This window comes from Brucella grignonensis (genome assembly GCF_002252505.1).
Lineage (GTDB): Bacteria > Pseudomonadota > Alphaproteobacteria > Rhizobiales > Rhizobiaceae > Brucella > Brucella grignonensis.
The window spans coordinates 1-56,673 of sequence record NZ_NNRL01000161.1; the positions used below are offsets into that span (position 1 = coordinate 1).

Here is a 56,673-nt window from a genome sequence, read left to right on the forward strand (position 1 = left end):
CCGAACCATCTCCCTTAACACGGATCTTTACGTTGTAATCTACAACCCGCTTTACTGCGACAAGGACTTTCATCCGCGATTACCTCTTCAATGACTTTTGCGGCACGACTATGCCGCCGTGAATCTTTGCCCGCATGTCAGAAACCGACATGAAAACGCTGCTGACAGAAGCGCCGAGAAACCGGCACTTCCCCGCAACATCAGGAACCGGCACGAAACCTAAAGACGGTTGACGTGCACGTCAATCGCGGAAGGGCGGCAATATCGATTTAAATGAATTTATTCTGACAGATAGTCATTCCGTTTCTGCACTAACGTTTGTCAGGTCTTGTCTTGTTGGTTTGACGCCCTTTGATAGTTTTCTTTTACGCGCGTCTCCTCGCATTTTCATGGCGTTTACAAGCCCGGTCTCATGCGCTAGGAGAGCCGCGTAAACATCCGGTCGCAGCCTACCCGGTCAAAACAAGGACTCAAACTATGAAGACGCTTGTCATCTGCTCCGGCGGATTGGACTCCGTTTCGCTCGCGCACAAAATCGCAGCGGAACATCAGCTCACTGGCCTTATCTCGTTCGATTATGGTCAGCGGCACAAAAAGGAACTGAGCTTTGCGGAAGCCTGCGCAAAGCGGCTCAATGTGCCCCATCAAACCATCGACATCCGTCCAATCGGTGCGAGCCTAACCGGCTCGGCCCTGACGGATGATATCGATGTTCCTGACGGCCATTATGCCGAGGAAACGATGAAAATCACCGTCGTTCCCAACCGCAATGCCATCATGCTGGCGATTGCCTTTGGTGTGGCAGCGGCCCAAAAGGCCGAAGCCGTGGCGCTTGCAGTTCATGGCGGCGATCACTTCATTTATCCCGATTGCCGTCCCGGCTTTATCGACGCTTTCCAGACCATGCAGAACCATGCGCTGGAAGGATATGCCGATATTCGGGTGCTTGCGCCCTATGTGCACAAGTCAAAAAGCGACATCGTTTCAGACGGTGCAAAATACGAGGCGCCGTTTGAAGCGACGTGGTCCTGCTACAAGGGCGGCGAGCATCATTGCGGGCGTTGCGGCACCTGTGTTGAACGTCGCGAGGCCTTCCATCTGGCAGGTGTCGCAGATCCCACCCGCTATGAGGATGCCGACTTCTGGCGCGCAGCCATTGAGAAGAGGAACGCCTGATGTATCGCATCACCAAGGAATTTCATTTCTCCGCTTCGCATCAGCTGACCGAACTGCCTGCCGATCATCAATGTGCACGGCTGCACGGGCACAATTACATCGTTGAAGTGGAACTGTCGGCAGCCGATCTCAATGAGCATGGTTTCGTGCGCGATTATCACGAGCTGGCACCACTCAAGCGCTATATCGATGATGAGCTCGATCACCGCCATCTTAACGATGTGCTCGGGCATAATCGCGTGACGGCAGAGTTTCTGGCGCGCCATCTTTATGACTGGTGCCAGACACGCTGGCAGGAAGTCACAGCGGTAAGGGTCAGCGAAACGCCTAAGACATGGGCAGAGTATCGGCCCGAGAGTCGATCATGAAGGCCAGCCCCGAAATCCGCATCAGCGAGATTTTCGGTCCGACCATTCAGGGCGAAGGTGTGTTGAGCGGCGAGCCGACTGTTTTCATACGCACGGGCGGCTGTGACTACCGCTGCGCATGGTGTGACAGTCTGCACGCTGTTGAAAGCCGCTTTCGCCATGACTGGAAACCGATGAGCGTTGAAGCCATATGGCACGAAGTGACGGCACTTTCGGGTAAAAAGCCCATAACGGTGTCACTTTCTGGCGGCAATCCAGCCATTCAGCCATTGGGACCACTAATCGATCATGGTCACGCGCAAGATTATCGCTTTGCGCTTGAAACTCAGGGATCGGTGGCAAAAGACTGGTTTGCCAAACTCGATACGTTGGTGCTCAGTCCGAAGCCACCTTCAAGTGGCATGGAGACGGATTGGGGTGCGCTCGCAGCTTCCATTGATGCAGCAGGATCGAAACCCCGGACAGTGCTGAAATTCGTGGTCTTTGATGATGCAGATTATGCCTTTGCGAAAGCCGCATCAGCACGTCACCCGCATTTGGCCGTCTACCTTCAGCCCGGCAATCATACGCCCCCGCCGCCCGAAGATAATGATGCCCGCATCGACATGGGCGGCATCATGCGCCGTATGGAATGGCTGATCGACAAAGTTATGGCGGATCGCTGGTTCGAAGCCCATGTGTTGCCGCAGCTTCATGTACTGATCTGGGGCAACAAGCGCGGAGTCTGAACTAGCGGTGTTGTCCCGGCACCCACAAAACATCGCTTGCGCCATTATCATTGACGGCGCGGGCGGCGACAAACAGGAAATCGGAGAGGCGGTTGATATATTGCAGCGCCTCCTTAGAAACCACTTCGCCTTCGGTCTTTGCAAGCTGTACCATCAGCCGTTCGGCACGGCGGGAAACGGTGCGCGCAAGATGCAACGCCGCTGAAGCAGGCGAGCCTCCAGGCAAAATGAACGAACGCAGCGGCGGGATATCCGCGTTCAACTGATCGATATCGGCTTCAAGCCGTGTGGCCTGCGAAGCGACGATGCGCAGCGGCTCATAGGCAAGTGGTTTGCCATCATCGGGCGTAGAAAGATCAGCGCCAAGGTCGAACAGATCGTTCTGGATACGCGCAAGCATCGCATCGATATGAGCATGATCTTCACCGCTTGTATGAAGTCGCACCAAACCGATGCAGGCATTGGTTTCATCAACCGTGCCGTAGGCTTCAACCCGCAGATCGGATTTCAACCTGCGCGGACCCGAAGTGAGACCCGTGGTGCCGTCATCGCCTGTGCGTGTATAAATCTTGTTGAGCCTAACCATGTTTACTGGCCGCTGGTCTGGCGCGCGAAATATACAGCTGCGACGATCAGTACGATCGCAACAAACTGCAGGAAGACACGCAGCTGCATCATTTTGTTGGAGAAGTTGCCGTCACCACCGCGCATCATGTTGCGCAGACCAATAATCAGCACAATTGCCACTGCGAACATGGCCACCATGGCCGCAGCCTTGAACAGAAAGTCCATTTATTTTCTCCCATAATCCGCCATCTCTGTTTTCAAGACTGGTCGGACAGCATTCGATAGAGCCAGCGCGACGGCAGCAGGCGTCGTGCCAGAATACCCAGTTTCGCCAGTCGCGTAACCGCATAATGCGGACGCGGCTTGGGCGCCTCCAATGCATGCACAAGTACCGCGTAAACCGCTTCCGGGCCAAGCTTGTTTTTAGACTTCGTGCCACCATCATCGAGTTTCGCCATCTGACGCTGGTAAAGTTCTCGATGCACTGAATGTTCAAGGTCAATATTGGCCCGTGCATGCATGGCAGCATTATAGGTGAAGCGCGAGGCAATCGGTCCCGGCTCTATCATCGAAACCTCAATACCGGAGCCTTCCAGCTCCATACGCTGGGCGAGCATCAGACCCTCGAGCGCAAACTTCGATGCCACATAAGCGCCGCGCCATTTCATCGGCACAAGCCCGAGAATGGAAGAACAATGCACGATGCGGCCATGCCCTTGCGCACGCATCACCGGAACGATGCGACGTGTCAGATCATGCCAGCCAAAGAAATTGGCTTCAAATTGCGCACGCAATGCTTCAACCGGCAGATCTTCAATCGCGCCGGGCTGTGCGTAAGCACCATTGTTGAACAGCGCGTCGAGCGTGCCGTCGGTTGCGCGCAGCACTTCATCGACCAGCGCTTCGATTGATTGCGGTTCTGTGTAATCGAGGTAGAAAGCCTCAAGCCCTTTGGCTTTGAGCGCTGCAATATCCTCATCCTTGCGTGCCGTCGCAAACACGCGCCAACCGGCCCTGTGCAAAGCCTCGGCACAATAGGCACCGATACCGGACGAGCAGCCGGTTATAAGGATGCTGCGCTTTGCATTTTGTGAGATCATAGCGTGTTTCCTGCGGCGATACTTTGATCAGACTGCTTGATTCGCAACCGGTTTAAAACATCCCGCCCCTTGCATTTCCCAATTCGATACTAGATTTAAGGCCTTGAATTCAAATAACCGGACCGAGAGGGGCAAATCTGCGGATGCGAAAAGTAAGGCGTTTTCTCCGTCAGATCACCTTCGATGTTTATGGACATTTCAGCAGCGACGATGGCTGGGCATTTGCCTCTCATATCGCCCTGTCCGGGCTGATGGCAATGTTCCCCTTTCTGATCTTTGCAACGTCGCTCGCCAGCTTTCTGGGTACCAAGGAATTTGCCAATACGGCTGTGCATGTCATTTTCGACATGTGGCCCTCCAATATTGCAGGTCCTATCGCCAATGAAGTGATGAACGTTCTGACCGTTCAGCGTGGTGGACTTTTGACTGTGAGTGTGATCGCAGCCGCCTATTTTGCGTCCAACGGCGTGGAAGCACTGCGTATGTCGCTCAACCGTGCCTATCGGGTAAGTGACCAGCGCTCGATTATTTTCTGCCGCCTGCAAAGTTTAGGCTTTGTGCTTATTGGCACGATCAGTCTCATGGCAATCAGCTTTCTGCTGGTTCTCGCACCTCTTGCGGTACGCCTTGCCGAGCAATGGTTTCCAGACATTGCGCCCTTCACTGGCACGATTGCTATCTGGCGCTACACGATTGCAGTGATCGTTCTGGTGCTTGCGCTCTTTATCGTACACATCTGGCTGCCTGCCGGGCGGCGACGTCTGAGCGACATTCTGCCGGGCATCGGCATCACACTGATTGCCTGGCTTGCGGCCGCAACCGCCTTCGCAAAATATCTTGAGACCTTTGCAAGCTATGTCACCACCTATGCGGGCCTTGCCTCGATTATGGTGGCGATTGTCTTTCTCTACATGCTCTCAGCAATCTTCATCATCGGCGCGGAAATCAATGCCGCGATCATGAATTTCCGCAAACGCCACCAGCAGCCCGAACTCAATATAGAATGACTATTTGCGAAGCGTCGTCAGCGCGACACCAAGCGTCGTCACCACCATGCCTGCAATCTGGATGGGGCTGAGTGTTTCGCCGAAAATCAGATAGGCCATGATCGCAGCCGTGCCCGGCACGAGATAAAACAGTGACGCCACCTTCGACATGGCACCTTCACGGATCATCACCAGCAGCGCCAGAATGGCTCCGATGGAAATAGCAAGCGTCAGCCAGACCATCGCAAAGATAAGCTCCGGCGACCAGATCATCACACGTGTTTCAAAGGCGAAAGCCCCAATCGCGGTCAATGCCGCCGCCGCAATATATTGCACGGCGGTTCCAGCCTTAAGATCGCCTGCTGTTCCGAAACGCTTTTGCCAAACCGTACCAGTGCTGATGGCCAGAACAGCCACAAAAGCCGCGCACAGGCTTTGCGGATCAACACCATTGCCAGCTGAAAACTTCGGCCAGACCACCATGGCAACGCCCAGAAAGCCGACCAGAAGGCCCAGCCATTGCCGCCCACTGGCACGTTCACCCAGAAGAAGGGCTGCAATCAGCGTCGTCAGCATTGGTTGAAGACCCGCAACAAGTCCGGACATGCCTGCGGGCAATCCGTGATGCACAGCCCAGAACAGAGCCGAAAGATAGACACCATGAATAAGGCAGCCAGCAATGGCTGCGTGCATCAAAACCTTGCCGCGGGGCCAAACGCTACGGCTCACCAATGCCCAGAGAATCATGATCACGGCTGCGATGGAAAACCGCACCGCCATGAAACTGAACGGTTCCGCATAGGGCATGGAGAGCCCGGCACCGATAAAGCCGGTAGCCCAAAGCAGGACAAACATGATGGGAAAAAAGCGAGTGGCCATGACAGGGACTTTGACTGAGACTTTCTTATTTGCCGCCTGCAATAGTCTTCTTGGCGCTATTAGACCATCACATAAATCTGATTGCTGCGATCAATTTGCCAAATGCGTCTCATCCACCTATGAAACGGCATGGACGCTCAAAACGACACAATCCGCATTCTCGTCGATGCCGACGCCTGTCCGGTGAAGGCTGAAATCTATCGTGTTGCCGAGCGCCATGGCTTGCCCGTGGTTCTCGTCGCCAACAGCTATATCGCCATCCCGCGCGACGCAGAACGTGTCGAGCGTATTGTCGTTTCCGACAAGCTTGATGCAGCAGATGACTGGATCGCAGAAAATTCCCGACCGGGCATGGTTGTGATCACCGCAGATATTCCGCTTGCGAGCCGGTCGATTGCAATGGGTGCCTCGGTCATAGCCCCCAATGGAAAAGTGCACACGGCAAGCACCATCGGCAATACGCTCGCCACGCGCAACCTGATGGATTCACTGCGTTCGGCAGGCGAAGTCACGCGCGGCCCAGCACCGTTCTCGCCCAAAGACCGCTCAGCCTTCTTATCCGCGCTTGAACTGGCAATCGTCCAGCTGAAACGCTCCGGCTTTAAATCAGGATGATCGCATCGAGGCGGTCGCTATCCCTGCCCCGATCAGCATTGTCCCACCTGCCCGGTTGAAGATGCGCAAAGCGCGTTCATTGGCAAAGAAGCGTCGTGCACGCGTGGCAATCAGCGCATAAGTAAAGGCATTGAGAAAGGCGAGCACAAGGAACGTGCTTTCAAAGACCAGCATCTGTGTCACAAAATCGCGATGCGGGCTTAAGAACTGCGGCAGGAAAGCCACGAAAAACGTGATGCTTTTTGGATTAAGTGCGGTCACCAGCCACGCATGAAGCAGCATTCTGACTGGTTTCACCTGATCATGTCGCGCCTTGGCATTCATCGTGCCACCGGCTCGAAACAGCTTTATACCGAGCCAGATAAGATAGGCAGCACCAACCCATTTGACGGCGGTAAAAATCGTGGCCGATGCTGCAAGCAATGCGCCAACCCCCAGCATCGACAGCGTCATGGCGGTGAAATCGCCAAGCGCCACACCGATAGCCATGGGAAGTGCTGCTTTCCAACCCTGCCCAAGTGCGTAGGACACCACCAGCAAAACCGTCGGTCCCGGTATAATCAGAAGCACGATGGATGCGGCAGAAAATGCCAGCCAGACTTCAACACTCATGAGCAACTTCCTCTCTCTCAAAAAAGAGGAAGCCACCGAATACGTTACTTGTCTAGAGCATAATTCCTTAAACTTGAATCAGTTGAATGTGAAATTATGCTCTGACATTAAAGGGTTAGAGCGACCTTTGGGCGTCCAATAGGACGCCCGGCGCTCTAGCTAAAGTTTTTGCGCGGCCTCGATCAGCCTGATTGCGTCGGGGCTGTCCCACGGAGCAGGACCATTCATCGAGGCAATCTGACAACCTTCCTTATCGACCAGCAGCGTCACCGGAAGACCAAATGCCAGATTCTTGCGCTTCAATTCATTGAAGCTCGACATGGTCGCATCGCGGTTGAGGCTCAGGCTCTTGATGCCGATTTCTTCAAGGAATTTTTTCGGCTTCTCGTCAGAACCCGTATCAATATTAATGGCAACGACATCGAAATCACTGCCACCCTTTTTCGCCTGAAGATTGTCGAGTTCCGGCATTTCCTCGCGGCAAGGCGCACACCACGTCGCCCAAAGATTCACGAGGAGCGTCTTGCCCTTATAATCGCCGAGCGTAGTCATCTTGCCATCAGGACCGGTGAAAGCGATATGCGCGACTGAAATCGGCTTTTCCGCCGCGCGCATGGCGGCTACGGTGCCAGTTGCAGCAGCATCAAGGCTCTTCAGGGAATCTGCTTTCAACGCACATTGTGCGGAAGCTTCGTCACTTTGGGCAGAAACAGTGCTCGTCGCCGAAACATTGCTATCAGGTGCATTGCCAGAAGGCAGTTCCATCACGTATACCGCCCCGATACCGGCAATGACACCGGCAAGAGCTGCAAGAAGGACGATCTTCCGATTGCCTGACTTTGCCTTATCGTTGTCTTCTGCCATCGCGCGTCACTTTTCCTTAAGTCATGTATCCGAGGCATACGAGCATGAGCGAACAAAAAGCAAGCAATCAGATGTGGGGCGGCCGTTTTGCCTCAGGGCCCGATGCGATCATGGAAGAGATCAATGCATCGATCGGTTTCGACCGCAAGCTCTATGCGCAGGATATTCAGGGCTCGCTCGCCCATGCTGCCATGCTGGCAAAGACAGGCATCATTGCGGCAGAGGACCATAAAAAGATTGAAGAAGGCCTGAAAACCATCCTCAAGGAAATCGAGGACGGAAAATTCACCTTCTCGCGTAAGCTCGAAGATATTCACATGAATATCGAAGCGCGCCTTGCCGATCTTATTGGTGCATCTGCTGGGCGTCTGCACACGGCCCGCTCGCGCAACGATCAGGTGGCCGTTGATTTCCGTCTCTGGGTCAAGCAGGAGATGCAGAAGACTGCAGTAGCACTGAAAGGCCTGATTGAAGCCTTCCTTGAGCGTGCAGAAGAACATGCTGCAACCGTCATGCCGGGCTTCACGCATCTCCAGACCGCGCAACCCGTCACTTTCGGCCACCATTGCATGGCCTATGTGGAAATGTTCGGCCGCGACCTTTCCCGTGTACGTGACGCGATTGAACGCATGGACGAATCACCATTGGGTGCGGCGGCTCTTGCAGGCACCGGCTTCCCGATTGATCGTCACATGACCGCGAAAGCACTTGGTTTCCGTGAACCAACCCGCAACTCGCTCGACAGCGTTTCCGACCGTGACTATGCGCTCGAATTCCTGTCGCTTGCAGCCATCTGTGCTGGTCACCTGTCGCGTCTCGCAGAAGAAATCGTCATCTGGTCGACGCCGCAGTTCAACTTCGTGCGCCTGTCGGATGCGTTCTCGACCGGCTCTTCGATCATGCCGCAGAAGAAGAACCCGGATGCTGCAGAACTGGTCCGCGCCAAGACCGGCCGCATCAACGGTTCGCTTGTTGCCCTTCTTACCATCATGAAGGGTCTGCCGCTCGCTTATTCCAAGGATATGCAGGAAGATAAGGAACAGGTTTTCGACGCTGCCGAAAATCTGGAGCTCGCAATCGCTGCAATGAGCGGCATGGTGCGCGACCTGACCATCAATGTCGCATCCATGAAAAAAGCCGCCGGTTCCGGTTACTCGACTGCGACCGACCTGGCCGATTGGCTGGTGCGTGAACTCGGGCTGCCATTCCGCGATGCTCACCACGTGACAGGCCGCGCTGTGGCTCTGGCTGAAAGCAAAAAGGTCGACCTTTCGAAGCTTTCGCTCGAAGATCTGCAATCGATCAATCCGGGCATTACCGATGCGATCTTCGGCTATCTGACGGTTGAGAAGTCGGTCAAGAGCCGCCAGTCCTTCGGCGGAACCGCGCCACAGGAAGTGCGCCGGCAGATCCGTTACTGGAAAAAGCGCATTGCAAAAGCCTGAGCAGAGCATCTTAGTGAGGTCACTCCTGAAGGAGTGATTTCACTTTCAGATATTTTGGGTTAGACCTGACCCATAGACACATTCCGGGAACCAAAGCTGATGACAGGCCGCTCCGCCATTTCTTCCGTGCTTCTGATCGCAGCCCTTGCTGCTACTCTTGCCGCTTGCGGACGAAAAGGCCCGCTTGAGCCACCGCCTGCCCAGATGATCACCAACGATCAGGGCCGCACAGTCGAGAAACCGAAGGAAGACAAGCCCTTTATCCTCGACAAGATTCTTTGAGTGCTCATCTCGATCTGATAAAATCGGATCGAAACGTGCTCTAAAGTCTTTTACCTGAAGCATATCTTACCGATTCTCGTTTCACTCCGGTCGGACTATGCTCCAATCTCTGATCAAGCAGGGACTGTTTCCCGTGAATCATTTTGAATATCGCGACGGCGTCCTTCACGCCGAAAATGTGAGCCTGCCTGAAATCGCAAACGAGGTCGGCACGCCTTTCTACGTCTATTCCCGCGCGACCATCGAGCGCCATTTCCGCGTCTTCAGTGAAGCTTTTGCGGGTATGGAAACGCTGGTCACCTATGCGTTGAAGGCGAACTCCAATCTGGCCGTACTCAAGACACTTGCCAAGCTTGGCGCCGGCGCCGACACGGTTTCAGAAGGCGAGATTCGCCGTGCTCTGGCCGCCGGTATTCCAGCAAACAAGATCGTGTTTTCAGGCGTTGGCAAAACCCCGCATGAAATGGATTTTGCGCTGGAAGCGGGCATCTACTGCTTCAATGTCGAGTCTGAACCGGAGCTGGAAATTCTTTCCGCCCGGGCAGTCAAAGCTGGCAAGGTTGCATCCGTATCCTTGCGCATCAATCCGGATGTCGATGCCAAGACACACGCCAAAATCTCGACCGGCAAGTCCGAAAACAAGTTTGGCATTCCGCGCGTAAAAGCGCGTCAGGCCTATGCGCGCGCCGCGAGCCTGCCCGGAATCGATGTCGTTGGCATCGATATGCATATCGGCAGCCAGATCATTGATCTGGAGCCTTTCGACAATGCTTTTGCGCTGATGGCTCAGATCGTGAAGGAATTGCAGGCCGATGGTCACAATATCCGCCATGTCGATGTCGGTGGTGGCTTGGGCATCCCTTATCGTACCGATAACAACCCGCCACCGCTGCCGGTTGCCTATGCTGAAATCGTCGCAAAGCACATCAAGCCGCTGGGTCTCAAAACCGTGTTTGAGCCGGGTCGTCTGATCGTTGGCAATGCCGGTCTTCTGGTGACGGAAGTGATTTTCGTCAAAGAAGGCGATGCCAAGAACTTCGTCATCGTTGATGCGGCGATGAACGACCTCATTCGCCCAACCCTTTACGAAGCCTTCCACGACATCAAACCTGTCAAGGAAACGAAAGATAGTGCGCCTCGCATTCGCGCCGATTTTGTCGGCCCGGTCTGCGAAACCGGCGACTATCTCGGCCTTGACCGTGAAGTGGCAAAACCTGCTCCGGGTGATCTGATAGCGGTCTGCACGACTGGCGCTTATGGCGCGGTTCTGTCGAGCACCTACAACAGCCGTCTTCTGATTCCGGAAGTGCTGGTCGATGGTGATCGTTATCATGTCATTCGTCCACGCCGGACCTATGAAGAGCTGCTTGCGCTCGATTCCGTGCCTGACTGGTTATAAATTCCGGTCAAAGCCTCGCCTTTGCCATGATGCGTGTTATCCTATGATGCAAATCGCAACTGGAACACGCATCAGAAAGTCCAGATGACACAGCAGAAAAAAGACAGCAAAGACTTGCCAATCCGCAAGCGCGATGCGTTTTTCCGCCTGTTTTCCGGCGATGGTGCTGCTTTGCGCCGCCTTCATCTGCAAAGCTTTCTGACAATCAGTTTCGAGCGGTTGTGGCCGCTCGTTTTGCCGCTGATTCTGCTGATTGCCCTTTTTGCAAGCGTGAGCTGGCTTGGACTTTTCACGCTGATGCCGCGCTTAATGCATATCGGCGTGCTTGGGCTCTTTGCCTTTGCTGGTCTTGTTGCACTTTATCTGCCCTTCCGTTTTCGCCTCCCCAATGAAGACGACGTCACAGCTCGTATTGAGGACGTGAATGGTCTGATCCACGAGCCGCTGGCTGTGCAGAGCGGACAAATGGCAACCGGCACCAAAGATCCGTTTGCCATCGCTCTCTGGCAGGAACACAAGCGCCGCATGGCTGAGCGGCTCAAAAACCTGCAATCGGGTGTTCCGCGTCCGCACATTCCAGAACGCGATCCTTTTGCAGTGCGAGCAATCGTGGCTCTGCTGTTTGTGACTGCTTCCGCTTATAGCCTCAGTCCCAATAGCGGGCGCATTGCCGATGCGTTTCATATCCGCGCAGGTAGCCCGACAGCCGTTGCACGCATCGATGCCTGGGTAACACCACCGCACTATACAGGTCGTGCACCGGTGTTTCTGAGCACAACGTTTGATGAAGCGAATGTCGGCAAACCGATCACCGTTCCGCAAGGCAGTATCGTCAACATCCGTGTTATTGGCGGCAGTTCGGAACGACTGACCACAACGGATTCGACCGGCCATCGCAGCGAGATACAGCCAGTTGCGCCCCAGATCGAGCCCAAAGAGGGCGCAACGGAGGAACCGACAATTGTCGATGGCAGCCGCAACTTCCGTTATGATCTGCAGCAGGACCAGACACTTGCCCTGTCCGGAATCGATGCGCGCTGGACCTTTGCTGTCACGCCAGACAATGCGCCAACCATTCGGTTCACCAAAGAACCGGGCCATGCGCTGAATGGCACTTTGCAGCTTGCCTATGAAATCACCGACGATTATGGCCCGGCCAAAGCCTATGGTGAAATCGTTCCTCTTGATATGGATCACGAGGACGAGGAAGTCGCCCCTCTGTATGACGCGCCGGAGCTGCCTCTTGCGTTGCCGCGTCGCGGGACCAAAGAAGCAACCACTACCAAAGACCTGACCGAACATCCGTGGGCTGGTCAGGAAGTAGCGCTCACACTCGTTGTAACCGATGCAAACGGCAAGACCGGTCGCAGCGAAACCAAGATCATGAAGTTGCCGGAACGTCCGTTCTCCAATCCGCTTGCGAAAGCAGTTGCAGAGCAGCGCCGCATACTGGCACTTGATGCAACCCAACGCGATCATGTGCGCGACATGCTTTCAGCACTGATGATCCGCCCGGAAGAAACCATCAAAAACACGGCCCATTATCTGGGTCTCGTGACGATCCGCACACGACTGCGTCTGGCCACCGGCGACGATGCGCTACGCGATACTGCAGATTATATGTGGCAGGTGGCACTGGGCATTGAAGACGGCAATCTGTCTGAAGCCGAAAAGCGTCTGCGTCAAGCACAGGAAGCGTTACGCAATGCGTTGCAGAACGGCGCTTCGCAGGAAGAAATCGATAAACTGACTGCAGAATTGCGGGAGGCAATGCAGCAATTCCTGCGTGAATTTGCCCAGCGTCAGCAGCAAAATCCCAATGCCCGCAATACACCTCCCGATCCAAATGCACGCATGCTGACCGAAAAGGATTTGCAGCGCATGATGGATCAGATCGAAAATCTGGCACGTCAGGGATCGCGCGATCAGGCAGAACAGCTTCTGTCGCAATTGCAGGATATGATGAACAATCTGCAGATGGGACAGCAGGCGCAACCGGGTCAGCAAGGCCAGGGCCAGGGTCAGGCCAATCAGATGCAGCAGCAGATGAACAAGCTTGGCGATTTGATGCGCCGCCAGCAGCAGATGATGAACGAGACCTTCAAACTCGATCAGCAGATGCAACAACAGCAATATGGCAGCGGCGAAGGCGAATATGGAGATAACCAGCTTCCTGGCGACAACGGTCCTATGGGACAAGGCGAATCGCAACAGGAGCAAGGCCAAGGTGACCAGCCCGGAAATACGCCTTCAGATTTGGCGGAAGCCATGCGCAAGCTTCAACAGCAGCAGCAACAGCTCCAGCAGGAATTGCAGAAGTTCAACGAAGACCTCAAGGGCTTGGGCATAGACCCCAATCAGGATTTTTCCGATGCAGGAAAATCGATGGGCAATGCCGCCGATGCGCTTGGCCGCAGCGAAGGCTCGGAAGCGGGCGACCAGCAAGGCAGCGCTTTGGAAGCCCTTCGCCGCGGTGGCCGCGATATGATGCAAAAAATGCAGCAGGCCATGGGACAGGATGGTCAGGGACAAAGCAGGCAGAATAGCCAGAATGGTCGCGATCCGTTGGGTCGACAGCAAGGCAATGGCATGTCAAACGATAATGACGTCAAGATTCCCGGCGAGATCGATATCCAGCGCGCGCGTGAAATTCTCGATGAAATCCGCCGCAAGCTTGGCAACGCACTGACGCCACAGATGGAGAAGGAATATCTCCAGCGACTGCTGCAGTTCGATTGATCAAAGCACAGTCAGTTTCCGGAATTTAAATGCTGAAAACGCTCGCGAATAGCCGCGAGAGATTTTGGTTATGACGTGCCGAAAATAGTGATTTGCGAGAACCGGAGCGGGATGTACTTTTTCGTACATGAGCACCGGAAGCATAGCAAAGCGCTATTTGCAGGCCGTTAGAGCATTTCCGGCAAAAGTGCGAAGCGGTTTTGCGTAGGATAATGCGTAAAAAATGCGCCAAATATCGGTTAGTCCTGAACGTGGCCTACATAAGGCAGCTGCCGGAACGAATGCGCTACATCCATGCCATAGCCGACGACAAAATAGTCAGGGCATTCAAAGGCAACAAAATCCGCATCGAGATCAACCTTGCGACGCACGCTCTTGTCGAGCAATACGGCAATGCTCACGCTGCGCGCACCGCGTTCGAGCATCAGTTCGCGCACGAATTTAAGCGTCTTGCCGGATTCGAGAATATCGTCGATCAGCAGTACATCACGATCACGCACATCGCTGTCGATATCACGCAACAGGCGCACTTCGGTGCTGGTCGTGCCCTTGCCATAGCTTGAAACGGTGATGAATTCGACATCCGGTTCAACCCCGGCATCGTGCATCGCACGAATAAGATCGGCTGCGAAAATGAACGAGCCTTTGAGGATCGAAATCGTCAGCAGATTATGAAACTTATGTCCGGCGATATCCTTCGCAAGCTCGAGATTGCGCGCGGCAATTTCCTCCGAACTAAACAGCACATCGATTGTTTTGCCGCCGACTTCAGGCATCTGCCGCTTCTCCTGCTAAATAAGCCTAACATGGCTTTGAAAGGCACGCTCTATATCATGCTTTCTCAGAATTGCACCATTTTGGATTGCCCTCTTCCAGAACAATCAAAGGAAGCATAATCATTTGCCATTTCATTGATTTGTTATAGCGTGGCCATCATGCATCCAGACATTATTGAACTGCGCTCCTTTTACGACACGACGCTCGGCCATCTGACCGAGCGTTCTATTCGCATGGCGCTCTCCGCACTTTGGGCGCGTGTGCCGGGTGAGCGGCTGGTTGGCCTTGGCTATAGCTTGCCCTATCTGGATCGTTTCAGTGCTGATACGGAACGCAGCTTTGCCTTCATGCCTGCCGGACAAGGCGCGATTGCCTGGCCCTCACCGGAAAAATCCACAACGGCTCTGGTTTTCGATGAAGAACTGCCTTTGCCCGATTCCTCCATCGACCGCATTCTGATGGTCCATGCTCTGGAATATGCGGAAAATGCTGCTGAAACGCTCAAAGAAATGTGGCGTGTGCTTGCCCCCAATGGCAGGCTGGTTATTGTCGTGCCAAACCGGCGCGGCGTCTGGGCACGTCTCGACTGGACACCGTTTGGCAGCGGTCGCCCCTATAGCAGTACACAGCTGACAGCCTTGCTGCGCGAAGCCAACTTCACGGTGAATACCATCAGCAATGCGTTGCATTTTCCACCTGTGAAGCGGCGCTGGATAATGCGCCCCTGTATGGCGGTTGAGGGGTTAGGGCGGAAGCTCTGGCCGCTTTTTTCAGGCGTTCTGGTTGTGGAAGCTCAGAAGCGGCTCTATCAGGGCCTGCCTGTCGCCCAACGTTCATCGCGGCGTGTCTTTGTGCCGGTGCTTGCGCCCCATGGCTCTCCGGTCAGCGGTTTGAGAAAAGCCGCACCAAAAGAACCCAAAACATGACGTTGCAATCTTTAGGCTCAGGACTCATTAATTTGACGGAAATGGTGTGAGACCATCCGTTTGGATACGAGGAGAAAAGGCGACGGAAATATGCTTTATTTTCAAGCCATTTCGACAAAGTAGCCGGACGGATGGACCACATCCTCCGGACACTGAAATGACTTGGCGATCTGCCGCGTCAAGCCGCTCAGACGGGGAACCACCCCGTTCTTCGCGTCTTTCCTTGCAGCTCTTGTCATTTCATGTGCCATTTCCATTAAATTAATGGGTCCTGAGCCTAACAGTAAGGTTTTTCTCGACTTGAACGCGGCGGCGGTTTATGCCCGCTGCGTAACCTTAAACACAGTCCTTTTGGCGGAGCCAAATCATGACCAATATGCAGAACCTCTCCCGTCCCCAGCCCAAGGCAGGCCTGCTCGATATCGCAGCCTATGTGCCCGGCAAGGAACATGTTGAAGGCGTCGCAAAGGTCTACAAGCTCTCCTCCAACGAGACCCCGATCGGCCCCAGCCCGCATGCGGTCGAGGCCTATCGACACTGGGCCGATCATCTCGCGACATATCCCGACGGTCAGGCCATAGCGCTGCGCGAAGCGATTGCTGAATCTCAGGGTCTCAACATTGGTAACATTATCTGCGGCAACGGTTCCGACGAATTGCTCGGCCTCATTTGCCAGACCTATCTGGCACCTGGCGATGAAACACTCATCACCGAACACGGTTTTGCGGTTTACAAGATCCAGACGATGGGAGCGGGTGCAACACCCGTAACCGTCAAGGAAAAAAACGAACGTGTCGATGTCGATGCGATCCTTGCTGGCGTTACTCCGCGCACCAAGATCGTTTTCATCGCCAATCCTGCCAACCCGACCGGCACTTATCTGCCGTTTGAGGAAGTGCGTCGCCTCCATGCAGGCCTGCCAAAGCATGTTCTGTTGGTGCTCGATGCTGCCTATGCCGAATATGTGCGCCGCAACGACTACGAATCCGGCCTTGAACTGGTGTCATCGAACGAAAACGTCGTCATGACCCGTACTTTCTCGAAGATTCACGGCCTGCCGGGTCTGCGTATCGGCTGGATGTATGCACCGCTGCACGTTATCGATGCGGTTAACCGTATCCGCGGCCCATTCAACATGAACTCGGCGGCAATTGCTGCTGGTGCCGCCGCAATCCGCGACCGCGCCCATGTCGTGAAGTCGATTGAGTATAACGAGAAGTGGCTGTCGTGGCTGACCGAAGAATTCACCAGGCTTGGGCTTCGTGTCACGCCATCGGTGACGAACTTCCTGCTCATGCACTTCCCCGACGATGCTGCACATTCGGCAGACAAGGCGGATGAGTGGCTTTCAAAGCGCGGCTACATCCTGCGCCGTGTTGGCGGCTACGGCTTCCCAAATGCGCTGCGCATGACGGTGGGCACAGAAGAAGCCAATCGTGGCGTTGTGGCTGCTCTTACCGAGTTTTTGAAGTAAGATAATGTCCACGGTCCATTTTGAAAAAGTCGCACTCATCGGTATCGGCCTTATAGGCTCATCGCTGGCGCGCGTTATCCGCCGCGAAGGCTTGGCCGATCATATCGCCATCGCCACACGCAGTGCCGAAACATTGAAGCGCGCCGAGGAGTTAAACCTCGGCGACAGCTATTCGACCGACAGTGCCGAGGCGGTCAAAGACGCCGATCTCGTCATCGTATCGGTGCCGGTCGGCTCGTCTGGTACAGTTGCAAAGCAGATTGCTGGCAGCCTGAAGCCGGGCGCCATCGTCACCGATGTCGGATCGACCAAGGCATCGGTCATTGCGCAGATGCAGCCAGAGCTGCCGGAGAACGTGCAATTCATTCCCGGCCATCCTCTGGCGGGGACTGAATATTCCGGCCCGGATGCAGGCTTTGCTGAGCTCTTCACCAATCGCTGGTGTATTCTCACGCCTTTGCCCGACACCGATCAGGCGGCAATCGACAAGCTTTCTGCCTTCTGGACAGCTTGCGGCTCGCGTCTTGATCAGATGGACCCACAGCATCACGATCTGGTGCTGGCCATCGTCTCGCACCTGCCGCATATCATCGCCTATAATATCGTCGGCACAGCCAGCGATCTGGAACAGGTGACGAAATCAGAAGTCATCAAATATTCGGCTTCGGGCTTCCGTGACTTTACCCGTCTGGCAGCTTCCGATCCAACCATGTGGCGCGACGTCTGTCTGCACAACAAGGATGCAATCCTTGAAATGCTGGCACGGTTCTCAGAAGATCTAGCATCCTTGCAGCGCTCGATCCGTTGGGGCGACGGCGAGGCTTTGTTTGACCTCTTCACCCGCACGCGCGCCGTGCGACGGGGCATCATTGATGCGGGTCAGGAAGTCGATGCGCCGGACTTTGGTCGTCAGGCAGCCACCCATCCCGGCGAACAGAAGTAAGACTACGCTTTACAGGTTCGGCAGTCGACCGAGCGGTATAAACCCAGCACTGGCTCTTCCCTTACGAACGGCGATCTCGAGAACGGGATTGCCGTTTGCGTCTTTCGGCATGGCGGAAAGAGCAAAAAGAACGGTGGCAATGTTGCCGCCCTGTTCAGGGAAGACTGTCTGTCCCGCCTGCGCGAAAGATTGCGGATTGACCATCGTGACTTTGAGGTCCGCATCAATCTCGCCTTCCATATCGACCGAAAACGGACCCGCAATGGAAAGCACTGCCCCGTTTGGCATGGACAGGAACGCCTGATTGATCACGCCGCTATGACCGCGCATCCGTTCATTGAACGGCGACGGGCTTGGCGCGAGGAAGGTCGCGGCATCGGCAATCGCTATATCGACCAGCCCGTCAATCTCGGGGCTTTTGGCATGCCCGATCACATAGGGTTCAAGCTTCAGTGCTGCAAAGCGCCCATTGATCTTGAGTTGGTCATCTTCGCTGCTCATGCGAAGATTCATCTGCTCAAGCTTGCTGATCGGTTCTGTGGTCGTGGTTTCCGTACGCACCCCGACGCTGACGTCACGCGCATTCAACTCAATCTCGGTCGGAAATGGGCGTGCAAGACGCGTATTGGAGGTGAACTTGCTCCAATTGATCTCAAGAGGCTGGATGCCAGGAAACTCGACAAAGGCGGGACCCGATAATTCGTTGCTCAGCGAACGTGGCGCATAAACCGGAGAACCGGACGTAAAGCGGCCAGCACGCAATGACATGCCTTCGGAGGGCTTCCGCCATGAAATGCTGGCGCAAACCACATTCACACGCAGCGGGTAGCCACCTGTGTGCAGATCTTCACATTGAACACCGACGCCTTGCGATGCAAGCTTGGCCATATCAGCTTTTGCACGTGCCTCGATCTTGTCTGCCACATAGAACCAGCCCGCCGTGTAGGCAACAGCAAGCACCAGAGCGACAACTGCGATCGTGATTGGGCGCTTTCTGGATTTCGTGGGTTCAATTCCAGCATGCGCCATTGAAAAAGCCTCTTTCAATCAGATACTTGGTTGCGTTGACAAAGCACAGGGCATTTTGGAGCCCAAACCATCATCATCTGTTCTGCTGTCCCCAACAGGTGGCTATATTATGGCAGGATTGAGTCTTGTGAAGTTTCGCCGATCAAAAAATGCGGGATATCCTGAGAATACCGATAAAAACTCGCCATAATTGACCATATATTGATTCCCATCATGACAAGGCGCACTGACGATCAGCGAATGAACGACTTCTGGGTATTCGGTTATGGCTCACTGATGTGGCGGCCCGGCTTTGCCCATGTCGAGACCATGCGCGCACGCCTGCACGGATATCGCCGCAGCCTCTGCATCTATTCCCATGTCCACCGCGGAACACCTGATCAACCTGGCCTCGTGCTTGGTCTGGATGCTGGCGGTTCCTGCCTCGGCATTGCCTTCCGCGTACCCGGCGAGATGACCAATGAGGTCATGATCTATCTGCGTGAGCGCGAAATGTCCAATCATGTCTATCACGAGAAATGGCTGCGCCTGCGTCTGGCAGACGGTCGTGATGTGCAAGCCGTCACCTATGTTGCCGACCGGCGCCACATTCAATATGCAGGATCCCTCAAAGCCGAGGATGCTGCCGCAATAGTTGCTACTGCGCAGGGCGATTCCGGTGCCAATGTCGACTATGTCTCCAACACACTTGCGCATCTGCGCAATATGCGCGTGCGCGATCATGCCTTGGAACACGTCAACGATCTGATCTGCAACAAAGTGAACCGGCAGAAACACGACACGGCCTGATCAACTCTGCCTGTATCGGCGAAAATGAACGACCAGCGCCTCTTTGCCGTTCACGATCATAATGCCCGTTATCACAAATACCGTACCCACAACGAAGCTGGCTTCGATAGGTTCGCCCAGAATAATCGCGCCCAGAATCACTCCGAAAATTGGTGTCATGAAAGAGAGCGAACCCAATTGGGACGCCCGATAAATTCGCAGAAGCTGAAACCAGATCAGGAACACCGCGAACGAGACAATCACGGCCTGAAAGGCGAAACTTCCTATCACCATCCTATTCCAGCTGATCTCAGCCTGTCCCATCAGGAACGCGGCAACTGACAAGGTCACGAAAGCTGTGAGCAGCTGATAGAGCAAGGTCTGCTTCGCTGGCAGCGCTGCGAGACGCGAGCCACGGACCACGACGGTCGTTGCGCCCCACGCTATTCCGGCAAGCAGGCAGAGCCCATCGCCAACAAGCATGGCGCGGAAATCGCCATGGACAGCCTCACCGCGAATGAGGAAAGCGATTGCTATGCCTGCAAAAGCGATGCCGATACCGACCCACTGTATGGTCGTCAGACGCTCCGTTGGCACCAGAACATGCAAACCCAGTGCCGCAAAAAGTGGTGCTGTATAAAGCAAAACCACGGCATGAGCGGCTGAGGTCAACCGCAACCCCTCCCCCAGAAACAGATATTCAAGCGCAAACAGCAAACCGACCAGTAAGCCCGGTTTCCAGATACCATTGGCAATCGTCAGTGTTTCACGCTGCGCGATCATGATCGCGGCTATCAATGCAGCTCCCACACCCGAACGCAGCGCGATCTGGAACAAGGGCGAAATATCCGCAGCTGTCAATTTCAACAGCACCTGCTGCAAGCCAAGGCTGATGCAAACGAGAAGCATCATTCCAAACGCATGCATGTCGACGGGCTTGCGCTCCATTGTCCGAATCCTCGTGATTATTCCGAACAATAGGTGTACGCTTGTCAGGTATAGAGTATATAGCTTAAAACTGACAAACCTTAGCGCAGGATTGCCATAATGGCGGTAATCGCCCTAGAAGCCACGCATCAACCTCCTTTTACGGAAGCTTTGCCGGAGCCGCTGTTCTTTCGAACAGCCTGCATGCCGCCGGCTGCACGCTACCCTATGCATCGCCATAATTGGGGGGAGTTCGTCTATTCCTTCACTGGTGTGATGGAAGTGCGTATTGGCGACAGTCATCTCTTGGCCCCACCGCAATATGGAATATGGCTTCCACCGCATATCGAGCATCAAGGCCTCAATCGTCAGGAAGTGTGCTACTGTTCGCTCTATGTGACCGAAGAACTTTGCGCCGATCTTCCAGCCAAAGCCTGCGCGCTTAATCTCAATCCATTGATCCGCACCCTGCTTGAACATCTGCGTATGAAGAAACCATCGCAACCGCAGCGACCACAGGAGACGCGACTGCTGCATACACTACTCGACCAACTGGCGATTGCTCCATGTGCCGGATCCTATCTACCCTCCAGCACCGACCCTGCCCTGCAAAAAATCCTGTCTATCCTGGAAGCCGATCCAAGCGACAATCGTACACTTCACGATCTTGCAAAGGTCGCCAATACATCCGAGCGGACACTGATGCGCCGCTGCAAGCAGGAGCTTGGCATGAGCTTTCCTGAATGGAAACAGCGTCTCAGAACGCTGAAAGCCATGCCGCTGCTCGAAGGGGGGGCCAAGGTCGAACATGTGGCGCTTGACCTTGGCTATGCCAGCGCATCGGCTTTCATCGCCATGTTCCGCAAACTGATGGGTATCACGCCCGACGAATATCGCAGACAAATTGGCGCCTGAACGCACGGCGCAGAAACCTCTGGCTGCAACTGAAGAAAATGTGCCCGTTTTCTCCTGCCAGCATCCGATGGATATTAAAGTTGCATTGCTTGCACGGCTTGCCCTTGTTCTTGCCCAAAGCAACCGCTACATCTCGGCTAAAGCATCGCTCCGGAGCCTGACTGGATTTTGGACAATACGATGCAGAGATTCAAAGGGTTGGAGTGGTCTTGCTGGGTCAGTTTCTGATCTGCGCCGCTCCGATTGCCAAGGAGACTTATATGATCGCATTGTTCCGCACCATTGATCTGGCGCTCGATATCTATACTTGGATCATTATCGCTAGTGCCGTTTTCTCATGGCTCTATGCGTTCAACGTCGTCAATTCTTCCAACCGTTTCGTGGCTTCAATCGGCGAGTTTCTTTACAAAGTAACCGAACCGGTTCTGCGCCCGCTTCGCAATATCCTGCCCAATCTCGGCGGCATCGATATTTCGCCGATTGTCGTGCTGCTGATTATCTTCTTCATCCGTCAGTTCATGTGGACGACGCTGCTTCCCGTGCTTCTTTAGGGAACGCTCAGAACAGATCAAACAAAAACGCCCGGACTTTCATCCGGGCGTTTTTGTTCAATTTTGCGAGGCTAACTATTTGCCCTTGGCGCGTTCAATCGCTTCAACGATGAACTTGCGCGCGTAATCTTCGTCGCCCCAATCGCCGATCTTGACCCACTTGCCGGGTTCCAGATCCTTGTAGTGCTCAAAGAAGTGCGCGATCTGCTTCAGGGTGATTTCCGGAAGATCGGAATAATCATGCACCTTGGCATAACGCTGCGTCAGGTTTGGCGAAGGAACTGCAATGATCTTCTCGTCCTTGCCAGAATTGTCTTCCATGACCAGAACGCCGATTGGGCGAACATTGATCACGCAGCCAGGAACCAGCGGACGGGTGTTGCAAACCAGAACGTCAATCGGGTCGCCATCTTCCGAAAGCGTGTGCGGCACGAAGCCGTAATTGCCCGGATAGGTCATAGGTGTGTAGAGGAAGCGGTCCACAATCAGGGCGCCAGCCTTCTTGTCCATCTCGTACTTGATCGGCTGTCCACCGACCGGCACTTCGATAATAACGTTGACGTCTTCTGGCGGATTGTTGCCGATGGAGATAGCATCAATATTCATGATGGGTCCTTTCGTGTCGCGCTCTGATAACGGGTTTCATGTTTCCGTGCAAGAAAAACGAAAGTTCAATAAAACGCGACGAATTGTCGTTCTCTTGAATGGAATAGAACGCGATCAGGTTATTTGTTCGATTTAGTGATTATTCACCCAGTTCTTTCAGCCGTTGAACGGCTGTTGGCGGCATGGGCGGAGCATTGGCGTCGCGACTTGCCGCGACCAGAAGTTCGTCACAGGCCGTTTCCGTCGTATCGATCAGTCGACGCAGAAATTCTTCCTTTTCGAGGCCAGCCGGAATAAGCGGCAGCACACGGCAACGGACAGTCCCCGGAAAACGCAGGAATTTACGGCGCGGCCAGTAAAGCCCGGCATTATGCGCTATCGGCAGAACCGGAAGATTCAGCGCTTCATAGAGATGCACGATGCCATATTTATACTGCGGTGGCGCACCCGGCGAACGACGCGTTCCTTCAGGATAGATGAGAATCTGCCGACCTTCGGCAATAGCCTTCTGCGCGCCTTTCGTGATGGAATGCAGTGCCTTGACGCGCGATCCACGATCAACCGGGATCATTTCCATCTTCGCAACATACCAGCCAAAGAGCGGTATCCGCATCAGTTCACGCTTGAGGATCAAAACCGGATCATCGAGCTGCGGCAGGAAAGCATAGGTGTCCCAGGCCGACTGATGTTTGGGCGCCACGATATAAGCACCTTCAGGAATATTCTCGAGGCCTTCGATCACATAATCGGTGCCAGCAATATATTTCTGAAGCCAAAGATTAACCCGTGCCCAGGTCTTGGGAACAATCCAGGCCTTCTTGCGCGGAAGCAGAAAATAGAACGGCGTATAGAGGATCATCTGCACGAGAGTGCCGACGTAAAAAGCCAGATTGAACAGAATGGAGCGCAGATAGAGAAGCATCGTATCGGCGAGAACCTTGGTTAAACCTGGCCTTCGTATCGGTTTGACGCGAATAGATCAGGTAAAAGAAACTGGGAGCTTTTCCATGAAAGCAGCGGCACCCGATATATCAGGAAGCTCAACTTTTTCCATAAGGAAATCTCGGTGCCAGTTGATCAATTCAGTATCAGCTAAGATCGGGAGTGAATGCATTGCCGAATAGCTTCGCCCCGGCAACACGAAGAGCAGCTCCCAGATATTTGACATATTCAATGAACAGGACTCTGAGTGTATCGCCCTCAGCCACCCAGCTATGAGCGCGCTTTTCGCCATTCACCACTGGATAGGGCACAAATTCTACATCCTGCATCCGATATGACATCTCAAGGATGCTGCGCGGGATATGGTAATTATTGGTGACGACGATCACACGATGGTAGTTGTTGGCGCGGATCCAGCGTTCGCTTTCGGTCGCATTTCCCACAGTGTTGAGCGCAGAACGGTCAAGATCCACGCAACATTCAAACAGGCTTTGTTCGGTATGTGTGGCACGCTGCAATGATTTTTCCGTGGTGGATGGATGAACGCCGCTGATCAGCAAGCGCTTGCCCTGTTTCCCTTTCAAAAGATCAAGCGCCGCCTGTATGCGTGATTGCCCGCCCGTCAGAACGACAATCGCATCGGCCGGCTCACCCAACACAGGCGACTGCATGCTGGTGACTTTCTCGCTGAAGGCAACAAAGCCAATCAAAAAAGCGACAAGGGCCAGAAAAAGCACAATGGAAATGGGCTGAAGTCGTCGAAATATACGCATTAGGACAGACCATATGAATTTACCAACGGCCAACGCAAGTATGGATGCCGAAAGTGCAGACGGCGCATCTGTTGTGCGGCTGCGGCGCCACACCACAACGCCCCTATGCGCTTCCGCCTTTGCCTCACTGCCTGCAGCCGCATCAATGCTTTCCGAACGCCCCGCCAATACCGTTTGCTGAACCTTGCGTTCACTCACCTTGTTATCATAGCCATCATTGCGGCGATAACTCGGAAAATTACCGGAAATTCGTGATTTCCGATCGGTATTGGCAAAAAAGGCGGTCATTCGGCTCGCACTCCCGGACCATCCATCGTGGAGAGCTGGCGAACAACGGTCAGACGACTTGTCAGCATGGTCAGCACACTCACCAGAATGATGATCACAGCTGCGCCAATATAGCCATCACGCCCAATGGCAAAATTGCCGAACATCGCAGCAGCCTGGTCGGCAGCCGGTGTTCCCATATGTCGCGACGCCCACCACGAGAAGACGAAGAATACCAACATGGCAGCCATGCCACCAAACAGCGCGCCTTTAAGAGCTGTGCGGAAGAAATGCCATTCAAATTCGCGCGCGACGAACTTCGATTCCGCGCCAATGAAGTGCAGAACCTCGATGATATGCCCGTTACCGGACATGGCGCCACGGGTGGCAAAGATAACCGTCAGAACGGTTGCTGCCACCACAAGCGACAAGACGCCCGTACCAATCAGCACCGTCGTATTCGCCATGGAAACAAGTCTGTCGACCCATGTGCGATGGTCATCAAAACTTGCGCTCGGAATGGCGCGGGTGATTTCAGCGCGCATGGTTTCAAAATCCGGCGGCGCATTTTCGTCAATCGTCACAACAACCAGACGCGGAACCGGCAATTCATCGATATTGAGACCACTGCCAAGCCATGGCTCAAGCAAGCGAGCGGTCGCATCCTTGCCGATAATACTGGTGTCTTTGACGCCCGCAAAACCGCGAGCAATACCGCTTGCATCCTGCAGCGCCTTGTCCATATCGAGCCCATCGACAGGACGGATCTGGATGGTCGCCTCGCGCGCAATCTGGCTCTGCCACTGGGCTGCCGAAGCACGCACCAAAGTCACGCCACCAAGGGTAAGACAGGCAAGAAAGGTCATGATCGCGATCACGATCACCAGCGCCGTGCCGGTTACACTTCCGTCAGGCACGATGGGAGTTGGCCTCTGACGCTTCCGGCGTTTGCCGATGCGGACCATCAGCATATCCTTGAGGTCTTCAAAGCGTATGCGCAGGTCGTCCATGAGCTTGCGGAAAGCGTGTCGCCAGTCTTTGTCAGCTTCAATCATAGATATCGAGCCGCCCATGTTCGAGGATCATGCGCCGCGCATTGACCTGATCCATCAAGGAAAGATCGTGCGTCGCAATGATAACAGCAGTTCCAGAGCGGTTAAGCTCGGTAAAAAGCCGCAACAAGCGCTTGGCCAGCGGCGGATCAACATTGCCTGTCGGCTCATCCGCGAGCAGAAGTTCGGGTTGGTCGATCAATGCGCGCGCAATCGCTGCACGCTGCTTTTCACCACCAGAAAGCACAGGCGGCAGCACATTCATACGGTCGCCAAGCCCGACCCAGTGCAGAAGTTCCTCCACCTCATGCCGATAAGTCGCCTCTTCCTTGCCGCGCACACGCAGCGGAAGTGCGACATTCTCATAGGTCGTCATATGATCAAGCAGCCGGAAATCCTGGAAAACAATCCCAATCCGCCGACGCAGGAGCGGCACTTCCTTGTGATCGAGCCGTGCGACGTCCTTGCCGAAAATATTGATCAGTCCGCGCGTCGGTTTCAGCGCCATGAATAAGAGACGCATCAACGACGTCTTGCCGGCTCCAGAGGGCCCGGTCAGGAACTGGAATGAGCGCGGCGGAATATGAAAGCTGACATCCTTGAGGATCTCTGGCCCCATTCCATATCTCAGGCCGACATTCTCGAAACGTATCACCGGTGTGCTTCTCTAAATTGTCCGCATTCCGATTGGGCTACGGATGAAATCGATATCAGAATGACCTTTAACCTCCATGGTTAATGTGAGGTTAACGCGACTGGAATCGTCGATAAAAATTGCGCGAGCATCGTTTTTTATAACGCAAAACATTCAGGCAATTATTGGAACGGATGCAACGAAACCTGCCCGATCTGACAAACGCCAAATCGGCTGCAATCTGATTGAAAATTTAGGGCGCATTCCAAAAAAATGTAAAACGGCTTTCGGCAAAGAGGCGCACGAAGAGAAATAATACTATTCCCAGCAACCGAGATTGCGGCCTTTGAGATTATGGGAATCGATATCTGTGACGAGGCGTGCATCCTCGCGTAGCAGAACCATGGTCGTACGCTGCTTGAGGTCGATCCTTTGCCAGCCGCCACATTCCTTCGGCATAGGAGGAGCGCTGTCGATCCTGACCGTTTCAGACCATGCACTAGCCGAACAACCGGATAATACTGCACCAACGGCAACCACCATCACGGATTGCAGAAGCGATCTGCATGTTCGAGCCTCAATTTGAATTTTCAAGGCTGGCAACTCCTTATAACGCCCCACGAAACACCCGCTTTGCCGAGATCGTTTTCATCGCAATTATCTGCATGAACAAGCTTCTTATAACGCGCGTGCACCCACGACCGCAATATACAAGACAAAACCAAGCATGATTTAAATTAAGGCAAAAAAGCGACCGATTTATGGGGTTTTCGGGTCATTTCGAAAGTTTGGAACTATTTAAAAGAACATTCTAATACAAATTCAAATCAACATGAAATTTACTGCTATCACTATAATATCCGGCAAATATCACAAACATATCGACCAATTAAGCACGATTGATGTAAGAAAAACACGACTGTATATTTAGTCATCTGATTCGCACCGGCATTTATCACTACACCAACACTGGGGACTTCCATGTTGAACAAACTGTCTGCGGAATTTTTTGGAACGTTCTGGCTCGTCTTCGGTGGTTGCGGCAGCGCGATCTTCGCTGCAGCCTATCCTGAATTGGGCATCGGCTTTTCTGGCGTCGCTCTCGCCTTCGGTCTGACCGTTCTGACGATGGCTTATGCTGTCGGCGGCATTTCCGGCGGCCACTTCAATCCAGCGGTCTCGTTCGGCCTTCTGGTCGCGGGACGTTTCCCGGCGAAAGACCTCATCCCTTACTGGGTTGCACAGGTTCTGGGCGGCATTGCTGCGGCAGCCGTTCTTTATCTCATTGCAACTGGCAAGACCGGCTTCACGGCAGGTGGCTTTGCATCCAACGGCTATGGCGAGCTGTCACCCGGCGGCTTTAGCCTCACCGCGGCATTGATTGCTGAAATCGTACTGACGGCGTTCTTCCTCATCGTCATTCTCGGTTCGACCTCATCAGCCGTACCATCGGGCTTTGCACCGATTGCCATCGGTCTTTCTCTGACCCTGATCCATCTGATCTCGATCCCGATCAGCAATACATCGGTCAACCCAGCCCGTTCTGCGGCTGCGGCCCTGTTTGCAGAAACTGGCGCTTTGGGGCAGCTCTGGCTGTTCTGGGTGGCCCCACTTGTAGGTGCCGCGATTGGCGCCATCATCTGGAAAGGCCTGCTCGGTAAAGACTGACCAGCAAAAACCATACACAATCATCGAAAAGGCCGGTTTATATCGGCCTTTTTTCTTTTTCCGATCAGCAACAGACAAAGAACTACTCCGCATATGTTGCAGAGCTGTGAGATTCTCCAAGAAAAAGTGATCATTGCCCGTTAAAAACTGCTGTAAGAAGAAGTTCCGTTTTACAGTTGTCCTGAGCAATGTCCCCCAGCACCGATGCTTCCCACGCGGACCGCTATGCCGCATTCCGCCATACTTCGTTCAAGAAATACTGGGCCGCACGCTTTCTGAGTGCGTTCGCCGTCCAGATCGTCAGTGTTTCCGTCGGCTGGCAGATTTATGATCAGACCCGGGACGCTTTCAATCTCGGCATGGTCGGGCTGGTGCAGTTTCTGCCCGCATTGCTGCTCGTTCTATTCACCGGGGCCGCAGCCGATCGCTTTGGCCGACGCCTCGTTATGGGGCTGTCGCTCATTCTCGAAAGCGTGGTCACGGCAATATTGCTCATCCTGACGCTCACCGGCCTGTTTGAGCCGCTAACCGTCTTTGCAGCCTTGCTGATCTTTGGCGTGGCACGTGCATTCCTCGGACCATCTTCCGCCTCCCTCGTGGTCAATCTGGTTCCGAGCGAAGATTTCGCCAACGCCGTTTCGTGGAATGCATCGGCATGGCAGGTAGCGACTATTGTCGGCCCTGTTGCAGGTGGACTGCTCTACGGCGTCTCGCACATCGCGGCCTATGGTGTGGCGACCGTATTTCTGGTCGCTGGCTCCATCCTGATTTTCTCTATTCCAAAGCCCAAACAGCACACGACGACAGAAGAGCGCTCGCTCTCTACCATGCTCGCGGGCTTCCGTTATATCTGGAAAGAGAAGATCGTACTCGGCGCAATCTCACTCGATCTTTTCGCCGTTCTGCTTGGCGGCACGGTTGCGCTTCTGCCGATCTATGCCCGCGATATTCTGGATCTCGGTCCATGGGGGCTCGGTCTTCTGCGCTCGGCTCCCGGCATCGGTGCCGTTCTCACAGCCATCTGGCTTGCAGGTCACCCGATCCGCGATCATGCCGGGCGTGTGATGTTCGTCTTTGTTGCCCTGTTCGGCCTGTTCAACATCATCTTCGGCGTTTCAACACTGACATGGCTTTCGATCGTCGCTCTCGCCCTTGCGGGTGCTGCCGATATGATCAGCGTCTATATTCGTGAAACTCTGATGCAGCTCTGGACACCCGACCATGTTCGCGGTCGCGTCAATGCGGTCAATATGGTATTTGTGGGCGCTTCTAACGAGCTGGGTGAATTCCGTGCCGGGTTGATGGCTGCTGCCATCGGTGCCGTTCCTGCGGTAGTGATTGGCGGCATCGGATCGATTGCCGTTGCAGCCGCCTGGGCCGTCATGTTCCCGCAATTACGCAAAGCACGCAATCTGCAGGGTCGAACTTAGAGCATTTCCAGCAAAAGTGCGAAGCGGTTTTGCGTGGGATAATGCGACAAAACAAGTATTTAGAACGACTCCAGCGACTCCGTTTTAACTGGAAACGCTTTAGAGCACGTTTCGATCTGATTGGCTCAGATCCACGCTCTAAATATTTGTTTTAACGCGCATCTTTGTCCGAAAACCGTTTCACACTTTTCGGGATGCGCTCTAAGCGTCAGAGCGTGTCAGGCCTCTGGCGCGCTCTTATTGGCTGCGTAAACACGCGCCTCGATCATATTGCGGTCTTGTTCTGTGATGCCAATGAGATGGGCAACCCGCCACATCACATCAGCTTCCACTTCACTGACAACTCCATCCGCATAAACGATTTCCCACATCAAGGCAGCGAAATCGACGCGAGCCTGATAATCGAGATGACGCTTCAGTACAGACGTGAAATCTGAGAGGCTGATTGATTCCTGATCGGCCTCTTCTGCGGCCTTGATCAGCTTTTTAAGCGCATCGCCCTTGAGACCATATTTCTGCGACAGCATGCCCGAGAGTTTTGCACGCTCGCTTTCGCGCGTTTCGCCATCCGCATCCATGATGTGAAACAGAAGGGCAGCTGCTGCAAGCCGCGGATCGGCATCGGAAAATTTTTCGCCCCGCTCACGCAAACCGTTGCCCGGCAACTCTTTCAGAAAATCCAGCAAACGCTCGAACATCCACCCTCGCCATAGAAACACTTCTGCCGGCAAACCGCCGTTCTTTAGAACAATTGAAAATAGCGAGCTAATAGCGAGGCACAAGACAGCAAACCGCCCTGCCTCGGTTTCAACTGCTCAAGAGTGGGTTGCCGTGGTCTTTAGGCAACAATTATTGGGTCAGAAAAGACGCAAACCATTGTTCCGGCTCTTCTGCGAAGACTCGCTTTCATCAACACCAGGATCGTCAACGATGATATGAGCAGAATGCTTCTTGTTGTCGTCCTCTTCGATGTCGAGTTCAGCCACATCCACAACCGCTGGCTTCTCAACTTGTTTGATTTCAGACTTTACCGGCTCCAGCTTGACTTTGACGGGCTCGGCTTCCGGCACAACCACTTCAGCCTCGACCACGTCTTCAAACGTTGGCTTGGGTACAGGTCTTTCAACCGCTGCGATCGCCCTGCTTTCTGCGATGTGATCCGGAACCGCTTCCGCAATTTCCGGCTTTTCAACCTCGATCACCGGCGAAAGCTGCTCAACCGGCACTTTCCATTCAAAACTGTTCAAGCGTCCGGTAACCGGCGACACAGGTGACCATTGCTCTGAAACATAGCCGTCCGCCGTCCATGCAGGATCACGCGGCGCCTTGACAGCCTGAGCAAGCCACTGCCGCACCTTGCCCTGATCGCCGGTCTCGGCCTCTTCGATATCTGCCAGCAGCAGATAAGCGCTTTCGCGGGGCGCACCGCGCAACACCTGTTCGGCATTATCGCGCGCCAAACGATAATCACCTGCCTCATAAGCCGCACGTGCCAGCGCCAGACTGCCTTCGACATTGCTCGAACGCAGCGTCACCAAATGCTTCGCCCGTTTCAAACGGTCCTGCACAGTGTCGCCGGCACGACCATATACATAGGTCGAAGCAATATCGGGATGCGGCGAACGTTTCCACGCAGCTTCAAGGATTTTTGAACCCTTGCGCACTTCGCCATCGGCAAACAGCGCACGTGCAGCAACAACGGCCGCAGGCACAAGATCAGGCGCAAGCTTATTGGCTTCGAGCGCTATGGCCTTGGCATGTGCATGATCCACATTCACCGTCGCCATTGCTTTGGCAGTGAGAAGCGCTGCGCGCTCCTTTTTCACCACATCCTTGCTGTGAGCGAGTGCCTGTTTGCGCGCATCCACCAACTTCAATGCACCATCCCAATCGCCTTCAGAGCAGAGCTGGCCCATGACCGCAGAGGATGCCCATTCAAGCTGTGGCGCTTCTTTTGCAGCTTCCGCCGCATAATGACGGGCGGCCTCGCGTGCGCCGACACGCTGCGCTTCGATATAAAGACCGCGCAGACCAAGCAACTTGGTTTCCGGGTCTTCAATCATGGCTTCAAAGCCCTTGCGGGCATCGTCGGTGCGGCCTTCCAGCATGGCAGTCTGCGCTTCAAGAAGCTTGATCAGTGGCTCCTGATCCGAGTTCAAAAGCTTGGCCGCCTGCTTGTTCATGCGGCGCGCGGCCTCCGCATCACCTGCACCCGCAGCAATCAGTCCGGTCGATAGTGACTGATAGCCACGGTCGCGTTTACGGGCTCGAAAATGACGGCGCAGCGTATAAGGCGACTGGATGATACTCTTGATAAGCCACCAGAGAATCAGGATCGTGGCAACAATCGCTACCACACCCGCAGCAGCGGTAATCAGCGGCACATTATAATGATTGCCAGCGAAGGTGACATCAAGCTCACCCGGACGATCCGCGAGCCACGAAAAGCCAAATCCCAGAACGACGACAATAGCGAAGTAAAATATCACACGCAGCATGGACGACGCCCCCTTAGTTTGGCGCCGTGGCGTCTGTTGCAGTTTTTGGCTTGAGGCTGTCGGTCACAAGACGCTGGATCAATGCATCTGTGTTGTGCCGCGCCTTCATCTGACTTGCGAACTCTTCTGAAGCCGCTTTCGCATCAGCAGGCAGCTGCTCCCATTCAGAAATTGCCCGTTCAAGATCACCGGCATGAAGGGCTGCTTCCATGCGCGCTGTGGTCGGACCAACGCCCGTCCCACTCACATTACCCGCGACAGGACGCACGCTGACGAGACCTTTGGCGCTGGCGACAAGCTGGTCCCATACGCCTGCATCGGCAGGCAGCTTGTTTTCAGTGGCAATGATTTTGTTTGCAACAGGTCCAAACCATGCATTGAGATCAGCGATGGTCGGAACCCCTTTATCGGCAAAAGCACTCAGCCCTTCTACCGACTTATCCTGTGGCGCAACAGACGCATACGTCTCAAGCTCCGCCTTGAACGAGCCGCCACGATCAATCGCCGTCTTCAATGCATTGGCAGCAATCAGCGCCGATGCATCCGGCTGGCGCGCATTCGCACTCACCTTTTCCTGAAGCGAAACCAGCTTCTGTTCGAGATTGGAGATCGTGCCACTGTTACCCGAAACGCCAGCCGCGGCCTGATCGGCCTGGCTTTTTGCATCGCTCAATTGCGATTCGAGTGCTGCAAGACGCTCGGTCAACGCAGAAATCTCGACCGGAGCAGAACCGCCCTCGCCTGCCTTGGGCAGTGCCGCAAACTGCTGCTGAATTTCGGTGAGGCTTCCCACAACAGCTTCAGATTTGATTTCAGCCGCTTCGACATTCTTCTGCAAATCGGCAAGTTGCGCCTTGCTGGCATCATCGAGTGGCGCAGGCGCAGGATTGGTGCGCAGATCGGCGATCTGCTGTTCCATGCGCGCCAATTGCTCAGCAGTGACGCGCGATCCCGGCGAAGGCACCACATTACCCCACTGCAAAGCCAGCAGACCGCCAAGCGCAATCACGCCACCGGCAACGCCCGCCAGCAGATAAGCGCCGCCTGAACCGGATTTCTTTTCAGATACCGGCGGTACAGACGTGGAGGCGCGCGGCGCTTCCCTTGAGGTTTCAGGCTTAACACCAGCCGTAAAGGGGGGCTTCTCCGCTTTGGGTTCAAATTTTGGAGTAGCCGTTGCGGCAGGTTTTGGATCGGTCATCTTCGAGAAATCCCCTACTGGCTCGGCTGCCGGTGTTGCCTGAACCATCGCCTGATTTGTCGCCTGTGGTTTTGCCGCTTCGTCAACGCGTTTAACATCCGACGGATCGAGATTGATCGTCACGGGCTTGCGGGCCGGTTTGGAATGTCGCGGAGTGCCGGATTTCGCCATGGGTCCTCTCGTCGTGCAAAGAATGTCTTTAAAGCTTATCAGATAAAATCAGGAGATGAAGAAAGGTTACGCGCAAAAGAGTCAAAGTTTGGAAAACAAACGAAATATACCGCTCTCATCAGGATGATCCGCGATCAGTGCCTGCGCGCGCCATTCCTCTGGCAAGCAGTCGGCAACCCGTTCAGAAATGCTTAGAAACCGCGTTTTCCGGTCAAACTGCGTGTCAGTTTTCTGTATCAACTCGACAAACAGCTTCGCGGCGACAGCAGAATAAAGCAGCACCGCGACAAATGGACCTTTGTCGAGCGCGGCTTTGATTTCATTGACCGAATAGTCGATTGTCGCGATATCATAGACGTCGCAAACCGCCATGGTGAGACCCGCTTGCGACACCTGATGCTCAAATACAGGCTGACGCACACGTCCTGCGAGATAAAGAATCCGCGCGCTTTTCGGCAGATATTCAGCCATCCTGGCAGCCAGACGCACAGCATCACCGCCACCTTCAATCACGGTCTGAAAGCCCGCTTCCCGGGCCGCACGTGCCGTGCCTTCGCCGACAGCAAACAGCGGCAGGGTTTTCAACGGTTGAAGTTGTTCATTTGGTACGTGTCGAAACGCATTGGCGCTCGTCACGGCAAGCGCATCAAACGATTGATTCCTGATTGAGAATTGAAGCGCGACGGTATGGCTAACCGGCAAAGAGACAGGCGAAAAACCCAGATCGGTAAGCTTTACCGCCGTCAATGACGCCGACGGTTCTGGCCGTGTGATCAAAACACGACCGCTGATCACTGCCTTCCGCTCTTCAGCCAATGTTACTCCCAGCCTTCAAAGAACTTTGCACCAGCTTGCGTCCGCACACGTTTGGCAGCGTCCGATCCAAGTTCGGTGGCATCGGAAGCAGAACCTTCCGCCCTCACTTCATGCGCCTCACGACCGTCTGGCGTCAGGATCATGCCACGGAATGAGATCTTGTCTCCATCAACAATCGCAAGGCCTGCAATCGGCGTGCGGCAGGAACCATCAAGGGTTGCCAGAAACGCGCGCTCGCAGGCCAGCGCCACATGCGTGTCACGATGCGCCAACGGCTTCAGCAATGCATCAATCTTTTCATCGCCAATACGACTTTCGATGCCGATTGCTCCCTGCCCCGGCGCAGGCAGAAAGATTGCCGGGTCAAGCAGATCGGTGATCACATCGGCAAGGTCCAGTCGCTTCAAGCCAGCGCAGGCGAGGAATGTGCCATCCACTTCGCCTTCTTCCAGTTTGCGCAGACGCGTCTGGACATTGCCGCGGAACATCACCACTTGAATGTCGGGGCGCAGACGCTTGATCATCGCCTGACGGCGCAGCGATGACGACCCCACGACCGCGCCCTGCGGCAGATCAAGAAAGCGTTTTGATGTGCGACCAACGAAAGCATCGCGCGGATCTTCGCGCTCAAGAAAAGCAGAAAGATGAAGACCTTCCGGCAGAACGGTCGGCATATCCTTGGTGGAGTGCACAGCCAGATCAATGCGACCGTCTTTCAGCGCGGCTTCGATCTCTTCGGTAAACAGCCCCTTGCCGCCAACCTGCGCCAGCGGGCGATCCTGAATGCGATCACCGGCAGTCGACATCGGCACGATTTCAATCGCATCTTCATTGAGACCGTGCGCGGCAATCAGACGAGAACGCGTTTCATAGGCTTGAGCGAGCGCAAGCTTGCTGCCCCGAGTACCGATCTTCAAGCTGCCAATCTTCAAGGATGCTGTTTGCATATCGCGCCGTCCATGATACCGGGTTTCCCGGAAAATATTACTTCGAGTTATGAGACAGGCAGGGTCTAACCGCAAATGCGCATTCTTGGAATAGAGACAAGTTGCGACGAAACAGCCGCCGCCATCGTTGAACGTGACGATAACGGCAAAGGGCATATTTTGTCCAATGTGGTGCTCAGCCAGATCGCCGAACACGAACCCTATGGCGGTGTGGTGCCTGAGATCGCTGCGCGCGCCCATGTCGAAGCGCTCGATCAGCTGGTAGAACGCGCACTCAAAGACGCCAATCTGAAGCTTGATGAGGTTGATGCGATAGCCGCAACAGCCGGTCCCGGCCTTATCGGTGGGCTTATTGTCGGGCTGATGACCGCAAAAGCCATGGCCATGGCAGCAAACAAGCCGTTTTATGCGGTCAATCATCTGGAAGGTCACGCGCTTACCGCACGACTGACCGACAATCTTCCGTTTCCTTATCTGCTGCTGCTGGTCTCCGGTGGTCACACACAGATGGTTCTGGTACGTGGCCTCGGCGACTATGAGCGCCTCGGTACGACAATCGACGACGCGCTGGGTGAAGCTTTCGACAAGACTGCCAAATTGCTCGGCCTGCCTTATCCGGGCGGCCCAGCCGTTGAGCGCATGGCATTGCAGGGCGACGCCAAGCGTTTTCCGTTGCCAAGACCGCTCAAGGGCGAAGCGCGGCTCGACTTCTCATTCTCAGGCCTCAAGACCGCTGTGCGCCAGACTGCAACAGAACTTAGTCCCCTTTCCGATCAGGATGTGGCTGATATCTGCGCATCATTTCAGGATGCAGTAGCTGATACCTTGTCAGATCGCGTGAAACGTTCGCTGGAGCGCTTTAAGCAAGAGTTCCCGGATTGCGTTACACCCTCGCTGATCGTTGCGGGTGGCGTTGCGGCCAACAAGACCTTGCGCGCTTCGCTGGAACAGCTTTGCGAAAAGCATGGTTTCAGCTTCATCGCACCGCCGCTCAATCTTTGTACCGATAATGCGGCGATGATCGCCTGGGCTGGTGCCGAACGTGCAGCAACCAAAGGCCCTGATTCGCTTAATCTTGCGCCGCGCTCACGCTGGCCGCTTGATGAAAAATCAGCGCCCATGTTCGGCACCGGACGTCGCGGGGCAAAAGCATGAGCGACAAAGCTAAAATTGCCGTTCTGGGTGGTGGTGCATGGGGGACCGCACTTGCGGCCATGGCGGCAATCGGTGGCCACGACGCATGGCTTTATGCCCGTGATGCCGAAACGGTTGCACATGTGAACAACCAGCACCGCAACCCAGCATATCTTGGCGAAATAGAATTGCCGGAAGGCATTCGCGCCAGCACAGACGCCAAGGCCGTTTTCCAGGATGCCGACATCGTTCTTGTTGTGGTTCCGGCGCAGGTCATGCGCAAAGGGCTTCAGGAACTAAGCAGCCTTATTCCGCAATCCGCACCCGTTATTCTCTGCGCCAAGGGCATTGAGCGCGAGACCGGGCGACTGATGTCGGAAGTGGTGGCAGAAGTTCTGCCCAATCATACAATCGGTGCGCTTTCCGGTCCGAGCTTTGCAACCGATGTGGCACGCGGCCTGCCAACAGCTGTGACCATTGCCTGCGAAGATGCAGTCATTGCCGATCAGCTGGCTGCAATGCTCTCCGGTCCCGCATTCCGCTGCTATTCCACCACCGATCTCAAGGGCGTTGAAATCGGCGGTGCGCTCAAAAATGTTCTGGCTCTCGCGGCAGGTGCTGCCATTGGGCGCGGCTATGGTGCCAGCGCTCAGGCAGCCCTCGTTACACGCGGCTTTGCCGAATTGCGACGCATAGGGCAGGCCATGGGTGCAAAGCCTGAAACCATCATGGGACTTTCAGGCCTCGGCGATCTGATGCTGACCTGTTCTTCCTCGCAATCGCGCAATTATTCATATGGGCTTGCTATCGGACGCGGTGAAGACCTTTCCAATCGCCCTCTGGCCGAAGGCGTGGCGACCGCTCCAATCGCTGCCGAACTCTGCCAAAGACATGCGATCCCTGCGCCGATTATCACGGCTGTTGCGGCACTTCTTGCCGGAAAAATCACGATTGATGAAGCCGTTACGGCTCTTCTTAACCGACCACTCAAGACCGAGGATTAAACATGCTTTTTGCTCTTCTGTGCAACGACAAGCCCGATCATCTGCAGGTGCGCCTTGATACGCGCCCGGCCCATCTCGACTATCTCAAGGGTCTTGGCGATGTGCTGAAATTTGCAGGCCCATTCCTTGGTGAAGATGGCAAGCCAAATGGCAGCCTCGTTGTTGTGGAAGCAGCCGACAAGGCGGCAGCCGAAAAGATCGCGGCGAATGATCCTTATGCTCTGGCTGGCCTTTTTGCCGATGTGACCGTGCGCCCATGGAACTGGGCCATCAACAATCCAGCAAACGCATAAGGATTGATCATGGCTTACTGGCTGTTCAAGTCCGAACCGTTCAAATGGTCATGGGAAATGCAGAAAGCCCGTGGCGAAAAAGGCGAGCAGTGGGACGGCGTGCGCAACTATCTGGCGCGCAACAACATGCGTGCCATGAAGCTCGGCGACAAAGGCTTTTTCTACCATTCCAACGAAGGTCTCGAAGTGGTGGGCATCGTCGAGATCTGTGCGCTTTCGCATCCTGACAGCACCACAGACGATCCACGCTGGGATTGCGTGGATATCAAGGCCGTGCGCGATGTGCCAAAGCCTGTCACGCTGAAAGATGTGAAAGCCAATCCAAAACTCGAAAAGATGGCACTCGTCACGTCCATGCGCCTTTCGGTGCAGCCAGTGACGGAAGACGAGTGGATCGAAGTTTGCCGCATGGGCGGACTGGACGCTAAAGACATCTGATGCATGTCGCGGAAAAGTGGGAACCGCCTTCGCGGGGAAATCAGTCAACTGGACTGATTTCTGTTCCCGCTACGATCCGATAACGACACGCACAATGAGAAAAATGATGCTTGATCCGGCACACAAGGCTACGCGTGATTTCATATTGGTCAATACTGGCCTGCAAGCGCCACCGCATGTGCCGGAAATCAGCCTCCATCTGGCCGATGAAGCCCACGACCTCTGGCACAGAACCGAGGAGGAACTGGCAACCATCGGTCTTCCGCCGCCTTTCTGGGCCTTTGCCTGGGCAGGCGGTCAGGGCGTCGCACGCTATATTCTCGATCATCCAGATATGGTTGCGGGCAAAACCGTGCTGGATTTCGCATCCGGCTCGGGCCTCGTTGCCATTGCAGCGAGGAAGTCGGGGGCGAAAAGCGTTCTCGCGTCGGACATCGATCCCTTTGCGCTCCCGGCAATCGAAATCAATGCGGCTGCAAACAGCGTTGCCATCACCCCGACACTCACAGACCTGATCGATCAGGACCATGGCTGGGACGTGGTGCTTGCTGGCGATGTTTTCTACGAAAGACCGCTCGCAGATCGTCTGATCCCGTGGTTTTCAACGCTCGCAGCGCGTGGCGCCCGCATCATTGTCGGTGATCCGGGTCGCGCCTATCTGCCAAAGGACAGGCTTGAGCAGCTTGCCGTTTACACAGTGCCGGTCACCCGTGCGCTTGAGGATGCAGAGGTCAAGCGCACGACGGTTTGGACTTTTTTATAACGCTTGTCGTTATCTCAAAACCGGTTCCCACTTTTGGGCGACAAGCTTTTGTCTGGAGCGCATCCCGAAAAGTGTGAAACGGTTTTCGGAAAAGATGCGCGTTAAAACAAATATTTAGAGCGCCGATCTGATCCAATCAGATCGAAATGCGCTCTAAGCAAACTTTTTCGCACCAGCCACGCATAGAACAACCACACCAGCGGTCAGCACCATGCCCATACTCACCGGTTCACCGGCGATCGATGCAGCCAGCATCAGACCAAAGAATGGCTGCAACAATTGCAACTGGCCGACAGCCGCCGCACCGCCCTGGGCAAGCCCACGATACCAGAAGAAAAAGCCGATCAGCATTGAAAACAGCGTGACATAGGCAAGCCCGCCCCATGCCATCGCCCCGATACCGGACCACGTTTCCGGACGCGTCAGGATGCTGAGCGGCAGCATGACCGGCAACGAGAAGACCAGCGCCCAGCAGATCACCTGCCAGCCGCCCAGCCGTCGCGAGAGGCTCGCGCCTTCCGCATAGCCAAGTCCGCAGACAATGATTGCACCCAGCATCAAGACATCCCCAAGCAGCGTCGACTGGCTACCCTGCCCATAAGCGTAAGATGCAACGATGAGGCCCCCTGCAACCGAAAACAGCCAGAACAGAGGGCGCGGATTTTCGCCGCCGCGCAGCACGGCAAACAAAGCCGTCGATAAAGGCAGCAGACCGATAAAGACAATCGCGTGTGCAGACGTCATATACTGCAGCGCGATGCCGGTCAGCAATGGAAAGCCAACCACCACACCAAGCGCTACGACGATCAGTGAAATAACGTCATTGCGACGCGGGAAAGGCTCACGGAAAGCGAGCAGAAGTATCAACCCCAAAAGACCTGCAATCGTCGCTCGTGCCATGGTCAGGAAGGTCGGATCGATATCGATTACCGCCAGACGTGTCGCGGGCAACGACCCGCTGAAAATAAGAACCCCCAGAAATCCGTTAATCCAACCCGCTGTCTTGTTCATTGTGTCTTTTCGATCTTTTGCAATTTTGTATAGATGATTCCGGTACAGTGCCGCGAAGTTGGCCAAATAATCAGAGACAATCACCAGACAATTTTGGTAAACTGTACTGATACAAAGGATGGTACAGATGATTTCGACAGGCCTTTTGCGCAGTCTTGAGGCTGTAGAGGCCGCCTATCTTGGCGGACAAAACGAACGCAGCGATGAAAAAGACATGCCCGAGAAGATGTCGCTCGTTGAAAAGGTCATGACCATCATTCGCGACCGTATTGCGGCCATGAGCCTCGCTCCCGGTGCGCGGCTGCCGTCGATCCGCCGTTTGGCTGAAACCATGCATGTGTCGAAATCAACCGTTGTCGAAGCCTATGACCGTCTGGTGGCGGAAGGTATCATTCAATCGCGCCGTGGTGCGGGTTTCTATGTTTCCGAACGCGCACGCCAGCCTTTCACCGTGGCCACGACCATGCCCCAGAAGGACCGGCAGATTGACCCTTTCTGGGTCATGCGGCAATCGCTTGAAGCTGGCAGCGAGACCTATAAACCAGGTTGCGGCTGGCTGCCCAATGAATGGCTGCCACTCGAAGGCATTCGTCGTGCCATGCGGGCGATAGCACGCGATGAGAATAGTGATCTCACCACTTATGGCGAGCCGCTTGGCTTTCGCCCTTTGCGAAGCCATCTGGCACGCAAATTGTCCGAGCAGGGGATCGATATGTCCAGCGGGGATATATTGCTGACCGATTCCGGTACTCAGGCGATTGATCTCATCTGCCGCTTTCTGTTGCAGCCCGGCGATACCGTGCTGGTGGACGATCCCTGCTATTTCAATTTTCAGGCGGTGCTCCTCTCTCACCGGGTAAAAATCATGGGTATTCCCTATACCCATAGTGGCCCTGACCTTGAGGCCTTCGCCCGGACGGCAGAAGAGCATGTGCCAAAGCTCTATATTTCCAATGCCGGGTTGCACAATCCAACCGGCGGCACCATGACGCCCGCCATTGCACACCGACTGCTGAAGCTTGCCGAAATACATGATATCACGCTGGTCGAAGACAATATTTTTGGCGATTTTCACCCTTCTCCCACGCCATTGCTCGCTGAACTCGACGGCTTTGATCGTGTGCTGCATATCGGCAGTTTCTCAAAGACGCTGTCGGCCGCAGCACGTGTTGGCTACATTGCCGGTCGTCGTGACTGGATCGACAGCCTGACCGATCTCAAGCTTGCCAGCACATTTGCGGGCAACACGGTTTCGGCACAGATTGTGCACGCTCTTCTCACCGATGGCACTTATCGGCGCCACATCGACGGCCTGCGTGCAAAGCTTGCAGATACCATGACCATGACTGCCAAGAGGCTCAAGGCGACAGGGCTTGAACTCTGGACCGAGCCGCAGGGCGGCATGTTTCTCTGGGCGCGGTTACCCGAAGGGATGGATTCCGGTCAGATCGCAGCTTATGCGCTCAAAAAAGGTGTTCTGCTTGCACCCGGCGATGTGTTCAGCCCATCACGCAGTGCAACCCGCTATCTGCGTTTCAATGTTGCGCAATCGATAGAGCCCTATATCTTTGCCGTTCTGAGTGAGGCAATGCGTGAAGCGTCAGCGTGATTGCATTCACCCGCTCACATCGAAAACAACTTCAACCAAAAGCAATGCAGTCAGTGGACACGTGAAGGATATACTCACCCCCTGTCTTTGAGGAGAGACATCGGGAGGGATAAACGTGAATACACACCCAACCGGGATGGTGGCCAGTCCACGTCCCGAAGATGAAAAACTATCCATTGCAGCCAATCTCGCTTATGGCTTCCAGCATGTTCTGACCATGTATGGCGGCATTGTTGCTGTGCCGCTGATCATCGGTCAGGCAGCAGGTCTCAGTCCCAGTGAGATCGGTCTGCTGATTACTGCGTCGCTTTTCGCAGGCGGCGTGGCAACCGTTCTGCAAACCATCGGCATTCCGTTTTTCGGCTGTCAGCTTCCGCTGGTTCAGGGCGTGTCCTTTGCCGGTGTCGCCACAATGGTCGCCATCGTCACATCTGCCCAAACAGGAGAGGCCGGACTTCAGGTCGTACTCGGTGCAGTGATGGCGGCATCCCTGATCGGCTTTCTGATCACGCCGATATTCTCGCGTGTCACACGCTTCTTTCCACCACTCGTCACCGGCATTGTGATCACAACCATAGGCCTCACATTGATGCCGGTCGCCGCACGCTGGGCCATGGGTGGGAACAGCAAAGCGCCGGACTTCGGCAGCATGGGCAATATTGGCCTCGCCGGACTCACGCTTTTGATCGTGCTGCTGTTGAGCAAATTAGGCAATGCCACGATTTCACGCCTCTCTATCCTGCTCGCCATGATTATTGGCACGGGGATTGCGTGGGCACTCGGTATGACAGACTTCTCGCGCGTCGCGGAAGGCCCAGTGATGGCGCTGCCCGAAATCTTCCATTTCGGATGGCCGGTCTTTAGCATTGCCGCCACACTTTCGATGTTCATCGTCATCATCGTAACACTGGTGGAAACTTCTGCCGATATTCTGGCGGTTGGCGACATTCTGGAAACCAAGGTCGATTCCCGCCGCTTGGGCAACGGTCTGCGTGCGGATATGGCATCGAGCATTCTGGCACCCGTGGTCGGCTCTTTCACACAAAGCGCTTTCGCACAGAATGTCGGTCTTGTGGCCGTAACCGGCGTGAAAAGCCGTTATGTGGTGGCCACCGGCGGTCTGATCCTGATCACGCTCGGCCTTCTGCCGGTAATGGGGCGCGTGATTGCCTGCGTGCCGCCTGCGGTGCTCGGCGGTGCCGGAATCGTGCTGTTCGGAACGGTTGCCGCAAGCGGCATCCGTACACTTTCAAAGGTCGATTATCAGAACAACATCAATCTGATCATTGTGGCAACGTCTATCGGTTTCGGCATGATCCCGATCGCGGCCCCAGAATTCTACCATCAGTTTCCGGCCTGGTTTGAGACCATTTTCCATTCAGGCATCAGCTCCGCAGCATTGATGGCAATCGCGCTCAATCTCATGTTCAATGAATTCAAAGGCGGGAATTCAGACCAGATGTCGGTCTTTGCAGAAGGCACCGAACGCATCATTCGCCACCATCAGATCGCGGAGCTACATGAAGGCGATTATATCCTAAACGGAAAGCTCTACGATGCTGAAGGCCATGAAGTGAAAATCGTACCTGCCGCAGCGCACTAGTTCATTTGCTTTAACGCGCATCCCGAAAACCATTTCACACTTTTCGGGATGCGCTCTAATCAGCGTAGAACACGAATAACCGTTCTATCGGTGAGATGAGGCAGGAGGCGCGCCATGTCGGCGCGCTTCAATGCTATACAGCCCTCGGTCGGCTTATAACCCGGACGGGCGAGATGAAAGAAAATCGCACTGCCACAGCCTCGCTTGCGCGGGCTGATGTTCCAGTCCATGACGATACAAGCATCATAAACATCGTCATTGCGCCACATCTTCTCGTGGCTGGCCTTGAAAGGCAGGTTGACCGGGCGATTGTAATTGGCGTCTTTTGGCGCATCGCACCAGCCATCCAGTTTGCGCACGCGTCTCAAGGGCAGACGGGACAAAGGCAGGTGTCCGGCATCGCCACGGCGATAGCCATAACGCAATCGCATGGATGAAAGCGGTGTCGCACCATCGCCTTCGCGCTTGAAAGCGCTGATTCCCCCCTTGCCAAGCGCACATTGCAGCACCAAATTACCAGCAGCAAGCAGGCCGCGCGTCTTATGGCCGGGCTTTGCCCGTACGTCGATGATGCCAATTCCGCGGCTTTTTTGATTTCTGGTCAAGCCTGCCTCCCCAAATGCTGACTGCTTGAAAACTTTTGGTGGTATACACGAAAAGCTCTCGTGTTTTTCACGGCTTCAACTTATCGCCATTAAATGTCATAAAACACGAACAGCTATTTGAATCAAAGAGTAACGAGGACAGGCATGACAGGTCGTACAATACTGGTTGTGGACGATGACGAAGATCTTCGTTCCATCCTCGTCGAACAGCTTGAACTTTGCGAAGAATTCCAGATTCTTCAGGAAGACAATGCCACGAAAGGCATCCAGACCGCCCGTAACGGCATTGTCGATTTGCTGATCATGGATGTCGGCCTGCCAGATATGGACGGTCGCGAAGCGGTCAAACTTCTGCGAAAAGGCGGCTTTAAGGCTCCGATCATCATGCTGACGGGTCATGATACAGAATCGGACACGATTCTCGGTCTTGAATCGGGCGCGAATGACTATGTCACCAAGCCATTCAAATTCGCGGTTCTCCTCGCCCGTATCCGTGCGCAGCTGCGCCAGCACGAACAGAGCGAAGACGCGACATTCATCGTCGGTCCCTACACCTTCAAGCCAGGCCAGAAACTGCTTCTCGATGAGAAGGGCAGCAAGATTCGCCTGACTGAAAAAGAAGCAGCGATCATCAAATATCTCTATCGTGCAGGCGACAAGGTCATTGGCCGCGATGTGCTGCTTGAGGAAGTCTGGGGTTACAATTCCGGTGTCACAACGCACACGCTGGAAACCCACGTCTACCGCCTGCGCCAGAAAATCGAGAAGGATCCGTCCAATGCATCGCTTCTGGTTACAGAAAGCGGGGGATACAAACTTGTCCCATGATGGACAGCGCCTGACGCGGGTGTAATGACAAGCCATGGCGCTCGATGACGATATCCGCATTCTCGGCTCAGTAGGCCTGTTCGAGTCATTCACACCCGAACAGTTACGTCTGCTTGCCTTTGGCGCAGAACGACTGGTGCTGCGCGCCGGTCGTGAACTATTCCGCGAAGGCCAAAGCGCTGACTGCGGCTATATCGTCGTATCCGGCAATATCACCTTATTTCACGATGCAAACGAAGGGCGGATCACGATCCGCCCCGTCGGCCCCGGTGCGATGCTGGGCGAAATGGCGCTCATTGCGCAAACCACACGCCTAACCGGCGCGATGGCTGAGGAAGAGACAGAAGTCATCCGCATCAGCCGCGCTATCTTCCGGCGGATTCTGGAAGAATATCCGGAAGCTGCAGCCTCGCTGCACGCACATATCAGCAAAAATCTGCTGCAGCTGATTGCCGACATTGAGAAAATCGCCCCACAGCTTAACGGCAACGACTGATTACAGCTCAATAACGCGTTCAATGCCGATGGCATCAAGAAATGCCTGATCGTGGCTGACCAGCAGCAATCCTCCCTCATATTCATTCAGCGCTGTTTCCAGCGCTTCGATGGAGTCGAGATCGAGGTGGTTGGTTGGCTCATCAAGAATCAGCAATTCAGGCTTCAGCGTCCCGCCCAAAACGCACGCAAGTGCCGCGCGCAACAGTTCACCACCACTTAAGCCTCCGGCAAGACGCGAGGCGCTTTCACCACGAAATGAGAAGCGCGCCAGTGCTGCATGGGCATCATTATCGCTGGCCCCCTTGTTCAATCTGCGGAAGTTCTCATGGAGCGTTGCCCCGCGGTCCATCAGGCTCATTTTCTGGTCGAACATGGCAATGGGGACAAAGCGCCTGACTTCTCCTGCAGTGGGTTGCAAGTCCCCGGTTATCAAGCGCAGCAACGAGGTTTTGCCGGCACCATTTGCGCCACGAATGACGATACGCTCCGGCCCGACAACCTTGAGCGAGACATCACGAATGATCGGGCGGTCAGGCACTGGCCCGCCGGAAACATCGACCATTTCCAGAACCACGCGCCTGGATGGTGAAAGCGATGCCTCGACATCAAAACGCATCGGTTTGACACGCTCGACCTTCGCTTCCGCTTCACGCAACTGGCTTTGAGCACGATCCGCATTGCGTTCAGCAAGCGCATCGCCGCGGCCACCGGTTTTCTGTGCCCGATCCTCTCGGGCATCGAGCAGCAACTTGCTCATGCCTGCATCAGCACGCGACTTGCGCCCTCGTGCATCGCTCTTGGCCTGCCGTTCTGCCGCTTCCTGCGCCTTGAGCCTGACCTGCTTCACATCGCGCTGCGCAATCTCCAGATCGCGTACAGCCCCTTCCCGCTCCTGCTCCTTGCGCTCGTGATAGAAATCCCAATTGCCGCCATAAAGCGTCAAAGCGCCTTGTGAAAGTTCAGCTATCACATCCATGGTCCGCAACAATTCACGGTCATGGCTGACGACAACAGCCACTCCCGACCATTTGGCCAGCATATCGGCCACAGCCTGACGCCCATCGCGATCAAGATTATTGGTGGGTTCATCCAGCAAAATAAAATCGGGTTGCTGAAACAAAAGTGCGGCAAGTGCCGCCCGCGTCTGTTGGCCACCGCTTAATTCTGAAAGTAATACCTGTGGCTCTAACGACAGCCCAAACATCTGCAAAGCGTCATCAAAGCGCTGCGGCAAAAGCCAGTCGGCCTGCTCGAAATCGGTATCGGCACCCTGCCCGGATTCAATGCGCGCAAGCGTATCAAAACCATCACGCGCACCAAACAGATCAGCCAGCATTCGCTCACCGTCGCTGCCACTATTCTGCGCGAGCACACCAATTCTGCCGCCTCGTGTAACAGTTCCACTTGCGGGCAGCAAATCACCGCTCATGATTTTGAGCAATGTGGATTTGCCAATACCATTGCGCCCGACGAGGCCGATACGCCCCCCGGTTACGCTGAAATTAATGCCGGAAAAAAGAGTACGGCCATCAGCCGTAACGCAGGAAATATCCTGAAGAGTGAGAAGAGAAGACATGAAGAGTCCCGGAAACGTTGAAAACACTGGTCATTGAAAACAGTGCTGTACGATCCATTACTCTTCTCTCCTCTTCTGAACTTCGCTCTATATAGGCTTGAGCGTTCGATTAATCCAGATCAAACGTCGCAATGACTGGCACGTGATCGGATGGACGATCCCAGCCGCGCGCCTCACGCAGAATTTGCAACTCCTGCATATGCGCTTCCAGATCAGCCGAACCCCATATGTGATCAAGCCTGCGGCCACGGTCAGCTGCATCCCAATCCTTGGCGCGATAGCTCCACCAGGTGTAGATTTTCTGGTCTGCCGGAATGACCTGACGCATCAGATCGCTCCAGCCGCCTTTCACACGCAGATCTTCCAGCGTTGTGGTCTCAATCGGTGTGTGACTGACGATCTTGAGAAGCTGCTTATGCGACCAGACGTCGTTTTCCAGCGGCGCAATATTGAGATCGCCCACGAGAATTGACGAGTTCCCGTCCTGCCGGTTGGCCACAATGGCGCGCATTTCCTCCAGAAAGCCGAGCTTGTGCGCGAATTTCGGGTTGATTGCAGGATCAGGCTCATCGCCGCCCGCAGGCACGTAGAAATTATGGATACGCAGCTTCTTGTCGCCGGCTGAAACAACAGCACTCAGATGACGGCAATCGCCCATCTCGCAAAAGCCGATCTTTTCGACGTCACTCAGCGGACGTTTTGAGATGGTTGCGACGCCGTGATAGCCCTTCTGGCCACTGATCGCGATATGCTCATAACCGAGCGCACGGAAGCCCTTGGAAGGGAATTGATCATCCGGGCATTTTGTTTCCTGAAGGCAGAGAACATCCGGCTGATAATCGCTTAAAAACTGCTCGACCAGCGGCATGCGCAGGCGAACGGAATTGATGTTCCAGGTAGCAACAGAAAAGGTCATGGGGATAAGACTCGCGGACGCTCTAACTATTTGTTGTTACGCATTGTCCAGCGCAAAACCACTTCGCACTTTTGCTGGAAATGCTTTGAGATGGCCGCGAACCTAACGATTTATCTGACAATTGCAATTATCGAGCGTGAAGATTTACTGGCCCTTACGCTTCATCGCGATGCGCTGATAGTCGATCTTGAACATATCATCGGTGAAACGAACGCCGCTGCGGACATTGAACACCATGATCGTGGTGTCGAGGCCCTGTGCGTCGGTGATGGTCCACTGCTTGAGATCCATGGTCTTTGGCTCAAACATCATGGTGATTTTCGAGTTGCCAAAGGCCGTTTTGTCAGCAACCACCAGCGTGGTCATGTCCGGGTCCTGCTTGACGCTCTGAAGGCGCCCACCACCAAGATCGATACGATCGGCAAGCAGCATTTTCAAAGGCGTGGTGCCCAGCGCATACATATCCCAGGTGTCGAGCTTGCGATTGTTGATGACAACCTGATTGCCATCCGAAATGACGCGGATCGGCGACTTGTCATAGTTGAAGCGAATCTTGCCCGGACGCTCCAGATAGAAGGTTCCGCCGGTCTGCTCACCCTTGGGGCCGAACTGAACGAATTCACCGGTCAGTGTGCGCAGGGAAGAGAAGTGATCTGCAATCTGTTGAGCCGCTGCAGCATTTCCTGCGCCCTGCGCCTGTGCAACAGCTGGTACGAATGCCGGAGCTGCCGCGCCAAGAACCAATGCTCCCAATACGGCTGCAAAGCGGCTGGCTTTCGCAAATGCGGAAATACGGGAGAACATCATCGGCAAACTCTCTGTTTTCATCATCTTCTTAAAATAGTCCGGCAGTTGGGCACCAGTGTGGCAGCTAGAGCATTTCCTGTTTTTCTTGAATCATTAGAAATGTTCTATCTCTTTGTTTTTTCGCATTATCCGACGCAAAACCGCTTCGCACTTTTGCTGGAAATGCTCCACAGCCGATGAGATTTGAGTCCTAAAACTCGTCGTCACCGGTCGGCACCAATATCTCGCGCTTGCCCGCATGATTGGCAGGCCCGACAATGCCTTCTTCTTCCATGCGCTCGATGATCGAAGCCGCACGATTATAGCCAATGCCCAGGCGACGCTGGATATAGGAAGTCGAAGCCTTCTTGTCGCGCAACACGACCGCCACGGCCTGATCATAAGGATCATCCGAATTTTCGAGGTTCGACGTTCCAGCCGGGCCGCCGCCTTCATCCTCGTCATCATCTTCAGTGATGGCATCGAGATATTCCGGCACGCCCTGAAGCTTCAGGTGCTGAACAACGCGCTCAACTTCATCGTCACCGACAAATGGACCATGCACACGCTGGATACGTCCGCCGCCTGCCATGAACAACATGTCGCCCTGACCAAGCAATTGCTCCGCACCCTGTTCGCCAAGAATGGTGCGGCTGTCGATCTTGGATGTCACCTGGAACGAGATACGGGTCGGGAAGTTGGCCTTGATCGTACCGGTGATAACATCGACCGATGGACGCTGCGTCGCCATGATGACGTGGATACCAGCCGCACGCGCCATCTGTGCCAGCCGCTGCACCGTGCCTTCGATGTCCTTGCCTGCAACCATCATCAGGTCGGCCATTTCGTCGATAATCACGACAATATATGGCATTGGTTCAAGATCGAGCTGTTCGGTTTCGTAGATCGCTTCGCCCGTATTGCGGTCAAAGCCGGTCTGCACTGTGCGGGCGATCTGCTCACCCTTCTTCTGCGCCTGACCGACACGCTGGTTGAAGCCGTCAATATTGCGGACGCCAACCTTGGACATCTTGCGATAACGGTCTTCCATTTCGCGCACGGTCCATTTGAGCGCAACAACAGCTTTTTTCGGATCGGTCACGACCGGGGTCAAGAGATGCGGAATACCGTCATAGATCGAGAGTTCCAGCATTTTCGGATCGATCATGATCAGGCGGCATTCCTGCGGCGTCATGCGATAGAGCAGCGACAGGATCATCGTGTTGATCGCAACCGATTTACCAGACCCCGTCGTACCGGCGACCAGCAAATGCGGCATCTTGGCGATATCGGCAATCACCGGCTCGCCATTGATGGTTTTACCAAGCGCAAGTGCAAGCTTGGATTTCGATTGCTCGAAGTCGCGACTTGCCAGCATTTCGCGCAGATAAACCATTTCGCGCTTCTGGTTCGGCAGTTCAATGCCGATAACATTGCGACCCGGAACAACGGCGACACGCGCGGCAATGGCGCTCATGGAACGGGCGATATCATCCGCCAGTCCAATGACACGGGATGATTTGATGCCCGGCGCCGGTTCAAGTTCGTAGAGAGTTACAACCGGCCCCGGCTTGACATTGATGATCTCGCCGCGCACGCCAAAATCTTCCAGCACGCCTTCAAGCAGGCGCGCATTCTGTTCGAGCGCATCCTTGGAAAGCGATGCATCGCGTTGCACGAGCTTTGGTTCGGCCAGATAATGCAGGGACGGCATTTCAAATGCGCCACCTTCCTTCAGGAATGAAGGCTGAGCCTCACGCTGGATACGCGCACCGCTCTTTGGTGCAGGCGCACGTTCGCCAACCCGTGCCTTGGAGCGTTGTGGCGGCGCATCATGCCATTCTTCGCCTGCAAGTGGTGCCGCTTCCATGCCGCCGTCAAAATCATCATCATTATCGAATGGAGGCTGTTCGGAGGACGCGCCACCAAAACCCGGATCGCGACGCGCATTATTGCGGGTTTCAGCGCTGCGACGCACGCTGCGCATATCGCCATATTCGTCTTCACGCGGTTTACGACGGTTCAGGCCAGTCAGTCGCTTGAAAGTCGCAGATGCGCTGAGCATCGTATGCGTCAGAGCACCCACATATTGCGATATGCCGCCTGAAGAGCTTTCATCTTCTTCATCGTCACTATCCGCAAAATCGTCTTCAGCAGGTGCGCCGTGTGAAGCCCGCGTGTTGACCAGCGCCTCACGGCGTCCAACAATTCCACTTGCAAACAGACAAAGCCAGAGTGCTGGCAAGGCAAGCACCAACGCGATCCCCGATGCAATGGCACCCTGTGGGAACGCTCCCAGAAACAGTCCGGGCAGACGCAGCATCATATCACCAAACACGCCACCAAGGCCGATAGGCATCGGCCAGCTTTGCGGCACGGCAAAGCAGCTCGCAATGGCTGCAAACAGCAAAGCAGCCCCCATCCAGGCAAAGCTGCGCTTCGCAACCCGGCTTATGCCGCCGCGTGTCATGAGCAGCAGCGACCAGATGACCAGAGGCAGCAGAACCGGAACGCTGGCAAGGCCGAAGAACTGCATCGCAAGATCGGAGAAGACTGCGCCGGGATAGCCAAGCGCGTTGGTAACGGGATTATCCGTCGCGTGGCTAAGGCTTGGGTCCGCAACATTCCATGTCGCAAGCGCGCCCACAGCCGCAGCGGTCAACGAAAGCAACCCCAGCCCAAAGAGGATATAGAACTGCCTGCGGAAGATATTGGCCAGTTTCAGCCTGTCTTCCGAAATCCGCTCGTCACGAAGCGGGTATGAGGGCGAATATCCTTGCCGCATAAAGCCTGTCCCGAACCATGTTTTATTGCCGTCTGGTTTTAAGCCTCGGGCGTAATGAATCGGGGCGATCCTAGCCTTGCGATGGTTAATTCCCCATTAACCATGCGATGACTTATCCAAAGGAATTCAATCGCCAATGAAAAAGGCGCGGTTTCCCGCGCCTTTTTCCTGTTGAGACAACTCTGTTCTACTGAACAGACTCGCCGTGCAAAGCGATATCGAGGCCTTCCATTTCGGCCTGCTTGCTTGGACGCAGACCCATAACGGCCTTGACCACATACAGAATGATTGCCGTGGCGACTGCCGTGTAAACAACGGTGACCGCGGCACCAAAGAACTGCTTGCCAACGGTTGCACCTTCACCGGCTGCGTTGATCGTGGCATCAGCAAAGACACCGGTCAGGATCGCACCGACAAAGCCGCCAACGCCGTGAACACCGAATGCATCAAGCGAGTCGTCATAGCCAAGCGCATGCTTGATCTTGACGGCTGCAATGTAACAGACAGCACCTGCGATAATACCCAGAATGAGCGCGCCCATTGGATTGACGAAGCCAGCAGCAGGCGTGACAGCAACAAGACCTGCAACAGCACCCGAAATGATACCAAGAACGCTTGGCTTACCGGCAATCGCCCATTCCGCAAACATCCAGGCAAGAGCAGCACCAGCGGTCGCTACCTGTGTGTTGAGCATGGCAACAGCGGCAAGGGAATTTGCACCAACAGCCGAGCCCGCATTGAAGCCGAACCAGCCCACCCACAGAAGGGCTGCACCAATGACCGAAAGAACGAGGTTATGCGGCGCCATGTTGGTCTGTCCGTAACCATCGCGCTTGCCGATGATGAGGGCTGCGACGAGGCCTGCAACACCGGCATTTATGTGAACAACCGTACCGCCGGCAAAATCGAGCACGCCATCCGACGCCATGAAACCACCGCCCCAGACCCAATGCGCGACCGGGATATAGACGATGAACAGCCACAATGTCAGGAAGACCAGCATGGAGGAAAACTTCATGCGTTCAGCAAACGAACCCGCAATAAGCGCTGGCGTGATGATCGCGAACGTCATCTGGAAGACAATAAAGAGATATTCCGGAATGGTGCCCGTAAGCGATTCCATCGTCACACCGGAAAAGAATGCCTTGGAGAGACCACCAATATAGGCATTCATGGAGCCGCCATCGGTGAAGGCCAGCGAATAACCCGCGACCATCCACAGAACCGACATAAGGCACGTGACGGCAAAGCTCTGCATGACCGTCGAAAGTACGTTCTTCTTACGCACCATACCGCCATAGAACAGCGCCAGGCCCGGGATGGTCATCATCAACACGAGCGCGGTTGAAGTCAGCATCCAGGCCGTATCGCCGGTATCAAGTGTCGGGGTGGGCGCGGCTGCATCCTGAGCCAGTGCTGTTCCTGCAAGAACGAGCAGTGCTGGCAAGGTGGCCAAAGCCGTTTGCTTGAATCTTCCTGTTATGAGCATCGAGTATCTCCGTCGAATGGCGGCTTCAAACGCGTCTGCGCTGAAAAGACCGGTTCAGACTAAGAGAAACAAAAATCGTGCCAGTTGAGTTGGGCAGCACCGCTCAAGTGCGATTTTTCTGATATTCACCGCACGACATATGATGGAAACAGGAGACGGGTTGCCGCATTTTCGCCTAAAGTCCGGGCTTTTCGACGAGCGCTGAGGCGGCGCCAGCTTCTCAAAAAAATATCCGAATAAAAAATCGAGCGGCTTTCCGACGACGGAAAAACCGCTCTAAGTGATTCATCGGATTCAGCTTTTGTATTTTATGCGGGATCAAGCCACCCCACAAGTGCATAAAATTTAATCGATGAATTTTTCGATGATTAAAATATAATCACTTGTCTTTTTCATGCACGCGAATAAGTCCCTCCTGCGCAACCGACGCAATCAAAAGCCCGTCACGTGTGTAAAGCGCACCGCGATTGAAACCGCGCGCACCGGAAGCACTTGGCGTGTCCTGCGTGTACAGGAGCCAGTCATCGAGCCGACAAGGACGGTGGAACCACATTGCGTGATCAAGGCTCGCCACCTGCAAATCACGGTCGAAAATGGTGCGTCCATGCGGATGCAGTGATGTATCGAGCAACGTCATATCCGACAGATAAGCAAGGATTGCCGCCTGCAGAGCACGATCGTCGGGCACGATGCCACGCGCACGCACCCAGACATGCTGGCTGGGCGCGAGCTTCTCACGCGAAAAATAATGCTTGAGCGAAACCGGCTTGATTTCAATCGGCCGCTCCTGCTCCCAGTATTTGCGCACGCCTGCAGGGGCGAGGTGGAGATATTCTTCCTTCAGATCGTGATCGCCGACCAGTTGTTCCGGCATCGGCAGGTCTTTCGGCATATCAATCTGATGGCTCAAACCATCTTCATCAATCTGGAAGGACGCAGACAATGTGAATATCGCCTTGCCATGCTGCTTGGCCAGCACGCGACGCGTATTGAAGCTGGAACCGTCACGGATGCGGTCAACCTCATAGACAATCGGAATGGACGGATCACCCGGGCGCACAAAATATCCGTGCAGGGAATGAACGTGCCGATCCGGCTCAACGGTGCGCTGCGCAGCGATCAGCGCCTGACCGATCACCTGCCCGCCGAACACACGCTGCCAGCCGACCTGCGGGCTGTTGCCGCGGAAGAGATCCATTTCAAGTGTTTCGAGATCAAGCGTTTCGAGCAACTGCTGCATCGCAGCGGTTTGTTCGCTTTTCACCACACTCGGTTTTTCATTATCGGACCCAGTCTTTTCATTATCTGACATGGACAGCCTGTCTCCTGAAATCCTATATAGGCAATATATTCTCGGTGAACTGTTTGTGCCTGCACAAGAGAAACTGTCAAGTGGAAGCCTTTGCTTCACCGAAGGGTGATCTGAATATCCGAAAGGAACGAGCGATGTCTTCAACCAGCAGTCAAAAGACAACGGACAAGAACGATCTCATCATTGCAGGCGGCGGTTATGTCGGGCTTGTGACTGCTGTTGCCGTCAAGTCCGCCGCTCCGCATCTTTCTGTAACAGTTATTGATGGCGCACCAGCTGGCGCATGGAAAAAAGACCCACGCGCGTCTTCCATTGCTGCCGCGGCCTCTCGGATGCTCGACAAGCTTGGCTGCTGGCAGGAAATCGTTACCGAAGCTCAGCCCATCACCGAAATGGTTGTCACCGATTCCCGCACATCTGATCCCGTGCGTCCGGTGTACCTCACCTTTTCAGGCGACGTTAACCCCGGTGAGCCGTTCGCGCATATGGTTGAAAACCGCGTTCTCAACACCGCACTTCACAAACAGGCAGAGAAGCTCGGCATCACCTTCATCGAAGGCATGAGCGTCGAGAATTTCGAAACCAATCCGGAATCCGTCACTGTCAAACTGGCAAATGGCGAAACGCTCACGACACGCCTGCTGATTGCTGCCGATGGTGCAAAATCGCGCCTGCGTGACATTGCAGGCATCAAGACGGTCAACTGGGACTATGATCAGTCCGGCATCGTTTGCAACGTCGCCCATGAACGTCCGCATGGTGGTCGCGCTGATGAACATTTCCTGCCTGCCGGTCCGTTCGCGATTCTCCCGCTTCCCGGCAATCGCAGTTCGCTTGTCTGGACAGAACGCACAGCAGATGCCGAACGGTTGATCCGCGAAGATGATTTCATTTTTGAAGCCGAGCTTGAACAGCGCTTCGGCCATCGCCTTGGCGCACTCACTGTCGAAGGGCCACGCCGTGCATTCCCGCTCGGCCTGACACTGGCGCGTGAATTCGTGAAACCACGCTTTGCGCTCGTAGGTGACGCTGCACACCGCATCCATCCGATTGCCGGCCAGGGCCTCAATCTTGGCTTCCGTGATGCAGCAGCCATCGCTGAAGTCATTGTTGAAACCGATCGCCTTGGTCTCGATATCGGCTCTTTTGCGGCCCTTGAACGCTATCAGGCATGGCGCCGCTTCGACACGGTGCAGATGGGCGTCACGACCGATGTGCTGACCAAATTATTCTCCAATGACAATCCGGCAATTCGCACGATCCGCGACATCGGCCTTGGGCTTGTCGACCGCGTTCCAAGCGTCAAATCCTTCTTCATCAAACAGGCAGCAGGACTATCAGGCGATACTCCACGCCTTTTGCAGGGTGAAGCGATTTAAAGCATTTGAGCCAAAATCGGGAACCGGTTTTGCGTTCGGAAATGCGTCAAAACATATAGATCGGGTCAAACGTGCAAAAGGGGCGTTACTTTTCGGGAATAACGCGACGCTTCCTGATGGCAAAAGCTTCAACCTTTGCTAAAAAAGAGCAGGCACTAGCTTAGGCGTCGGGGGACTCGCGAGCATATGCATACGGGTGACAGACTGATAGACAAAGCCATCCGCATGCAGAGCGGCTTATTGTCGGCAGAATTGCTGCACAGATTATCCAAAATCGCAGGCGCTCTGACCGTTTTGGCGGCTATCGCTGTTACAGTGATCTATTCGGTTACGAAACCCGACAACAACTGGGACATGATCCCCTATATCGCCACCGCCATTGAGAACCGATACCCGGATGCGGCGACGCTTCACGAAGAAACATGGCGGCAGGTTGCAGCTGTTACCACGCAAGACGAGATCAACGCTCTGAAATACGCCGGTGACTATCGCCGCGCGCAATGGGAAAGCCCCGATAACTTTCAGTCACAGCTCATCATGTACAGGGTCAAAATCGGCTATGTGCAAATGTTGCGCCTCATCGAGCCCTATACAGGGCTTGTGCTGGGAGGGCATCTCATCAGTCTCGCAGCAGCGATTGCTTCCGGTCTGATTATCCTCGCAATCCTCGCCTATTACAACGCGCTTCAGGCCGGACTTCTGGTCGGGCCCGCCCTTCTGCTGGCAGGCTTTGGACCGATGACGTCTGCTGTCTTTCCAGACATTGTTCTGGCTGCATTTTCCTTTGCGGCCATTTTTGCCCTGATGAAAGAGCGCGACTGGCTCGCATCTGTCCTGCTCGTTCTGTCATTCACGATCAGGCCTGATAATATAATAATGATTTTTGCCCTGCTGATAGCAGCAGTGCTTTTTGGCTGGCGCAAGCTGCCTTTGCTTACGGCATTCGTAGCATCCGTAATCATTGGCCTCGTTATCTCCAGTCGCGCCGGGCATCCCGGCTGGTGGGCACATCTCTATTTCACCTGCATCCAAATGCAGAATTCCATGAGTGACTTCAAGCCGGACTTCTCGCTTCTGCTCCTCATCAAGGCTTATATTCGTGGTGTCATTCTGGCGCTTTATCTCGAAAGCTGGCCTTCAATGCTTTTGGTATCACTGGTGGCGTGGGCGGCAATGGCAAGAACCGGTATCAAGACCACAATTCCTCGGCTCAATGGCATTGTTTTCGCCATGTTCATCGGGATGCTTGGCAAGTTCGTCTATTTCCCGATGCCCTATGACCGCTTTTTCTTCAACATGATCATAATTATGGTTCTGATGCTTTCCCTTGCATGGGCAGCGGATACAAACCGGAAAGTTGCACTGGAAGCAGCAGGGCACCGCCCTATGTGAGGTGTAACCCAAACAGAGGAGCTTCCCATGGACAGAAAAGCAACGGCGGTCTGGAAAGGTACACTCAAGGACGGCAAAGGCACGCTCAACACGCAAAGTGGGGCGTTGAAAGACTTGCCTTACGACTTCAAGGCGCGCTTTGAAGATGAAAGCGGGCGCGCTGGCACCAACCCGGAA

General features: G+C 54.7%; 57 protein-coding genes (1 of these 57 only partly in view). 29 read left to right on the forward strand and 28 right to left on the reverse strand.

The annotated features are described in order from the left end of the window. Positions 1-477 precede the first annotated feature (477 nt). The 3 genes from queC to queE are packed head-to-tail and all read left to right on the forward strand — an operon-like array spanning position 478 to position 2,272. Complete coding sequence (gene queC, locus CEV33_RS12350) at positions 478-1,176, forward strand: 7-cyano-7-deazaguanine synthase QueC (RefSeq protein ID WP_094540761.1); 699 nt, start codon at positions 478-480, stop codon at positions 1,174-1,176. Next, positions 1,176-1,544, forward strand: a complete 369-nt coding sequence (gene queD, locus CEV33_RS12355; protein ID WP_094540762.1) for a 6-carboxytetrahydropterin synthase QueD — start codon at positions 1,176-1,178, stop codon at positions 1,542-1,544. Before queC ends, queD begins: the two co-directional genes overlap by 1 nt. Next, positions 1,541-2,272 carry a 7-carboxy-7-deazaguanine synthase QueE gene (gene queE / locus CEV33_RS12360; RefSeq protein WP_374816838.1) on the forward strand — a complete coding sequence of 244 codons (732 nt, stop codon included), beginning with the start codon at positions 1,541-1,543 and terminating at the stop codon, positions 2,270-2,272. Before queD ends, queE begins: the two co-directional genes overlap by 4 nt. Before the next feature lies 1 nt (position 2,273). Here queE and CEV33_RS12365 read toward each other — a convergent pair whose 3' ends face one another. The 3 genes from CEV33_RS12365 to CEV33_RS12375 are packed head-to-tail and all read right to left on the reverse strand — an operon-like array spanning position 2,274 to position 3,939. Further along, a complete protein-coding gene (locus CEV33_RS12365; RefSeq protein ID WP_094540764.1) occupies positions 2,274-2,858 on the reverse strand; it encodes a cob(I)yrinic acid a,c-diamide adenosyltransferase in 585 nt (194 codons plus the stop codon). 2 nt (positions 2,859-2,860) lie between these two features. Then, complete coding sequence (locus tag CEV33_RS12370) at positions 2,861-3,064, reverse strand: twin transmembrane helix small protein (RefSeq protein ID WP_024898593.1); 204 nt, start codon at positions 3,062-3,064, stop codon at positions 2,861-2,863. 32 nt (positions 3,065-3,096) lie between these two features. Further along, positions 3,097-3,939 carry an SDR family oxidoreductase gene (locus CEV33_RS12375; protein ID WP_094540765.1) on the reverse strand — a complete coding sequence of 281 codons (843 nt, stop codon included), beginning with the start codon at positions 3,937-3,939 and terminating at the stop codon, positions 3,097-3,099. Positions 3,940-4,082: 143 nt separating this feature from the next. Between CEV33_RS12375 and CEV33_RS12380 the strand changes: the two genes are divergently transcribed. Further along, on the forward strand, positions 4,083-4,946 hold the full coding sequence (locus CEV33_RS12380) for a YihY/virulence factor BrkB family protein (protein WP_094540766.1): 864 nt from the start codon (positions 4,083-4,085) through the stop codon (positions 4,944-4,946). On the opposite strand, the gene CEV33_RS12385 is transcribed toward CEV33_RS12380, so the two are convergent. Continuing rightward, positions 4,947-5,804, reverse strand: a complete 858-nt coding sequence (locus CEV33_RS12385) for a DMT family transporter (protein ID WP_094540767.1) — start codon at positions 5,802-5,804, stop codon at positions 4,947-4,949. A 129-nt stretch (positions 5,805-5,933) separates the two neighbouring features. Between CEV33_RS12385 and CEV33_RS12390 the strand changes: the two genes are divergently transcribed. Beyond that, on the forward strand, positions 5,934-6,419 hold the full coding sequence (locus CEV33_RS12390; protein ID WP_024898589.1) for a YaiI/YqxD family protein: 486 nt from the start codon (positions 5,934-5,936) through the stop codon (positions 6,417-6,419). On the opposite strand, the gene CEV33_RS12395 is transcribed toward CEV33_RS12390, so the two are convergent. Both CEV33_RS12395 and tlpA read right to left on the reverse strand, forming a co-directional pair. After that, positions 6,411-7,031: a LysE family translocator gene (locus CEV33_RS12395; protein ID WP_094540768.1), complete on the reverse strand. Its 621-nt coding sequence runs from the start codon at positions 7,029-7,031 to the stop codon at positions 6,411-6,413. The two genes, CEV33_RS12390 and CEV33_RS12395, sit on opposite strands and share 9 nt — an antisense overlap. Positions 7,032-7,190: 159 nt before the next feature. Further along, a complete protein-coding gene (gene tlpA / locus CEV33_RS12400) occupies positions 7,191-7,895 on the reverse strand; it encodes a thiol:disulfide interchange protein TlpA (RefSeq protein ID WP_094540769.1) in 705 nt (234 codons plus the stop codon). Positions 7,896-7,939: 44 nt separating this feature from the next. Between tlpA and argH the strand changes: the two genes are divergently transcribed. The 4 genes from argH to CEV33_RS12420 all read left to right on the forward strand — a co-directional run bounded on the left by argH (position 7,940) and on the right by CEV33_RS12420 (position 13,760). After that, positions 7,940-9,340 (forward strand): argininosuccinate lyase, encoded by a 1,401-nt coding sequence (argH, locus tag CEV33_RS12405; RefSeq protein ID WP_094540770.1) that lies wholly within the window; start codon positions 7,940-7,942, stop codon positions 9,338-9,340. 99 nt (positions 9,341-9,439) lie between these two features. Then, positions 9,440-9,622 (forward strand): LPS translocon maturation chaperone LptM, encoded by a 183-nt coding sequence (lptM, locus tag CEV33_RS12410; protein ID WP_094540771.1) that lies wholly within the window; start codon positions 9,440-9,442, stop codon positions 9,620-9,622. Positions 9,623-9,755: 133 nt separating this feature from the next. Then, positions 9,756-11,021, forward strand: coding sequence for a diaminopimelate decarboxylase (gene lysA / locus CEV33_RS12415; RefSeq protein ID WP_094540945.1), 1,266 nt, complete (start codon positions 9,756-9,758; stop codon positions 11,019-11,021). Positions 11,022-11,105: 84 nt separating this feature from the next. After that, positions 11,106-13,760 carry a TIGR02302 family protein gene (locus CEV33_RS12420; protein ID WP_094540772.1) on the forward strand — a complete coding sequence of 885 codons (2,655 nt, stop codon included), beginning with the start codon at positions 11,106-11,108 and terminating at the stop codon, positions 13,758-13,760. A gap of 239 nt (positions 13,761-13,999) precedes the next feature. Here CEV33_RS12420 and hpt read toward each other — a convergent pair whose 3' ends face one another. Beyond that, positions 14,000-14,536: a hypoxanthine phosphoribosyltransferase gene (gene hpt, locus CEV33_RS12425; RefSeq protein WP_094540773.1), complete on the reverse strand. Its 537-nt coding sequence runs from the start codon at positions 14,534-14,536 to the stop codon at positions 14,000-14,002. A 159-nt stretch (positions 14,537-14,695) separates the two neighbouring features. Here hpt and CEV33_RS12430 point away from each other — a divergent pair, with 159 nt between their 5' ends. The 3 genes from CEV33_RS12430 to CEV33_RS12440 all read left to right on the forward strand — a co-directional run bounded on the left by CEV33_RS12430 (position 14,696) and on the right by CEV33_RS12440 (position 17,880). Then, complete coding sequence (locus tag CEV33_RS12430) at positions 14,696-15,463, forward strand: class I SAM-dependent methyltransferase (RefSeq protein ID WP_094540946.1); 768 nt, start codon at positions 14,696-14,698, stop codon at positions 15,461-15,463. Between the two features lie 367 nt (positions 15,464-15,830). Further along, entirely contained in the window at positions 15,831-16,937 is a 1,107-nt protein-coding gene (gene hisC / locus CEV33_RS12435; RefSeq protein WP_094540774.1) for a histidinol-phosphate transaminase, read from the forward strand. Positions 16,938-16,941: 4 nt separating this feature from the next. Then, the gene (locus CEV33_RS12440; RefSeq protein ID WP_094540775.1) at positions 16,942-17,880 is read left to right on the forward strand and encodes a prephenate/arogenate dehydrogenase family protein; all 939 of its coding nucleotides are present in this window, start codon (positions 16,942-16,944) and stop codon (positions 17,878-17,880) included. A gap of 9 nt (positions 17,881-17,889) precedes the next feature. Here CEV33_RS12440 and CEV33_RS12445 read toward each other — a convergent pair whose 3' ends face one another. Next, complete coding sequence (locus CEV33_RS12445; protein WP_094540776.1) at positions 17,890-18,909, reverse strand: DUF2125 domain-containing protein; 1,020 nt, start codon at positions 18,907-18,909, stop codon at positions 17,890-17,892. Between the two features lie 213 nt (positions 18,910-19,122). Between CEV33_RS12445 and CEV33_RS12450 the strand changes: the two genes are divergently transcribed. Beyond that, entirely contained in the window at positions 19,123-19,698 is a 576-nt protein-coding gene (locus CEV33_RS12450; protein WP_094540947.1) for a gamma-glutamylcyclotransferase, read from the forward strand. On the opposite strand, the gene CEV33_RS12455 is transcribed toward CEV33_RS12450, so the two are convergent. Further along, entirely contained in the window at positions 19,699-20,625 is a 927-nt protein-coding gene (locus tag CEV33_RS12455; protein WP_094540777.1) for a DMT family transporter, read from the reverse strand. It abuts the gene before it with no gap. Between the two features lie 99 nt (positions 20,626-20,724). Between CEV33_RS12455 and CEV33_RS12460 the strand changes: the two genes are divergently transcribed. Both CEV33_RS12460 and CEV33_RS12465 read left to right on the forward strand, forming a co-directional pair. Then, positions 20,725-21,519: an AraC family transcriptional regulator gene (locus tag CEV33_RS12460; protein ID WP_094540778.1), complete on the forward strand. Its 795-nt coding sequence runs from the start codon at positions 20,725-20,727 to the stop codon at positions 21,517-21,519. A gap of 260 nt (positions 21,520-21,779) precedes the next feature. After that, positions 21,780-22,070 carry a YggT family protein gene (locus CEV33_RS12465; protein ID WP_094540948.1) on the forward strand — a complete coding sequence of 97 codons (291 nt, stop codon included), beginning with the start codon at positions 21,780-21,782 and terminating at the stop codon, positions 22,068-22,070. 75 nt (positions 22,071-22,145) lie between these two features. Here the strand turns inward: CEV33_RS12465 and ppa are convergent, their stop codons facing one another. The 6 genes from ppa to CEV33_RS12500 form a co-directional block, all read right to left on the reverse strand. Beyond that, the gene (gene ppa, locus CEV33_RS12470) at positions 22,146-22,676 is read right to left on the reverse strand and encodes an inorganic diphosphatase (protein WP_007872105.1); all 531 of its coding nucleotides are present in this window, start codon (positions 22,674-22,676) and stop codon (positions 22,146-22,148) included. A 139-nt stretch (positions 22,677-22,815) separates the two neighbouring features. Beyond that, positions 22,816-23,598 (reverse strand): lysophospholipid acyltransferase family protein, encoded by a 783-nt coding sequence (locus CEV33_RS12475; protein WP_094540779.1) that lies wholly within the window; start codon positions 23,596-23,598, stop codon positions 22,816-22,818. Between the two features lie 166 nt (positions 23,599-23,764). Further along, on the reverse strand, positions 23,765-24,679 hold the full coding sequence (locus CEV33_RS12480) for a YdcF family protein (protein ID WP_094540780.1): 915 nt from the start codon (positions 24,677-24,679) through the stop codon (positions 23,765-23,767). Continuing rightward, positions 24,676-25,668 (reverse strand): cell division protein FtsX, encoded by a 993-nt coding sequence (locus CEV33_RS12485; RefSeq protein ID WP_374816946.1) that lies wholly within the window; start codon positions 25,666-25,668, stop codon positions 24,676-24,678. Before CEV33_RS12485 ends, CEV33_RS12480 begins: the two co-directional genes overlap by 4 nt. A 37-nt stretch (positions 25,669-25,705) precedes the next feature. After that, positions 25,706-26,329, reverse strand: a complete 624-nt coding sequence (ftsE, locus tag CEV33_RS12490; protein WP_235818420.1) for a cell division ATP-binding protein FtsE — start codon at positions 26,327-26,329, stop codon at positions 25,706-25,708. A gap of 333 nt (positions 26,330-26,662) precedes the next feature. Continuing rightward, a complete protein-coding gene (locus CEV33_RS12500) occupies positions 26,663-26,887 on the reverse strand; it encodes a hypothetical protein (RefSeq protein WP_374816947.1) in 225 nt (74 codons plus the stop codon). 438 nt (positions 26,888-27,325) lie between these two features. On the opposite strand from CEV33_RS12500, the gene aqpZ reads away from it, so the two are divergent. Beyond that, a complete protein-coding gene (gene aqpZ / locus CEV33_RS12505) occupies positions 27,326-28,012 on the forward strand; it encodes an aquaporin Z (RefSeq protein ID WP_094540784.1) in 687 nt (228 codons plus the stop codon). A gap of 188 nt (positions 28,013-28,200) precedes the next feature. Further along, positions 28,201-29,442, forward strand: coding sequence for an MFS transporter (locus CEV33_RS12510; RefSeq protein ID WP_094540785.1), 1,242 nt, complete (start codon positions 28,201-28,203; stop codon positions 29,440-29,442). Positions 29,443-29,660: 218 nt separating this feature from the next. Here the strand turns inward: CEV33_RS12510 and CEV33_RS12515 are convergent, their stop codons facing one another. The 5 genes from CEV33_RS12515 to hemC form a co-directional block, all read right to left on the reverse strand. Continuing rightward, positions 29,661-30,140: a tellurite resistance TerB family protein gene (locus CEV33_RS12515; RefSeq protein WP_094540786.1), complete on the reverse strand. Its 480-nt coding sequence runs from the start codon at positions 30,138-30,140 to the stop codon at positions 29,661-29,663. A gap of 159 nt (positions 30,141-30,299) precedes the next feature. Beyond that, positions 30,300-31,940 carry a heme biosynthesis protein HemY gene (locus tag CEV33_RS12520; RefSeq protein ID WP_094540787.1) on the reverse strand — a complete coding sequence of 547 codons (1,641 nt, stop codon included), beginning with the start codon at positions 31,938-31,940 and terminating at the stop codon, positions 30,300-30,302. 13 nt (positions 31,941-31,953) lie between these two features. Then, on the reverse strand, positions 31,954-33,312 hold the full coding sequence (locus tag CEV33_RS12525) for a COG4223 family protein (RefSeq protein ID WP_094540788.1): 1,359 nt from the start codon (positions 33,310-33,312) through the stop codon (positions 31,954-31,956). Between the two features lie 81 nt (positions 33,313-33,393). Next, a complete protein-coding gene (locus CEV33_RS12530) occupies positions 33,394-34,128 on the reverse strand; it encodes a uroporphyrinogen-III synthase (RefSeq protein ID WP_094540789.1) in 735 nt (244 codons plus the stop codon). A gap of 2 nt (positions 34,129-34,130) precedes the next feature. Beyond that, on the reverse strand, positions 34,131-35,075 hold the full coding sequence (gene hemC / locus CEV33_RS12535; RefSeq protein WP_094540790.1) for a hydroxymethylbilane synthase: 945 nt from the start codon (positions 35,073-35,075) through the stop codon (positions 34,131-34,133). A 75-nt stretch (positions 35,076-35,150) separates the two neighbouring features. On the opposite strand from hemC, the gene tsaD reads away from it, so the two are divergent. The 5 genes from tsaD to CEV33_RS12560 all read left to right on the forward strand — a co-directional run bounded on the left by tsaD (position 35,151) and on the right by CEV33_RS12560 (position 38,707). Next, the gene (gene tsaD / locus CEV33_RS12540) at positions 35,151-36,230 is read left to right on the forward strand and encodes a tRNA (adenosine(37)-N6)-threonylcarbamoyltransferase complex transferase subunit TsaD (protein WP_094540791.1); all 1,080 of its coding nucleotides are present in this window, start codon (positions 35,151-35,153) and stop codon (positions 36,228-36,230) included. Then, positions 36,227-37,213: an NAD(P)H-dependent glycerol-3-phosphate dehydrogenase gene (locus CEV33_RS12545; protein ID WP_094540792.1), complete on the forward strand. Its 987-nt coding sequence runs from the start codon at positions 36,227-36,229 to the stop codon at positions 37,211-37,213. Before tsaD ends, CEV33_RS12545 begins: the two co-directional genes overlap by 4 nt. 2 nt (positions 37,214-37,215) lie before the next feature. Continuing rightward, the gene (locus tag CEV33_RS12550) at positions 37,216-37,506 is read left to right on the forward strand and encodes a YciI-like protein (RefSeq protein ID WP_094540793.1); all 291 of its coding nucleotides are present in this window, start codon (positions 37,216-37,218) and stop codon (positions 37,504-37,506) included. A gap of 9 nt (positions 37,507-37,515) precedes the next feature. Beyond that, positions 37,516-37,944: an EVE domain-containing protein gene (locus CEV33_RS12555; RefSeq protein WP_007872139.1), complete on the forward strand. Its 429-nt coding sequence runs from the start codon at positions 37,516-37,518 to the stop codon at positions 37,942-37,944. Positions 37,945-38,050: 106 nt separating this feature from the next. Next, on the forward strand, positions 38,051-38,707 hold the full coding sequence (locus CEV33_RS12560) for a class I SAM-dependent methyltransferase (RefSeq protein ID WP_094540794.1): 657 nt from the start codon (positions 38,051-38,053) through the stop codon (positions 38,705-38,707). 153 nt (positions 38,708-38,860) lie between these two features. On the opposite strand, the gene CEV33_RS12565 is transcribed toward CEV33_RS12560, so the two are convergent. Further along, the gene (locus CEV33_RS12565; protein ID WP_094540795.1) at positions 38,861-39,718 is read right to left on the reverse strand and encodes a DMT family transporter; all 858 of its coding nucleotides are present in this window, start codon (positions 39,716-39,718) and stop codon (positions 38,861-38,863) included. Between the two features lie 127 nt (positions 39,719-39,845). On the opposite strand from CEV33_RS12565, the gene CEV33_RS12570 reads away from it, so the two are divergent. Together CEV33_RS12570 and CEV33_RS12575 are read left to right on the forward strand one after the other, a co-directional pair. Then, positions 39,846-41,327, forward strand: coding sequence for an aminotransferase-like domain-containing protein (locus tag CEV33_RS12570; RefSeq protein WP_094540796.1), 1,482 nt, complete (start codon positions 39,846-39,848; stop codon positions 41,325-41,327). A 136-nt stretch (positions 41,328-41,463) separates the two neighbouring features. Further along, complete coding sequence (locus CEV33_RS12575; protein ID WP_208620197.1) at positions 41,464-42,930, forward strand: nucleobase:cation symporter-2 family protein; 1,467 nt, start codon at positions 41,464-41,466, stop codon at positions 42,928-42,930. Between the two features lie 59 nt (positions 42,931-42,989). On the opposite strand, the gene CEV33_RS12580 is transcribed toward CEV33_RS12575, so the two are convergent. Further along, positions 42,990-43,535 carry a L,D-transpeptidase family protein gene (locus CEV33_RS12580; protein WP_094540798.1) on the reverse strand — a complete coding sequence of 182 codons (546 nt, stop codon included), beginning with the start codon at positions 43,533-43,535 and terminating at the stop codon, positions 42,990-42,992. A gap of 144 nt (positions 43,536-43,679) precedes the next feature. Here CEV33_RS12580 and CEV33_RS12585 point away from each other — a divergent pair, with 144 nt between their 5' ends. Both CEV33_RS12585 and CEV33_RS12590 read left to right on the forward strand, forming a co-directional pair. Beyond that, positions 43,680-44,363, forward strand: coding sequence for a response regulator transcription factor (locus tag CEV33_RS12585; protein WP_094540799.1), 684 nt, complete (start codon positions 43,680-43,682; stop codon positions 44,361-44,363). A 34-nt stretch (positions 44,364-44,397) separates the two neighbouring features. Then, positions 44,398-44,859, forward strand: coding sequence for a cyclic nucleotide-binding domain-containing protein (locus CEV33_RS12590; protein WP_094540800.1), 462 nt, complete (start codon positions 44,398-44,400; stop codon positions 44,857-44,859). Here CEV33_RS12590 and CEV33_RS12595 read toward each other — a convergent pair whose 3' ends face one another. From CEV33_RS12595 to tesB, 6 genes are all read right to left on the reverse strand, one after another. After that, complete coding sequence (locus tag CEV33_RS12595) at positions 44,860-46,437, reverse strand: ABC-F family ATP-binding cassette domain-containing protein (protein ID WP_094540801.1); 1,578 nt, start codon at positions 46,435-46,437, stop codon at positions 44,860-44,862. A gap of 109 nt (positions 46,438-46,546) precedes the next feature. After that, entirely contained in the window at positions 46,547-47,353 is an 807-nt protein-coding gene (gene xth, locus CEV33_RS12600) for an exodeoxyribonuclease III (protein WP_094540802.1), read from the reverse strand. 144 nt (positions 47,354-47,497) lie between these two features. Next, positions 47,498-48,160 (reverse strand): outer membrane lipoprotein carrier protein LolA, encoded by a 663-nt coding sequence (locus CEV33_RS12605; RefSeq protein ID WP_208620194.1) that lies wholly within the window; start codon positions 48,158-48,160, stop codon positions 47,498-47,500. Between the two features lie 190 nt (positions 48,161-48,350). Beyond that, positions 48,351-50,924, reverse strand: a complete 2,574-nt coding sequence (locus CEV33_RS12610; protein ID WP_094540804.1) for a DNA translocase FtsK — start codon at positions 50,922-50,924, stop codon at positions 48,351-48,353. Positions 50,925-51,111: 187 nt separating this feature from the next. After that, positions 51,112-52,413, reverse strand: coding sequence for an ammonium transporter (locus CEV33_RS12615; RefSeq protein ID WP_094540805.1), 1,302 nt, complete (start codon positions 52,411-52,413; stop codon positions 51,112-51,114). A gap of 379 nt (positions 52,414-52,792) precedes the next feature. Then, positions 52,793-53,725, reverse strand: a complete 933-nt coding sequence (gene tesB / locus CEV33_RS12620; protein WP_094540806.1) for an acyl-CoA thioesterase II — start codon at positions 53,723-53,725, stop codon at positions 52,793-52,795. Positions 53,726-53,859: 134 nt separating this feature from the next. Here tesB and CEV33_RS12625 point away from each other — a divergent pair, with 134 nt between their 5' ends. The 3 genes from CEV33_RS12625 to CEV33_RS12635 form a co-directional block, all read left to right on the forward strand. Continuing rightward, on the forward strand, positions 53,860-55,104 hold the full coding sequence (locus CEV33_RS12625; protein ID WP_094540950.1) for a ubiquinone biosynthesis hydroxylase: 1,245 nt from the start codon (positions 53,860-53,862) through the stop codon (positions 55,102-55,104). Between the two features lie 186 nt (positions 55,105-55,290). Continuing rightward, positions 55,291-56,496, forward strand: coding sequence for a hypothetical protein (locus tag CEV33_RS12630; protein WP_094540807.1), 1,206 nt, complete (start codon positions 55,291-55,293; stop codon positions 56,494-56,496). A 27-nt stretch (positions 56,497-56,523) separates the two neighbouring features. After that, positions 56,524-56,673, forward strand: partial view of an OsmC family protein gene (locus CEV33_RS12635; RefSeq protein ID WP_024898542.1) — the beginning only. Its footprint extends 288 nt past the window's final position; the window shows 150 of its 438 coding nt (coding positions 1-150); the start codon lies at positions 56,524-56,526; its stop codon lies off the right edge, out of view.

Bases quoted from the DNA above. Each gene is read 5' to 3' on its own strand.
- queC (WP_094540761.1), top strand. From the start codon at position 478: ATGAAGACGCTTGTCATCTGCTCCGGCGGATTGGACTCCGTTTCGCTC.
- queD (WP_094540762.1), top strand. From the start codon at position 1,176: ATGTATCGCATCACCAAGGAATTTCATTTCTCCGCTTCGCATCAGCTG.
- queE (WP_374816838.1), top strand. From the start codon at position 1,541: ATGAAGGCCAGCCCCGAAATCCGCATCAGCGAGATTTTCGGTCCGACC.
- CEV33_RS12365 (WP_094540764.1), bottom strand. From the start codon at position 2,858: ATGGTTAGGCTCAACAAGATTTATACACGCACAGGCGATGACGGCACC.
- CEV33_RS12370 (WP_024898593.1), bottom strand. From the start codon at position 3,064: ATGGACTTTCTGTTCAAGGCTGCGGCCATGGTGGCCATGTTCGCAGTG.
- CEV33_RS12375 (WP_094540765.1), bottom strand. From the start codon at position 3,939: ATGATCTCACAAAATGCAAAGCGCAGCATCCTTATAACCGGCTGCTCG.
- CEV33_RS12380 (WP_094540766.1), top strand. From the start codon at position 4,083: ATGCGAAAAGTAAGGCGTTTTCTCCGTCAGATCACCTTCGATGTTTAT.
- CEV33_RS12385 (WP_094540767.1), bottom strand. From the start codon at position 5,804: ATGGCCACTCGCTTTTTTCCCATCATGTTTGTCCTGCTTTGGGCTACC.
- CEV33_RS12390 (WP_024898589.1), top strand. From the start codon at position 5,934: ATGGACGCTCAAAACGACACAATCCGCATTCTCGTCGATGCCGACGCC.
- CEV33_RS12395 (WP_094540768.1), bottom strand. From the start codon at position 7,031: ATGAGTGTTGAAGTCTGGCTGGCATTTTCTGCCGCATCCATCGTGCTT.
- tlpA (WP_094540769.1), bottom strand. From the start codon at position 7,895: ATGGCAGAAGACAACGATAAGGCAAAGTCAGGCAATCGGAAGATCGTC.
- argH (WP_094540770.1), top strand. From the start codon at position 7,940: ATGAGCGAACAAAAAGCAAGCAATCAGATGTGGGGCGGCCGTTTTGCC.
- lptM (WP_094540771.1), top strand. From the start codon at position 9,440: ATGACAGGCCGCTCCGCCATTTCTTCCGTGCTTCTGATCGCAGCCCTT.
- CEV33_RS12420 (WP_094540772.1), top strand. From the start codon at position 11,106: ATGACACAGCAGAAAAAAGACAGCAAAGACTTGCCAATCCGCAAGCGC.
- hpt (WP_094540773.1), bottom strand. From the start codon at position 14,536: ATGCCTGAAGTCGGCGGCAAAACAATCGATGTGCTGTTTAGTTCGGAG.
- CEV33_RS12430 (WP_094540946.1), top strand. From the start codon at position 14,696: ATGCATCCAGACATTATTGAACTGCGCTCCTTTTACGACACGACGCTC.
- hisC (WP_094540774.1), top strand. From the start codon at position 15,831: ATGACCAATATGCAGAACCTCTCCCGTCCCCAGCCCAAGGCAGGCCTG.
- CEV33_RS12440 (WP_094540775.1), top strand. From the start codon at position 16,942: ATGTCCACGGTCCATTTTGAAAAAGTCGCACTCATCGGTATCGGCCTT.
- CEV33_RS12445 (WP_094540776.1), bottom strand. From the start codon at position 18,909: ATGGCGCATGCTGGAATTGAACCCACGAAATCCAGAAAGCGCCCAATC.
- CEV33_RS12450 (WP_094540947.1), top strand. From the start codon at position 19,123: ATGACAAGGCGCACTGACGATCAGCGAATGAACGACTTCTGGGTATTC.
- CEV33_RS12455 (WP_094540777.1), bottom strand. From the start codon at position 20,625: ATGGAGCGCAAGCCCGTCGACATGCATGCGTTTGGAATGATGCTTCTC.
- CEV33_RS12460 (WP_094540778.1), top strand. From the start codon at position 20,725: ATGGCGGTAATCGCCCTAGAAGCCACGCATCAACCTCCTTTTACGGAA.
- CEV33_RS12465 (WP_094540948.1), top strand. From the start codon at position 21,780: ATGATCGCATTGTTCCGCACCATTGATCTGGCGCTCGATATCTATACT.
- ppa (WP_007872105.1), bottom strand. From the start codon at position 22,676: ATGAATATTGATGCTATCTCCATCGGCAACAATCCGCCAGAAGACGTC.
- CEV33_RS12475 (WP_094540779.1), bottom strand. From the start codon at position 23,598: ATGCTTCTCTATCTGCGCTCCATTCTGTTCAATCTGGCTTTTTACGTC.
- CEV33_RS12480 (WP_094540780.1), bottom strand. From the start codon at position 24,679: ATGACCGCCTTTTTTGCCAATACCGATCGGAAATCACGAATTTCCGGT.
- CEV33_RS12485 (WP_374816946.1), bottom strand. From the start codon at position 25,668: ATGGACGACCTGCGCATACGCTTTGAAGACCTCAAGGATATGCTGATG.
- ftsE (WP_235818420.1), bottom strand. From the start codon at position 26,329: ATGGGGCCAGAGATCCTCAAGGATGTCAGCTTTCATATTCCGCCGCGC.
- CEV33_RS12500 (WP_374816947.1), bottom strand. From the start codon at position 26,887: ATGGTGGTTGCCGTTGGTGCAGTATTATCCGGTTGTTCGGCTAGTGCA.
- aqpZ (WP_094540784.1), top strand. From the start codon at position 27,326: ATGTTGAACAAACTGTCTGCGGAATTTTTTGGAACGTTCTGGCTCGTC.
- CEV33_RS12510 (WP_094540785.1), top strand. From the start codon at position 28,201: ATGTCCCCCAGCACCGATGCTTCCCACGCGGACCGCTATGCCGCATTC.
- CEV33_RS12515 (WP_094540786.1), bottom strand. From the start codon at position 30,140: ATGTTCGAGCGTTTGCTGGATTTTCTGAAAGAGTTGCCGGGCAACGGT.
- CEV33_RS12520 (WP_094540787.1), bottom strand. From the start codon at position 31,940: ATGCTGCGTGTGATATTTTACTTCGCTATTGTCGTCGTTCTGGGATTT.
- CEV33_RS12525 (WP_094540788.1), bottom strand. From the start codon at position 33,312: ATGGCGAAATCCGGCACTCCGCGACATTCCAAACCGGCCCGCAAGCCC.
- hemC (WP_094540790.1), bottom strand. From the start codon at position 35,075: ATGCAAACAGCATCCTTGAAGATTGGCAGCTTGAAGATCGGTACTCGG.
- tsaD (WP_094540791.1), top strand. From the start codon at position 35,151: ATGCGCATTCTTGGAATAGAGACAAGTTGCGACGAAACAGCCGCCGCC.
- CEV33_RS12545 (WP_094540792.1), top strand. From the start codon at position 36,227: ATGAGCGACAAAGCTAAAATTGCCGTTCTGGGTGGTGGTGCATGGGGG.
- CEV33_RS12550 (WP_094540793.1), top strand. From the start codon at position 37,216: ATGCTTTTTGCTCTTCTGTGCAACGACAAGCCCGATCATCTGCAGGTG.
- CEV33_RS12555 (WP_007872139.1), top strand. From the start codon at position 37,516: ATGGCTTACTGGCTGTTCAAGTCCGAACCGTTCAAATGGTCATGGGAA.
- CEV33_RS12560 (WP_094540794.1), top strand. From the start codon at position 38,051: ATGCTTGATCCGGCACACAAGGCTACGCGTGATTTCATATTGGTCAAT.
- CEV33_RS12565 (WP_094540795.1), bottom strand. From the start codon at position 39,718: ATGAACAAGACAGCGGGTTGGATTAACGGATTTCTGGGGGTTCTTATT.
- CEV33_RS12570 (WP_094540796.1), top strand. From the start codon at position 39,846: ATGATTTCGACAGGCCTTTTGCGCAGTCTTGAGGCTGTAGAGGCCGCC.
- CEV33_RS12575 (WP_208620197.1), top strand. From the start codon at position 41,464: ATGGTGGCCAGTCCACGTCCCGAAGATGAAAAACTATCCATTGCAGCC.
- CEV33_RS12585 (WP_094540799.1), top strand. From the start codon at position 43,680: ATGACAGGTCGTACAATACTGGTTGTGGACGATGACGAAGATCTTCGT.
- CEV33_RS12590 (WP_094540800.1), top strand. From the start codon at position 44,398: ATGGCGCTCGATGACGATATCCGCATTCTCGGCTCAGTAGGCCTGTTC.
- CEV33_RS12595 (WP_094540801.1), bottom strand. From the start codon at position 46,437: ATGTCTTCTCTTCTCACTCTTCAGGATATTTCCTGCGTTACGGCTGAT.
- xth (WP_094540802.1), bottom strand. From the start codon at position 47,353: ATGACCTTTTCTGTTGCTACCTGGAACATCAATTCCGTTCGCCTGCGC.
- CEV33_RS12605 (WP_208620194.1), bottom strand. From the start codon at position 48,160: ATGATGTTCTCCCGTATTTCCGCATTTGCGAAAGCCAGCCGCTTTGCA.
- CEV33_RS12610 (WP_094540804.1), bottom strand. From the start codon at position 50,924: ATGCGGCAAGGATATTCGCCCTCATACCCGCTTCGTGACGAGCGGATT.
- CEV33_RS12615 (WP_094540805.1), bottom strand. From the start codon at position 52,413: ATGCTCATAACAGGAAGATTCAAGCAAACGGCTTTGGCCACCTTGCCA.
- tesB (WP_094540806.1), bottom strand. From the start codon at position 53,725: ATGTCAGATAATGAAAAGACTGGGTCCGATAATGAAAAACCGAGTGTG.
- CEV33_RS12625 (WP_094540950.1), top strand. From the start codon at position 53,860: ATGTCTTCAACCAGCAGTCAAAAGACAACGGACAAGAACGATCTCATC.
- CEV33_RS12630 (WP_094540807.1), top strand. From the start codon at position 55,291: ATGCATACGGGTGACAGACTGATAGACAAAGCCATCCGCATGCAGAGC.